Genomic DNA, 57671 nt, shown 5'->3' with positions numbered 1-57671 from the left:
ACTCACCTTAATAATGAAATTATTTTCTTTTTTACCGTCATCATTATGGCAATCAATGATTGCTAAGAGGGAAAACGCATGAAGCGCATAGCAATTATCGGCTCAGGTATTTCAGGCTTAACATCTGCCTATTTATTATCACAAAAGCACAACGTAACTGTTTTTGAAAAAAATGATCGTATTGGAGGGCATACTGCTACCGTTGATATTGAAAAAGCAGGTCAAAAATATGCCATAGACACGGGGTTTATTGTGTTTAACGATAAAACCTACCCAAATTTTTTAGCGTTAATGGCTGATATTGGCATAGGAAAGCAAGCAACTGAAATGAGCTTTTCTGTTCACAATTGCCAAACAGGCATGGAATATAACGGCCACAATTTAAATACTTTATTTGCCCAAAGACGTAATCTTTTTAGACCTCAATTTTGGGGTTTAGTAAAAGATATTTTACGCTTTAATAAACAATGTAAATCGATATTTGAGAAGCAACAATATCAAAGTGGCTATACGCTTGGTGCCTTTTTAACTGAAAATAATTTCAGCGATTTTTTTGCGGAGCATTATATTTTACCTATGGGCGCTGCAATTTGGTCAAGCTCTTTAGCACAAATGGAAACATTTGAGTTCAGGTTCTTTGTGCAATTTTTTCACCATCATGGGCTATTGAATATTGCCGATAGACCACAGTGGTATGTTATACCCAAAGGATCACGGAGTTATTTAACGCCATTATGCCGACCATTTAAAAATAACATAATCCTGAATGCTGATATTAGCGGCATTAAGCGGCTAGATAGCAAGGTACAAATTCACTTTAATAATGGCAACAGTGAAGTTTTTGATGAAGTTGTTATAGCCTGTCATTCAGATGAAGCCTTAGCGTTATTAAATGATGCCAGCGAAGATGAGAAAACCATTTTATCAGCCATGCCTTACAGCGAAAACTCTGTCATTTTACACACAGATAAAAAACTGTTACCACGACGAAAAGCCGCGTGGGCAAGTTGGAACTATCAATTAAGCCAAGACCGAGATAAAGCTGCCAGCGTCACCTATAATATGAATATATTACAAGGCATTAATAGTCCTCACACATTTTGCGTAACGTTAAACCAAAAAGAGGCGATTGACCCCAGTAAAATATTGCGCGAGTTCATTTATCATCATCCTATATTTTCAGCTGAGTCTGTTAAGGCACAGCAGCAAAGGCAGTTAATTTGTGGTGTTAATCATACACATTTTGCAGGTGCTTATTGGCATAACGGCTTTCATGAAGATGGTGTTCAAAGTGGTGTTGAGGTAGCAGCGCGCTTTAATTGCTTTTTACCGAATCGATCATAATATCGTTCATTAGACGCATTAACTGTTAAGGATGCATATGGGTAAGCCATTCAGTCAAAGCCATCTTTATTTAGGGACGATCAATCATCGACGATTTAGCCCTAAAAAGCACAGCTTTAATTACTCACTTTTTATGTTGGCACTTGATGTAGCTGACGTTGAAAATGCTATATCTGGTATAGGTTTGTTTGGCTTTTCTTGGTATCACCCTTTACGTTTTGTTGAAAAAGATTATTTACGAGGTGAACCTTTTTCGTTATCCACCCGTATTACTAATAAAGTACAGGAACTAAACGGTTATAAAGAAATAGCTAAAATAGTGATGTTGGTACAAGTAAGAAGTTTTGGTATTTATTTTAGCCCGGCTAATTTCTTTTTTTGTTATGACCGTACGGGAAAATGCACGCAAATGCTGGCAGAAGTGAGTAATACGCCGTGGAACGAACGGCACTATTACTTAGTTGATTTGCTCGCTGAGGGTGAAAAAACCAATAAAAAGGATTTTCAAGTGTCACCCTTTATGGATATAGATATGTCGTATTTTTGGCAAGTAAAGCCGCCAAGTAATGATAGCGAACGTTTAGTTATTAATATTGAAAATAAGCAGGTAAACAAGCTAACTGGAAAAATGGAAAAAGTGTTTGACGCTAATTTGCAAATGAAAAAGCAAGCCTTTACGCAAACAAGTTTATTTAAGGTGTGGTGTCAATTACCTGTAATGAGCTTAAAAATAGTCACCACTATTTATTGGCAAGCAGTAAAACTATTGATTAAGCGCATTCCGTTTATTGGTTATCAAACAAAATAGTAAAAAGTAAATGTAAACGCATAAATAAAACAAATCAAAGGTTGGATGAACTATGGAACAAATTGAAGCGTTAAGCATAGCAAAAAACATGAATTGGTTAGACAAACGCTGCCGTGCAATTGTTCATGCAACGTTTGCAAAAATAACCTATGGGCAGTTAGAGATTGTTGAAGGTTCTGATCATCTATTCTTTCCTGAAAACACCAATGATGACAGTATACAGGGTAAAATTCATATACATGATATGAGTCTTTATCGTGATTTTGTTAAAGGGGGCAGTATTGGTGTAGCCGAAGCTTTTATTGCAGGAAAATGGAGTAGTCCCAAACTAACTAATATCATTCGTATATTTGCTAAAGCCCAACAGCAAACAGATGCTTTAGAAGCGAATAAGTCTTGGATAAATAGAATTAAAAATGCATTAAGTCATTGGCAAAACCGCAATACGCAATCAGGTTCTAAACGCAACATTTTAGCGCATTATGATTTGGGAAATGAGTTATATACACGTTTTTTAGACCCCAAGATGATGTATTCATCGGCTATTTATCCATATGAAAATAGTTCATTAGAACAAGCCCAAACACATAAACTTCATACTATTTGTGAGCGCTTGTCACTGCAAAGTTCAGATCATTTATTAGAAATAGGCACAGGTTGGGGTGGTTTAGCCATTTATGCAGCACAACATTACGGCTGCAAGGTTACTACTACCACTATTTCAGATGCGCAACATGAATACGCACAAAATTGCATTAACGAACGTGGGTTAAATGAACAAATTACCTTACTGAAAAAAGACTACCGCGCTCTAACGGGTAGTTTTGATAAAGTGGTATCAATAGAAATGATTGAAGCCGTTGGCTATGAATTCTTACCGAGCTTCTTCAAACAATGTAATGATCGTTTAAAACCAGGGGGTAAACTATTAATTCAATCAATTACCATTGCGGATCAACGTTTTGAGTACTACAAAAATAATGTCGACTTTATTCAAAAATACATTTTTCCTGGTGGTTTTTTACCCTCTGTTAATGTACTAACTGACCATATTACTAAGCACAGTAATATGGTGATAGAGCGTCTTGATGATATTGGCCTTGATTATGCCAAAACGCTGAATGATTGGCGGCAAAACTTTCTAGCCTCGTGGTCAGAATTAACAACACTAGGCTATGATGAAACGTTTAAGCGCTTGTGGTTATTTTATCTTGCCTATTGTGAAGGGGCTTTTTTAGAACGTTCGACTAGTACAGTCCACATTATTGCTAGAAAATAGCTTTTTTAATTGTCAGTGCTGACAAAAATGGTTACTGTGTTGCGGTTATTTCAAGTTAATTACATTTATATAATTTAATTAACTTGATGTCATTTTCTAAAACCTATTTCTTCAGCTAGGTTTAAATAACCGAGAACACAATGTCGTACATACTTTTAATATTGACTACTTTATTTTGGGCTGGAAATTTTGTATTAGGGCGCGCCATGCATCTAGTGCTACCGCCTATTATGATGGCTGAATTGCGTTGGGGTTTAGCACTACTATTATTACTGCCTTTTTTAATTCCAAGAATTATTAAAAACAAAGCAGTAATAATAACTCACTGGAAAATATTAACGCTGCTTTCGTTTTTAAGTGTAGCAAGCTTTAATACGTTTATTTACATTGGTTTAACGAGCACCAATGCGTCTAACGCAACAATATTACAATCTGCTATTCCTATCTTTATTCTGATTTTATCTGCCTTATGGTTAAAAGAGCGTGTATCAATACAGCAATGGATTGGCGTAGGAATTTCTCTCACAGGTGTGTTATTGCTTATCTCTCAAGGTAAGTTAGATAATCTACTTGCCCTAGCTTTCAACCTTGGTGATATGTATATTCTTGTTGCCGTGCTGTGTTGGGCAACCTACTCAATTGTATTACGTTGGCGACCAGCAGACTTAGACGGTTTCACTTTTTTCTGCGTAACGGTGTTGATAGGAGCTATCATTTTATTACCCTTTGCTGGCATAGAAATGTATTTTGCAGAGCCGATTATTTGGCAAAGTAAAATTAGCTATACCATAGTATACATGGCGATTTTCCCTTCTATTTTAGCCTATATTTTTTGGAACAAGGGCGTTGCAGATATAGGTGCCGTTAAAACAGGGCTATTTATTCATTTTATGCCGTTGTTTGGCGTTATATTATCGTCTATATTTCTTAACGAACCTATCCATCAATTTCATATTATTGGTATTCTGCTAATATTTTCAGGCGTTTATTTAGCGGTTAAGGCGAAGTTGGTTTGAATAAATAGTATATTTTCAATAATAAAATAAACATAAACCAACCACAGGCGAATAAATTCGCCGCTACACTGAACTCTGCATTATTTTTGTCGGGGCGAATTTATTCGCCAATTGTCATTTAGTCATCTACTGATCTACAATTAAAAAATATTTTGTATCAAACGGATTTGATAATGTCTCGCGATAAACTATACAAAGGTAGGGTATCCCTCAAATACCATTTGTACCCAAAATAAAACTCCCTTTTTTAATCAATTCACAACGGCACAATGCTTAATAACACAAATGAAAAAATTAGTTTCTGAACAGCAAGTATTGCCTGTCGCTTGGGTGATTATGCCAGATCATTTGCATTGGTTATTTCAATTAACGTCAAATAATAGTTTATCTAAAGTTATACAAACGTTAAAAGGTCGTAGTTCAAGAGTAATAAATCAACAAAATGACAAAATACAATTTTCGTGGCAACGCGGTTTTCATGATCACGGCATTCGCACAGAAGAAAACTTAATACAAGTTGCACGATATATCGTTGCCAACCCATTACGAGCAGGGTTAGTAGAAAGGGTAGGTGATTATCCATTATGGGACACCGTATATTTGTAATTTGTATTGGCGGCCATGTAGAGGCGAATTTAATGTCAGTCTTAATTGCTGCGTTGTTTTGTAGGGGCGACTTCAGTCGCCAAAAGAAACCAAATAAAGTCAAGCAAAGGCGAATAAATTCGCCCCTACTCATTTATGGTGTTGGTTGTAGGGGCGACTTCAGTCGCCAAAAGAAACCAAATAAAGTCAAGCAAAGGCGAATAAATTCTCCCCTACTCATTTATGGTGTTGGTTGTAGAGGCGACTTTAGTCGCCTAAAAATTCATAATAAATAACCGCAGGCGAATAAATACATAATTCTGTATTTTTCGTGAATCTGGCGAATGGTGTTGTGAAAAACCTGTAGTCGAAAATATGGCTAATTGGGAATTACTCGGTGATGGTGAAGGTGTTCACTGACCAGAAATTGACGAAGACTTAAGTGTTGCAGGTTTGTTGGCGGGTACACACTAAGCTATCAATTACAACGTTGCTTAATAAAAATTAGATACTACTCAACCCTCGCCAACTTTCAAATAACTGAGCGATTAATTCTGATTTAGTAAGGGTTTTGTCTTATAACATTATTACAAGCTGTTTTGAGGCGTAACAATGAAGATATTTTCAACTCATAAGTATTTGTTTGTAATTGCGTTTTTTAGTGGAATTATTAAAGTACGTAATATACTCTGTTTTAGGGTGTTATAAACTTCTAAAATGGTGTTCAGTAAGTTGTTATGTGCTAATCGGCAACCAGTACGTTTTTCAATTATGCATCATGCTATAGGGATTAAATCTATATGGAATCGAATCAATTTTTGAATTTAAGTGATGATTCAACTTCAGTTCAGTCTCATTTGACTATATTACAAAATGTAATCCAACGTATGGCTTCGAATAGTACTGCCTGTAAAACTTGGTGCATAACTCTGGTATCTGCTGTGTTAGTTATTGTTGCTGACAAAGGTAAACCTGAATATGCCTATATATCGTTTTTACCAATAATCGTATTCACATTTTTAGATGCATATTATCTTGCTTTAGAAAAATCTTTCCGAACTAGGTATGATGATTTTGTGAACAAATTGCATGAGAAGAATATTACTAAGTCAGACTTGTATTTTATTAGCCCTTTAGGGAAATTAAAAAAACATATGATAGGAGCTCTTATGTCGCCTTCTATATGGGGTTTTTATGTTTCATTGTTAGTGCTAGCTTTGATTACTAAAAAAATAGCATTAGGGTGATCTATGGCTGGTATGATGAAGAGAAAGTTTAACAGTGAAACTGGAAAATATATGAAAGGTTTTACGTCACAACTTTCTAAAGTAGCTACTACATTACCACTCGAATATGATAAAAATTTATTGTTGGAGCGTTACAAGGAGTTTTATCCAAATCAATGGACCATATTGATTAATCGCTACGATTATTATTTGGGTAAAGATCTGCAATTAGTTAGTGTTGGTAAAAAGAAAAGATACAACCATAAAAACCCGATAAATTTTTTCAATAGTTTAGCGAAAGTTAAGCAGATTTGTTCAGATGGATATAAACGAAAATATAAAGCTTCATATTGTGAGGTCGTTAGACAACAAGCAATCGAAGTTTTGAATAAAAAAATAAAAAAGCCAAAAGAAATTTCCTCTAAGCTACAGTTTACAGATCCATACCATTTGGATGTTTTTATTTCCGCTTACCACAAGCGTGGTAGTACTCAGCATAACAAGCTTGAAATTGTTAATGAGCTAAAAAAATTCAAAACTAAAGAGACTATAAAATTCTTTCAAAAGCTCAATGACTCAGAGAGAAATAGTCAAATAAGAAATATAGCTTTTGAGCATTTGCAATCAATTGATGCTTATGTGAGAAAAAGAAAGGGGTTTAAAGGTAAGAAAAAAAGTTATCATATTGATACAGATAAGTTCATTGTTACTCCTGCCGATCTTGTGGGTAAATTAAAAAATGGAGGTATTCAAAGTAAGAAAACTTTCGATTTATTTATATCGCATAGTTACAAAGATAATAAGTTAGTTAGTAAGTTGGTCTCTGAGCTTAATAATCATGGGCTTCATATATATTGTGATTGGACTAGCGATGATGATTTCCTTAAAAGAGAGTTGGTAAGTGAATTTACAGAAGTTGTTCTGAAAGAGCGTATTTCGCAATCAAATAAAGTTCTATTCTTACAAACTGAAAATTCGGTGAATATAGATGGTGAAGTGTTATCACCTTGGGTAAAAATGGAACTTGAATATGCGACGGGAACTAAGAAAGAAATACAGTGTATTAACACTACACCTTTATCACCGTTGTTTACAGAAGTAACAGCGATGCCCAGTGAGTTTAAAATTGAAACTTCTGCAATAAATAAGCTACGTACACAATCAAAGGGGCGTTGATTTACGTTTAATTGTAAACTGACCCGATAATCATTTTGATAGTAATAGCATTAAACTATTGGTGCTTTATATTTTAGTCAATTTTGTACAAACATTACTTGCACAGTTAGGTTACATTAGTATCAAATAAACAATGGGTTTTGGTATGTCTGCTACAAAAGAGCAAGCTAAATATAAAATACATCAAGAGCTTGGTGGTATTGAAATGGTTGAAGCTAATTTTCATCGCCATAACTTTTCAAAACATAGCCATGAAACCTACACTATCAATATTATTGAATCGGGCTGTCAGCGCTTTCTTAGCGCAGGACAAAACTTTGTTGCGCCTGAATACAGTATTATTTTTGTTAATGCTGATGAAGTCCATACCGGTGAATCAGGCACTCAAAATGGTTGGTCATATCGTGGTATTTCCCCTACAGAGCAGCAATTTCATCAATTAGCTAGCGATATTGGTTTAGCGCAAGGCTTTGCGCCATTTTTTCCTAATGCGGTTGTTGAAGACAAACAAATGGCGGGAGAGTTAAAGGTTTTATTTAATACACTTTCTTTTTCTAGCAATAGTTTATTAAGTGAAACAATGCTTTACGGTGTTTTAACCCGTTTGATGCTTAAACACGGTAAAAGTAATCAGGTGATTAAACAGCAACAAAACTCGAACCAAAAGCTGGCGTGGGTTCGTCAATATATTCATGAACATTTGGCTGAAAATATCTCGCTAGAACACTTGGCTAACATCAGTGGTTTCACGCCTTTTTATCTTGTGCGTCAATTTCAAAAAAATTACGGGTTACCACCGCATGCTTACCAAATTCAACATCGCTTACAACACAGCAAAACGCTATTAAAACAAGGTAAGAAGGTTGTACATGTTGCCACTCAAGTAGGTTTTTATGATCAGAGTCACTTTCATCGACACTTCAAAAAAGCCAATGGCATAACCCCAAGTAAATATGCCAATCAGGTATTTTAGTCAATATCATACAAGTATCGTGTATATTTCAATGTCAAACTGTTAGAAAAACCAACAACAGGCTCACTATGTATTTTAATAGAAAACAAGCGGTGTTAAAAATGATCCAAAAAGGTGTATTGGCTATGTTGCCATTAAACCTTGCTGTTTTGCCATGGGGCATATTATGTGGTTCTTTATCCATTCAACGTGGCTTTACCGTTTTAGAAGCTTTGTTAATGCCTATATTAGTTTTTGCTGGCGCCGTACAGCTAGTAGTGATTGAATTAATCAATGACAATACGCCGTTAGCTACTATTTTATTTACAGCCTTGATCATCAGTTCGCGACATTTTTTGTATGGTTTAGCCCTTAGAGATAAGTTGAAAAAACTCCCCTTTAAATGGCGCGGCAGTTTAGGTTTTTTACTCACCGATGAACTTTTCGCCTTGTCTGGAAATAAAAAAGCCTATCAAGGCAAGCTGCAACTCATTTATGCAATAAGTGCTGGGGGGAGCTTTTATTTGTGTTGGTTGTTATGGAATATTATTGGTATTGTTGCAGGTAGCTATTTACCAGATTTAACGAGTATAGGGCTAGATTTCGCCATTGCCGTAACATTTATCGCACTAGTCATTCCATCAATCACAAATTTAGCGATGTTAGTGACAGTAATTGTTGCTGGCCTGTTATCTGTGTTATTTAAACTATTTAACTGGGAGTTAGGTTTAGTTATTGCTTCACTTATCGCCATGTATTGTGGCTACTTTACAGCGAATAGGCAATCTGCCACAAAGAGAATAAACAACAAAAAGGAAAGCGTATGATTTTGCTAACCATAGTGTTACTAGCCTGTATCACATTTGCCAGTCGGTATTTGTTTTTACACCCAAAATTACCTATACGTATGGGGGCTAAAACCACGCATTTTTTAAGTTTTAGTGCGCCTGCTGTTTTAACCGCCATTTGGGTTCCTATTGTTTTTATACAAGAGAATAGTTTAAATATCAGTATCACTAATCCTTATTTGCTCGCAGCAACAGTAGCAATTATTACCGCCTATAAAAGTCATAGTGTCTATTTAACTTTAGGTACTAGCCTTGCTGTTTTTGTATTTCTCAGAATGGTGCCAATATAAAAGCACAAAATTTGATACGGAATAAAGAGGGTCAGATACTTTTTTCTTTAAAGTATACCTGACCCTAAGTATTTCCTATCGATAACTTTAATTCCTTACCATGTGTTTTTTTCCTCTCGAACCAAATCTAAGTGTAAACACGTAGATCAACTACGTGTATTCCCTGATATTTTCTTCGCTGATAATTTACTACACTTTAACAAGAACAAGCTTGATGGTTAAAAGAGTTAATTATTATGTCAATTACAATGCAAGCATTACTTGCTTTCACCCCAATAGCCTTATCGGCATTACTCCTTGTCGGCTTACATTGGCCTGCGCGCCGAGCGATGCCTGTTGTTTATTTGGCCACTGCGGCTATTGCCTTTTTTGCATGGGAAATGAGCTTTAATCGCATCATGGCTAGTTCAATTCAAGGCCTATTAGTTACGGTATCCGTTTTATGGATAATCTTTGGCGCTATTATGTTATTAAATACATTGCAGCATTCAGGCGCTATTACACGCATTAGAGCAGGTTTTACCGATATAAGCCCAGACCGTAGAGTACAAGCTATCATTATTGCTTGGCTTTTTGGCTGCTTTATTGAAGGAGCGTCAGGGTTTGGTACGCCAGCAGCGATTGCTGCGCCATTACTTGTAGCTATCGGATTTCCCGCTCTTGCTGCTGTGATGATTGGTATGATGATTCAATCAACACCAGTATCTTTTGGTGCCGTCGGAACGCCTATTATTATTGGTGTGAACAGTGGTTTAGATAAAGAAAACTTAAGCCAACAGTTAGTTGCTCAAGGTAGCAGTTGGGAACAATTTTTACAGTTAATTACTTCAGAAGTAGCTATCGGTCATGCCATTGTAGGTACGTTAATGCCATTATTTATGGTTGTGATGATGACACGTTTTTTTGGCCAAAATAAGAGTTGGAAAGAAGGTTTGAGTATTGCACCATTTGCACTTTTTGCAGGGCTGGCTTTTACTATACCTTACGCATTAACAGGCGTGTTTTTGGGCGCAGAATTTCCATCACTTATTGGGGCTCTAGTTGGTTTGATTATTGTTGTGCCTGCAGCGAAAGCTGGCTTTTTAATGCCCAAAAAAGTGTGGGATTTTGCACCTAGAGCGCAATGGCCAAATTACTGGTTAGGTAGTTTAACATTTGAAAAAGCTGACACAAACGCTATACATAATATGTCTTTGTTTAGAGCTTGGTTGCCGTATTTATTAGTCGCCATTATTTTAGTGCTTAGCCGTGTTTCGAGTGACTTTAAAGATCTGTTAAAAAGTATTTCTTTTGGTGTTAGTAATATTTTAGGTGAAATTGGTATCAGTGCCAGTGTTCAACCACTCTACCTACCCGGTGGTATTTTGTTAGCAGTTGTATTCATGACACTGTTTTTACACAATATGAAAGTAAAACAGGTTGCAAGTGCAGCCAAGCAAGCAAGTCGCACCTTAGTAGGAGCAGGATTTGTTTTAGTTTTCACTATTCCTATGGTAAGAATTTTAATTAATTCAGGGGTTAATAGTGCAGAACTTGCGGCCATGCCTGTTGCTATGGCAAGTTTTGTTTCACAAACCTTTGGTGATCTGTACCCATTATTTGCGCCAAGCGTAGGTGCGTTAGGTGCCTTTATTGCTGGCTCTAATACGGTTAGTAATATGATGTTAAGCCAATTTCAATATGAAGTAGCTAGTGCTTTATCTGTGTCGGGAGCGCTAATGGTTGCACTTCAAGCAATTGGTGCTGCTGCAGGTAATATGATTGCTATTCATAATGTGGTTGCAGCCTCTGCCACGGTTGGCTTATTAGGCCAAGAAGGAAGAACTTTGCGTCGAACTATTTTACCAACAATTTATTATGTATTTGCAGTTGGTGTTTTAGGATTGATTGCTATGTTTGTCTTAAATATCACAGATCCTTTGATGGCAATGTAATTACATTGCCGATAAAAGTCATAGTGCCTATGCAACCACTAAAAGATTGTTAACGCGTAACTCCAGCGGCCATTAAAGGCATGATATGTTTCAACTTTAGCGAGTAATGATGAAATAGACGAGTCAACGGCATTTTCTTGCGCGGTTAGTACGTCTTGTCTGGCATCTAACAATTCTAAGTAAGGAATTTGTCCTTCCTCGTACATGGCTTCTGCTTGTAAAAAGGCATTGTTGGCGTGAAAGTAACGTTCTTTAGCATAACCTTGTTGTGCGCTTTCTTTAATAAGTAGCTGTAAAGAAAGTTCGCTTTCGCTGATTGCACTTAATATCACTTGTTTATAGTCATTATACGCTGCATCACTTAACAATTGTTGAGCATCGCGTTGTGCCAACAATGCTGGGTAGCTAAGTAATGACCATTCAATTTGTGGCGCAACTTGCCATTGTTGCTGCGTATTCGATAAGTTATTATCCAAACTTAATACGCCAGCAAAACCACTTAAGCTGATATCAGGCAATAATGCTTTGCTCGCTGCAACACTTAATGAATAGGCTTGGCTAAAGTCATATAAAGCGCGGCTAATGTCAGGGCGTAATGCAATGGCATTGCTCGGTTCGCTTAAAGTAACATTTAACGGAATATTAATGAGATTTTGCTCATTTTCTACCTTAATATCATTAGCTAAACGGCCTGTTAATAAAGCGAGGGTCGAAATGTCACTATACAGTTGATATTCAATTTCAGGCAATATCGATTGCTGTTGGCTCAGTTGTGCACGGGTACGGTTAAGATCGAGTTCACTAGCACCACCTTCTTCAACACGCGCGGTTAATACCCCAATACTTTGCTGTAAAGCTTCAATTTGCTGGCTAATAATCGCTTGTTTCTGTATGTTGCCTTGGTAACTAACAAAACCAGAGACCACAGAAGACACCACTTCAATTTTTAATCGTCGTAATTGCTCAGCTTGACTCATTGTAGATGCGTCAGCCGCATCAACTAATGCTGAAATACGTCCAAACAAGTCAAGCTGCCAATTCATAGCAAGGTTTGCACTTGATTGACGTGTGATCGTTTTATCAAGGTTAGTGTTACTTGACGTTACTTCAAAACCTCCTTGGGGGAAGTATTGTGCTTTTTCTCCGCCAAGACGTGCAATGGCGCTTTCTAATTGCAGCTGGCTTGTTTTCAAATCGTAGTTCATTGCCAGTGCGTCATTCACGAGTTGATTAAGCTGATTTGAGTTAAATTGTTGCCACCAGTTTACTTCGTTCTGACCTATTAATGTTGATGAAATTTCAGTTTCATTAATAAAACTCTGTAGTTTTTGTTGATATTGATTTTCATTAATGCTGGCTGCACAGCCCGATAAAACAGTGCTTAACAACGCACCACTAATCAATAACTTCATTTTTTGAGAAAGCTTAATTTCTTTAGGTACTTTAAATGAGGTACCCATTTTATTTTATCTCCAAAGCGTTTTTCTTGTCAGAGTTTCTTTTGTTAGAAGTAATCAACATATAAAAGACAGGTGTAAATAATAAGCCAAACACTGTGACACCAATCATACCTGCAAATACAGCATTACCCATGGCATGTCGCATTTCTGCCCCCGCACCTGTTGCTAACACTAATGGTACAACGCCTGCGGTAAAGGCAATTGACGTCATTAAAATAGGGCGTAAACGCATACGACATGACTCAAGTATTGCTTCTAAGTGTGATAATCCTGTTTGATGACGGTCTTTCGCAAATTCCACCATTAATATTGCATTTTTAGAAGCTAAGGCTACTAACACAATGAGGGCTATTTGCGTGAAAATATTATTGTCTGATCCAACAAACCACACACCTAATAATGCTGAGAATATGGTCATTGGTACGATTAAAATTATAGCTAATGGTAAGCGTAAGCTTTCGTATTGGGCTGCAAGCACCATAAATACTAATAAAACAACTAACGGGAAGATATATACCATGGTATTGCCAGCAAGTACTTGCTGATAAGTTACTTCTGTCCATTCATACTCAATACCTGCAGGGAGTGTTTGGGCGAGTACTTTTTCAATGGCAACTTGGGCTTGATCTGAACTGAAACCAGGTGCAGGGCTACCGTTAAGCTCGGCACTTGGGTAACCGTTGTAATGCATAACGCGATCAGGACCAATAGCTGGCGTTACGGTTAATACTGAGCCTAAGGGCACCATATTTCCCGCGCGGTTACGAACTTTAAGATTAAGAATTTGTTCTGGCTCTAAACGATAATCGGCATCAGCTTGTGCATTGACTTGATAAGTACGTCCAAACATATTGAAATCATTCACATACATTGAGCCTAAGTAAATTTGCAAGGCGTCAAATACTTCATCTAACGGAATGCCTTGAATAAGTGCTTGCTCGCGGTCAATATCAATATCCATTTGTGGTACTTGAATACGGAAGCTTGAATACAGCCCCATTAATGCGGGATCTTTTTGCGCATTCGCAATCACCGCTTGCAGGCTATTAAATAATGCTTCAAAGCCTTTGTTGGCTCTATCTTCAATTTGCAGTTTAAAGCCGCCAGTGGTACCTAAACCCTGAATTGGTGGTGGTGGAAATACTGCGACAAATGCTTCATCAATCGCCGCAAAGCGTTGGTTTAATTGTGCAGCGATAGCCATTGCTGATTGGCTTGGATCAGTACGCTTGTCAAAACTTTCAAGTGGTGTAAAAACTATGCCGCTATTGGGGCTGTTAGTGAAACCGTTAACTGATAAGCCAGGGAAAGCAACTGTGTGGGCAACACCCGGTACTTCTAAGGCAATTTGTTGCATTTGTGACAGTACTTCTTGGGTACGATCAAGGCTTGCTGCGTCTGGCAGTTGGGCAATACCAACAAGATATTGTTTATCTTGTTGTGGAATAAAACCACCGGGTACGGCATTAAATAACTTAAAGGTACCGCCAAGCAAAGCAAGGTAAGCCACCATAACTACAACGGTCATGCGTATTAATTTTTGTACTAATTTTTCATACCTTTTAGCACCACGATTAAATACACGGTTGAATGGTTCAAATAACCAGCGGCCGAATAAAGTATTTAGCAAACGGGTAAAAGCATCGGGTTTTGCGTTATGAGGCTTCAATAATATCGCGGATAAAGCAGGTGATAAAGTAAGTGAGTTAAACGCTGAAATAACGGTTGAAATTGTGATGGTAAGCGCAAACTGTTTATAAAACTGACCAGATAAACCTGAAATAAATGCGGTAGGAATAAATACCGCACATAACACCAAAGCAATAGCAATAATTGGCCCTGTTACTTCACTCATGGCAACACGGGTTGCTTCAAGTGGTGATAAACCTCTTTCAATATTACGTTCTACATTTTCCACAACAACAATGGCGTCATCCACCACAATACCAATGGCGAGTACTAAACCAAATAGTGATAAGGTATTAATTGATACACCTAACCATTGCATTACTGCAAAGGTACCGATAAGTGAAATAGGTACTGCAATTAAAGGGATAATAGACGCGCGCCACGTTTGTAAAAATACAATTACTACAATAACCACGAGGGCAATTGCTTCTAATAACGTTGTGATTACGGCATCAATTGAACCACGAACAAATACGGTTGGATCGTATACAATATCGTATTCAACACCACTAGGAAAATCTTTAGACAAACGCGCCATGGTTTCACGTACTTGGTTTGATAATTCAATGGCATTAGAGCCCGGACGTTGAAAAACAGGCATAGCAAGGGCAGGTTGATTATCAAGCTCAGCACGTAAAGAGTACGTGTCTTGGCCTAAATCAACACGCGCCACATCTGATAAACGGGTTAATTGACCTTGCTCACCCACTTTAATAATAACCTGTTCAAATTCTTCAATACTATTTAAACGACCTTTAACGTTTAACAATATTTGAAATTGATTATCGTTAGATATCGGTTGAGCGCCTAAGCTACCTGCAGCAACTTGTTGGTTTTGCGAACGAAGCGCGGTTATAACATCGCCTGCTGTTAGTTTTCTAGCGGCTAATGCATCTGGGTTTAACCAAACACGCATTGAGTATTTACCACCACCAAATAAGCGTATATCACCTACACCAGGTAAACGTGCTATCTCATCTTTAATGTTTAAATCAGCATAATTAGACAAATAAACAGTATCATGAGTGTTTTTAGGTGAATATAAATGAACCACCATAGTTAAATCGGGAGATGATTTTTCTGCTACAACACCAAGACGTTGTACTTCTTCTGGTAAGCGTGGCAAAGCACTGTTTACACGGTTTTGTACTTGCACTTGTGCGCGATCTAAATCGGTACCTAAAGCAAAGGTTACTGTCAATGTCATACGACCGTCACTTGTTCCTTGAGAAAACATATATAACATGTTTTCGGTACCATTAATTTCTTGCTCAAGTGGCGTTGCTACTGTTTGTGCAATTACAGTAGGGTTGGCACCAGGGTAGTTAGCGGTTACTACTACGGTTGGTGGTACAACTTCTGGATATTCACTAACGGGTAGCTGAAATAATGAAATTCCACCACCAATCAAAATAATGAGTGACAATACCGCCGCAAAAATAGGGCGTTGTATAAAAAAATTTGAAAAATTCATGATTAGTTCTTAGTGTTTAGCAATCAGGTTAGTATCATCAGTTACGGATTCAGGTGTTAACTTAGGTTCAAGTAAGGTAAATGCGATATTGGTAGTATCAATAGTGACTGTTGTTGGGTTTATTGGCATGCCAGGGCCAACACGTGCTGGGCCGTTAACAGCTATTATATCGCCTTGCGTTAAACCCGCAGTAATGGCACGTAGTTTTCCATAGCGTTCACCTACCTCTACTAATTTGTATTCTAGGATGTTGTCTTCCCCAACGGTAAGCACAAAGCGGTTTTTTAAATCGGTGCCAATGGAGCGTTCAGGTATAAGAATTTTATTTGAAATAGCTGAAGCGGCCAATTTAATACGGGCAAAAGAACCTGCACGGAGTTGATTTTTTATCTGATTGTTATCTTCAAAAACAGCACGCACCCTTAGTGTACCTGTTGAAGCATTAATTTGATTGTCAATAAAGTTAATGTAACCATGATATGGAAAATCTTTTTGTCCAACATTTTGCATTATTACTTGTTGTTTGCTAGCCGCGGTCACGTTAGCAAAGGAACTATTCCAAGTACGTTCGTCAATATCAAAATAGGCATACATTTCATGATTAGATACGATAGAGGTCAAAATACTTTGTCCAGCTAAAACGTTATTTCCACGGGTGATATTTGCTCGTGAAATAACACCGTTGATAGGTGAGCGTATTGAAGTAAACTCTAAGTCAAGTTGAGCAGCCATTAGTTGGGCTTGCAATGCTGCAAGTTGTGCTTTTCGTTGCAGTAAGGTAGATGTGCGAGACTCGGCCTGTTCTGTTGAAATAGCTTTTCGTTCAGTTAGGCGTACAGCACGTTTTGCTTCACTTTGTGCTTGACTTAATAGTGCTTTAGCACTGAGCACTTGCGCTTCTAAACTGGCAACAATTGCAGCAAAAGGGCGGTTGTCAAGTTGAAACAATAAATCACCTTGCTTTACTTCATCACCTTCTTTAAACGATATGTGATCAATGACACCCGAAACACGGGGCATTAAAGCCACTTCTTCAGGTGATTCTAAACGGCTGGTATATACGTGCCAATTTTGAACTGGTTTAAATAACACTTCAGCTACATCAATGGGCTGTAATGGTCTTTGTTGTGTTGTATTTTGAGCTGAATCTTGTGTACAAGCGGTTATTGTCAGGCTCATTGAGACAATGGCGGCCAGAATAATTTTTTTATTCATCATAAACTCCTAAATATAATGTTGCGAATGATACGTAATAAGTTTTTGACAAAAAACAGTAGTTTTTTAAATTCATTAGTGCAAAAATGGCAACAATTTGAATTAAATAGAGTAAATAATGGATACAACAAGTCGGTTGTTAATGTTGTTAGATGTCATTGAACAAGGTTCATTTGCTAATGCCGCGGAAAATAGAAATGTTGATCGGTCTGTTATCTCTAAACAGATCAATCGATTGGAATCTGAGCTTGGTGTTAGATTATTAAACAGAACAACACGCTCTTTTTCTCTTACTGCAGTGGGTGCTGAAATGATCAAAAAAGCGCGTGAACTTCGTGCGCTATTGAATGACACCGTACGATTAGCTGAAAACTACCATCAAGAGCCGCGTGGTATATTGAAAATTGCTTCGACGAGTATTTTTGCGAAACAATATTTACAACCTGTAATAGATGAATTTCAAAAACGCTTTGAACAAGTTGAAGTTGAATTAAATTTAAATGATCGCTTGATAGATATTGTTTCAGAAGGATTTGATTTGGCTTTTCGCGTTGGTGAGCCGAAAGATTCTACATTAATTGCACGAAAGCTTAGCCGAAATCGTCTATGTATTTTAGCTTCACCTGAGTTTATTGCTACTTATGGTATGCCACAAACTATTGATGAGCTTGCTGCTTTGCCAGCGGGAAATTATGCAAGTAACGGGAAAAGAGTGACAAGTATTAAGTATATTAATGATAAAGGCGAGCTAGCAGAAAAAGCATTAAAAAGTGTTTTTAGGGCCAATGATGGAGAAATATTATTGTTAAAAGCACTTTCTGGTGCGGTATTTGTGATGCTACCAGCATTTATTCTTGCTGATGAAGTGAAAGATGGGCGTTTAATCCCCCTATTAACTGATATCGAGTTAATAGATTATAGTGCAATATACGCAATATACCCCCATAGAGATTTACCCGCAAGAACACGATTATTTTTTGATGCAGTTCGAGATTATATTGGTAGAACCACTCCTATTTGGGAAAAAAACATTCCAAATTTTGAACACATGTATCAAGCTAAACAATAATAAATGTTGAGTTAATTATACTGCTATTGAGTAGTGCTGATGCTTGTTGATTTAAGGAGAGTCCGTTGTGTTACACTACTTATTAACAGTAGCTTAATACAAAGCTGAATTGAGATATGTTTGATAAACGAGTTTCTAAATATTTAGTAAAAATAAATAAAGGTGAGGCGATTAACTTGGCTAAATTTTTATTAGTATTACCTGAAAGCATTCAAGATGAAGTACGCAATCATGCCACGGTGAAATGCCAAAAAGGTGGTTTATCAATAGTCAACATTCACAGTGATGAGCTTAAGGCGGAGTTAGCGCAATTAACTATTGAACCTAAATGTCGAATTGAGGCAACAACTCAAGGAAATTCACATAAAGTAACCACTTCAACTAGTTTTTTATTGGTATACCATGAAAAGTGTAGCTCAATTCACCCTGAAACAGTTATTATTAACAAAACAGGGGCACATTATCTATTTACGCCCAAAACGCATGTGCTTATTGTTGAAAATGCAGAGTTATTTTTTTCAAAAACGCAATTATTTGCGCAATTAAATCAAATTTTTGACTTGCAGCTTTCATTAAATAATACCGATTTACTCTATGGTTCAGGTAATCAAGTAAGTCATAAATTAAATGAAGCCTTTTTAAGTGAGTATCAGTCAATTTTATGTTTCTTTGATTATGATTTAGGTGGTTTGAAAATATTTTCAGCCTTGAAGAATATGCTAGGGGATAAAGTGAGCTTTTTAGAGCCAATATCAAATAATATAAAACCGCTTTTTGTTAAAAAGCCTACAAGTGAAAAGCAATATTTTGACGCACTAGCCAAGGCAAAAGCCTTAAACCTAATGACATTACATTCATTACTATTATCAGAAACTTCATTTATGGAGCAAGAAGCTATTTTAGCTTTTGAATAGGAAATTACCCCATGACACACCAATTCAATTTTGTCCTTAAAAAACTTGTGTTAGTTGACTCAGCAGGCTTTTGCTATTCCGAAATAGAGTTAGACAAGCACACTATTTTGCTTGGTGAGGGCAATGTGGGTAAATCGAGTTTACTTAACTGCATTCGATTATTTTTGTTACCTGAAGTTAATTTTAATAAGGCGAAAGACAAGTTTAACTTTAGAAGCTCAAATGGTGATGAATATGATAAAGATCAGTCGTTTGGTCATTATTTTCCAACCAAATATTCACACTTAATTATTGAGGTTGAAAAAGTTATTGGTGGTAAAAAATATACGCATTGCCAAATACTGAGCAGGGGTAACAACCTTGCTTTTGAACGTATTTTTACAACCCTTACATACAATGATATTCGCTCTTTATTTTGGCAAGTAGAGGCGGATGATCAATATAACATTGGAGCACGAGTAGACAAACTGTCGACCCAAGAGGTTTTTGCCAAAATAAAAAGCAAAGACAAATTCTGCATTACTGTAAAAGATCCTCAAAAGTTAAAAGATTTAATGTACGCAAGAGACATATTGTCAGACGTTGCTATGCGTTATAGCTTGTTTCCACTTAATGATGCCTCTGAAGAAAATATTGAATCGTTGCGTGCATTAATATTAATGTTATTTGATATGAAAACCTCGAATAAATCGGTAGCTAAAGCAGTTGCCAATTTGATTGAGGCAGAAAAGAAAGAAACCACTGATGCGTTAAAGTTTGATATTCAAAGCTTTATGGTTGCACATGACCAGTTAAAAGAAGAAGAACAAAAGCTAACAGACATAGAAAACAGAACGAATGAATATAATGAACTAACTCAAAACTACGCTCGTTACAGTGAATTATCTGCGGCTGAAAGTCAGTTTGTTGATTTATATTTATACTTAGAAAATGCGATTCAAACACAAAATAAAAGCATTAATGAAACTGCTACGCGTATTAATAACTATCAATTGCAACTAAACCCGATTAGTGCACAAATTAAAGAACATAATCAAAATTTATTTGCCGCCAACAAAGCGTGTAATAAAGCAAAAAGTACCATTGAAAAAATAAATAAAGACATAAATAAAGCTGAGATTGAGTTAAACCTGTATGGTGATATGTCACTTGCTGAAGTGGTTGAAATATTAGATGAAGACATCAATAGTACCAATGAAAAAATTCAGTCATTAAAAGATGTAAATGCAAGGCGTAATCGTCTTGTTAAATTACAAAGCCAAATAGAGCATTACAGCAAGCAGCAGCATCAACTTGAACAAGATATTGCTAATGCCGAATTTACCTTAGTACAGCAACTTTCTAATGACACTATTACTTTTTTAAATTCACTTAATCACCAAATTGCTTACGCTAACCCTGGCAAGTTGCTCAGTGAGCAAGAACAAAATGCGATTAATCATTTTCAACACTTGTTTACAGATCAAGGTTATTCATATGCATTTTTTGGTCAAGAAATCAGAAAATCTAATACCCCTGTTAGTCGAGACTTGGCAAAAGAATTAGATAATATTAAATCTGAAATACTAGCTGACTTATCAGAAAAAAAATCACTTGAAAACTTAGGTGCGGAAAACCCATTAATTATTGAGAAGAAATTAGCCAGCTTAGAAAAAGAACTGAATGAAGCATTACGCACCAAGCAATTGATTAGTACACTTGATGAAAATAAAACGGCCATAAAGATATACACGAGCCAGCAAGGTGAAAATCAACAAATACTTGATGAGTTAACCCCTGTTATTGCTAAATTGTCAGCGCAGCAAACCGAATTAGCAAGCTTGATAGAAACCGAGCGAATGACACAAGCTCAATTAAAGCAAGCACAGTCTGAATTATTAGCGGTTAAGGGTAATGCCGATGGCACAAAACAAGCTTATCCGAAAATTCAACGACAACTTGAGCAACAAACCACCTGTAAAAATATACCTGAAACGTTAACATTAGACTACTTGCATCAATTACAAACGAACCTTCAAGCGGTTGAGAAACTCAGAACCCAAATAATTGACACGCTAAAAGCCTTTGTTGCAGACAAGTTTGTTGAAGCAGACGATGATCTTTTTAGTGCTAGCCCCATGCCGAGTGTTATTCATGCAACTTTTATTGAGTTAAGAAGAGTGTATGAAGAAGTGGAAGATCAACGTTTATTATTACGTAGCAAAACCAAAATGCATAATGAAAGTGTCAGCAATTACGTTGACATTTTAGATAAAAACTTTGAACACATTAACCGTTTTGAAAATCAATTAAATAGAGCTTTTAAAGGCATTTCAATTAATGATTTGAATGAAATTGAAGTGTCAATTCATATTGACAACCGGTTTAGTAACTTAATTAAAGAAATTCATAAAAGTTATAATGAATTTAGCGATCAAACCTTATCTGAGCAGTTTTATATTCGGCTACAAGCCTTTAGTGATGCGTTCTTTAAAAACGGAGAGCGCAATAAGCTGGTGATGTCAGATATCATTAACGAAGTCAGTTACCGCGTTAAAAAAGACGGACATGATGGTTGGCAAACTAAGCAGCAATCTACCTCGACCACCGCATTAATCAATTTAAAATTGGTGCGCATGTTGTTAGCTAAATTACGCGCTGATAGCTGCATGGTGCAACTACCTGTTATTATGGACGAAGCAGCGAATATTAATGTTGATCAATATGAATGGTTGCTTGATGATATTAGAGAAAGTGGCTTCTTTTTATTTACCGCAGGCACTCATAGCTCAGGTGCTGAGTTAGTTCATATGATTGGCCATCATTATGATGTAGATGCGTTAAAAACCGCAAAACCATATACCAAAGAACGCACCCGGGTAGTGTGGGGCGGACCACAAGCATTTATTAATGAAAGTGACTTTGACGATTATCAAAGTAATAACCAAATTGAGTTATTGGTAGGCACTGATGAAACAATTTAGCGCTATTGAAACGTTAAAGTTAATGCTTGAACGGCCCAACATAATGTTTAACGTGATCAAGAAAATGGATCGCCAAAACGAGCGTTTTATCAGCGAAGCCGCTGTTGCGCTAACCGTGTTAGACGAGATTAAAAACTTAGATAAAAAAGAACAGCAGCGTTTTAAAATTGCTTATGCCACCGAAAACTTAGCCAATTCACATATTGTTGCCGACCAAGACCAGTTTGACAATGTTAACCGCTTAATGTTTCAAGAATCGGTATTGGCATTATTTAGATTATGTGAAACGTCGTTATATCAAGAGTTAACCGACGCTAAGTTAAAATCAGAATTGGCTTCTTTTTGGCACATACAAGCCAAATTACACGCGAATGATTGCAGTTTTAATGCGTTAGATCCTGACTACACCGAACTAGTAGAAGAGTTATTGCAAAAATTAGGCAGTTTGCTTGACTTACTAAAACGCAACTTGGTGAGAATGCAAAATATAAATAGTGACCTTGAACAACTCTCAATTGATGTAAGTAAAGAAGGTATTGATTTTGTTGAGTATCGTCAGAAGTTACTGGATGATGTTACCCGTTTATATGAACGTCATATTTTGCCAACGCAACGTTTCGTTAATCCCGATGTACGATTAGTTGATGGGGATAACCTGCTTGCAACAATTAATTCTATTAAAGTCCTGTTTGACGCTCATGGTAAGTTTGAATTGTCTGATCAAATTTTCCGTTATAGTTTAAGTTTTAGTAATATCATCAATCCGCTTAAAGATGTTGCGAATCAGATCAATGGCTTTATTAGAAAAACGCAGAAGAGTCTTACACAATTTAATGCTATGGAATGGCACTTTGAACGATTTAAGCAAAAGTATGAAGCAACGTTAGACGGTCGGGTAAACCGCACTAAAGTCGATAGTTCTTTTGCTAAAGAAATTCCGTTTATGAATCAGGTTAAACGGATTCCTCGCCCTAAAACATTAAAAATTGAAAGTAATGAATCATATTTTTATAATATTTTTACTGATTTAACCTACTTAATAGAAGATCAGTTATTGGTGAGCAGTGATGTTTTAGCTGAGAAAGGCGAAGCGTTAATTTCATTTACCTCAAAAACTAGGCTTGAACGAGCTAGGCAAATATTTAACCTTATTGAGCAATTATCATTACGCGAGTCTAAAGATCTCATTGCGACGTTACATTATCGATTAAAAGACTTATTACCACATTATCAGTTTGTTGATCTAATTAATGCTGTGGTTCATTACCGCAAAACAATACTGCAGGGTAAACAGCTGATTAAAACCAATAAAAAATCCTATATACAACATGGTAACGAATATTACGTCTATCGTGTGGTTATGCTACAAGAGGCAACGTAATGGAACAGACTGTCATAAATACCTTTGAAGAGATATCGTATGTAAAAAGTGCGAAAATATACCGTTTGTTCTCACAAGGTAAAGTGCTAAACAAGCAACGCTACGATGAAATACATGGCTGTTTTGTTGATGATGAGCTGTTTACTTTAGTATTCAATAAAATAAAACACTTCACCTTATTTTTTAAACACATGGGTTATGAGTTAAAGTTTGATGAAGAGGGCGATTTTTATTTCACTCAAGAAATTCGTGACAGCAACACAGATGAAGCTGACGATAATGCCATGAAGATTCAAGCTGTATTGCTTTTCATTGGTCGTTATTATGCTAAAGCGGGAGATTTAGCACAGCTAGCAGACCCAATGTTTGGCCTTAAAGAAAGTGATATTGAAGCATTAAAGCAAGATGATTTATTAATCAGCTCGTTAAAAGCGCTACGGCTAGACAATTGGGATAAAGCATTAGACTACTTATCAAGCAGAGATTTAGTGTTTAAAATGGCAAAAGACCGTTTCGTATTAAGCTCAGCGGCCATGGCTTTTTTAAACCGATTAATAACCGCTCACACAGAATTTATTAATAAGTAACCAAGGTAGGTTAGAATTTATTCTGGCAATTCAGCGCAATAAATTACGTCTTACAAAAACACGGTTCAAGGTAGGTTAGAATTTATTCTGACAATTCAGTGCAATAAATTACGTCTTACAAAAATAGCAGCCAAGGTAGGTTAGAATTTATTCTGACAATTCAGCGCAATAAATTTTGTCTTACAAAAACACCAGCCAAGGTAGGTTAGAATTTATTCTGACAATCCAACGCAATAAATTACGCCCTACAAAAACACGATTCAAGGTAGGTTAGAATTTATTCTGACAATTCAGTGCAATAAATTTTGTCTTACAAAAACACCAGCCAAGGTAGGTTAGAATTTATTCTGACAATCCAGCGCAATAAATTACGTCTTACAAAAACACCAGCCAAGGTAGGTTAGAATTTATTCTGACAATCCAGCGCAATAAATTACGTCTTACAAAAACACCAGCCAAGGTAGGTTAGAATTTATTCTGACAATCCAGCGCAATAAATTTTGTCTTACAAAAACACCAGCCAAGGTAGGTTAGAATTTATTCTGACACGGGCAATAAATTAGCCCCTACATTGAGTGTTGTTCTTTTTTCTGAGCAAAATGCATAGCCAAGTATTAAAAAATTGAGCTTTTTTACACAATATCGGTAATAATTTTTCTGTAATCTGTAATATAAGGGTAGTCCTTAAGTCGGTCTGCACTCACACTAGGCAATTGAGAGTCAGGGTTGGCGACGGCCAGTAAATGTTTTATACCAAACTTTTTGGCGCTATCTAAAATGGTTAAGCTGTCATCAACAAATAAAGTGCTTTCATTAATAAAGCCTAAATCTGCTTGAAGTTTTTGCCATAAAATTTGTGACTCTTTCGTTGCCCCGTATTGATGCGTAGAGATTAATAAATCAATATGCTGATCGAGTTTGGTACGCTCTACTTTCAATGACAAACTCTCTGGATGCGCATTGGTAAGTAAAATTACTTTTTTCCCCGCCTGTCTTAACGTACTTAAAAAAGGTAGGGTGTCTGGACGTAATGCAATTTTGTGTTGTATTTCTTTTTTTAATTCTACTATGGGCAAATCAAGTTTATCAGTCCAATAATCTAAGCAATACCATTGTATTTGTCCTGCTACTTTACTGGTTTCAATGTGCAAATATTCTTGAGCGGCTTTCAAGGCAATATTATGTGTTTTGGCATATTTTGCTGGAATATGAGTGTGCCAAAAATAATTATCAAAATGTAAATCTAATAATGTGCCGTCCATGTCGAGGATGACAACGTTAATTTTTCCCCAATTAAGCATTTAGTGGTTCCAAAGATGATGTTTATCGTGTCATTATAACGTTATGTAGAATGAAATACGCAAGCTTATGACAGGGAAAAATCAATTACCGAAAATCAATGGGCAAAAACAAGTAGCGAAAAGTCGTTTATTTGCTATTGAACAGTTAGACCTTACCTTCAGTAATGGGGAAGAACGTCAATATGAACGCATGGTAGGTTCAGGCAACGGTGCTGTAATGATAGTTCCTATGCTTGATGCTGACACATTATTGTTAGTTCGGGAGTATTGTGCGGGCACACACAGTTATGAACTGGGTTTTCCTAAGGGACTAATTGACCCAGGTGAAACACCTGAATATGCTGCTAACAGAGAGCTACAAGAAGAAATATCCTATGGTAGTAATAAATTTCATTACCTTTCTCAAGTGATGATGGCTCCCGCCTTTTTTAATGCAAAAATGACTATTTTTATCGCGACTGACTTATATCCTTCAGCTTTGGAAGGGGATGAACCTGAGTCTTTAGAGGTAGTTCCTTGGCCCATTAAAGACTATAAAAATTTACTGCAACAACCTGATTTTCAAGAAGCGCGCAGTATTGCTGCGTTGATGTTATCAATTGACTACCTTTCTGCAGGAAAATTAATTAAGCAGGATGAAATATGAATGCTATTACCGATGACCGACTATTAAGTATTGCTTTAGATAGTGCTAAAAAAGCGGGTATTGAGGTTATGAAGTATTATCGAGATAAGAGCTTCACTGCAGATTTGAAAGCGGATGAAAGCCCTGTTACCAGTGCAGATTTAGCATCCAATGATATTTTAATGGACCAACTGAAAACCTTAACCCCTGATATTCCAATTATTTCTGAAGAAGTGGGGGCTGTTTCGTTGTTACAACGTCAAAATTGGCAACGTTATTGGTTACTTGATCCTATCGATGGCACAGGTGAGTTTATTATTGGCAGTGGTGATTTCGCGGTTAATATTGCATTAATTGAAAATGGTTGGCCAAGTATGGGGGTTATTCATGCACCAGATCATCAAACAACCTATTACGCTCAAAATAATTTAGGGGCTTATAAAGAATCAAAAGAACAACATAATAATCATCATCACCGTATTCACGTTGCAGATTATCAGGGATCTCGCCATATTAAAGTGGCCATTAGTAAACGACAGCGCATTGAGTTAATTGAGCAATATTTAAATAACGATTTTGATTTTGAACATATTGCTTTGGGTAGTTGTTCATTGAAAAATTGCCTGATTGCAGAGGGCAGTGCAGATTGTTATTTACGTATTGGCGTCACAGGAGAGTGGGATACTGGGGCTAGTCAATGTATATTAGAGCAAGCTGGAGGCTCTATTATTGACAGTGAATTTAATCCACTGAGTTATAATAAAAGAGAAAGCTTACTCAATCCTGATTTTCTTAGTTTAGGTAATCAAAATATTCCTTGGAAAAACATAATTAAAGCACATCGAAAAGTCTATTGACCATTGCTGTCAACTTGGCCGTAGTACAGTATTAATATTACCAAGTTTTCATAAATCCCCCAAAATAATCTGCGGTTGTTTCTCATGTTCTTTTCTCAATTGATTAGTGGTGAGTAAATACAATCGATAATGCAAAGTAGTTGACAATTTTGATTGGTATTGATTAAATCAACGCGGATTAAGTTTATATTTTTGCACTTTTAGGTGTAAATAGGTGTAAAAATAAATTTAAATCATTTTAAGATATGATGTTAAGGTTTTATAGATGAAAAACATTTCTTTATTCGGCGAATGCATGATTGAGCTGATGACAGCCTCACAATATCCGTCATCAAACATGTTAAAACAGTCATTTGCTGGTGATGTTTTTAATACGGCAGTTTACCTAAAGCGTACTTTCTCTGATGTGAATGTACATTTAGTTACGGCTGTAGGAAAAGATAGTTTCAGCCAAGATATGATTCAATACTTCAAGGATGAACATATTGGTACTAATTTTGTTTTTCAATCAGACACTAAAATACCAGGTTTATACGCTATTCAACTAGATGATGTTGGTGAACGTAGTTTTACCTATTGGCGAAGCGATTCGGCAGCACGGCAAGTTATGCAACACATTGACAGTAATACAGTCAATGCACTATCTCAAGGGGATATGTTTTTCTTTTCGGGTATTTCTCTAGCTGTTATAGAACCAAGTGCTCGTGCAGATTTTTGGTTTATGGTAGAAAAGCTTAAAACGGCAGGCGTTTGTATTGTTTTTGATCCAAACTATCGGGCGAGAATGTGGGATAACCCAGCCCAAGCAAAAGAGCAGTTTGAAAAAGCTTTTTTACTTGCCCATATTGCATTACCGGGAGTTGATGATTTTCAGCAACTTTATAGCATATCAACATCAGAGGGCGTTTATGAATTTTGTAAGCCTTATCAATTTGATGAATTGATTATTAAAAACGGTGAAGCAGGTATATTTTGTTATACAAAAACTGAGCAGTTTAAATTTAACATAACCCCAGTTGATAATGTGGTAGACACAACCTCAGCGGGTGACTCTTTTAATGGCGTTTACCTTGGTGCTAGATCGAAAAATGTAAATGTCAGTGAAGCGATTGAGCTTGCTTCAAAAGCAGCTGGCTTTGTTATTCAACATAAAGGCGCTATTGTTGAAAGTGCAGCTTACCGTCAATTTGTTGAAGAACAATTGGTTAACAAAAAATAGTTAGTTATACTGTTGATAAATGCACTGTACGCTTTATTAACGGTAGGTTTTAATCTCTATGCATTGGTTCTGTTGATTCAAAGTAGAGTATTGTATGCCAACCTACCCTACAGCCACAAAAAGGGAACGTTATGCTAGAACCAATTCAACAAAATGTCCGAGATCTAGGTGCCATCTTAGGTCAAACTATTGCTGCAGACCAAGGTGAACAATGGCTTAAAAATATAGAAGCAGTTCGCTTAGAAGGTAGAGAGTTAGCTGCTGGTGATAGTAAAGCAATTACCGCATTGCAAGCTCATTTTGCTAAAAGTAATGAACACGACATGCTGATTTATGCTAGAGCATTTAGTCAATTTTTGAATTTGGTCAATTTGGCTGAACAACAATATACTACCAGCTTGCAAGGTTTAACCGAATTAGATCTTGCACATCCTTTAGAAGATCTTGAAGACAAAATTGACAGTACTGATCCTGCATTGATAACGGCAGCGTTAAAAAAATTAAAGATAGAACTCGTACTCACAGCACACCCTACAGAAGTAAACCGTAGAACGTTTATTCATAAATATAATCAAATTAGCCAAGCATTAGATGTGTCAGATAATATTGATTTCACCCGTATTGAAGAACTGATTAGTCAAGCTTGGCATACAGATGAAATTCGTCAACAACGCCCGACACCATTACAAGAATCTCGATGGGGATTAAACAGTATTGCTGATAATTTCTGGTATGCTGTGCCTAAATTTATGCGAGAACTTGATGATTTTTCTTCTAAAATGACAGGGCAGGCTTTACCACAAAATGCAACGCCTATCACTATGGCGAGTTGGATGGCAGGCGATCGTGATGGTAATCCTTTTGTTACGGCTAGCCTAAGCAAAAAAGCGTTAATTAATGCGCGGTTGATGGCCTGTGAATTGTATTTACAAGATTTTGAAGAGCTCTATTTAGAACTATCCATGTCTAAAGCAACAAAGAACTTAACTTGTGTAGATAACGATGTGCAAGGGCCTTACCGTCAACATCTATTACCTGTTATACGCTTATTAAAAGATTCACAAGCCTGTTTAAAAGAAGGCTGTACTGAAAATATTTTGTCAAATTCAGAACAATTGCGTAAACCATTGCAAACTTGTCGAGACAGCTTGTTAGCAGTTGGCTTAACCAGTGTTGCTAATTCCTTGGTGCTAGACTTGATTCGTAAAGTGAATAGCTTTGGTATTTCGCTAGTAAAATTAGATATAAGACAACACAGTGAGCGACATGACAGCGCTTTAGCTGAATTAACACAAGTGCTCAATTTAGGTGCTTATATTGATTGGCCTGAAGAACAAAGGCGAGAATTTTTACTCACAGAATTAAATAACCCTAGACCTTTATTACCTAAACATCAATGGACAGCAGAGACACAAGAAGTGTTTGACACCTTTGCTATGATTGCACAAGAGCCAGCAGAACTTTTTGGGCTTTATGTTATTTCAATGGCGAGTGAAGTCAGTGACGTATTAGCGGTTAAATTATTATTAAAAGCGGCAGGTGTTTCATGGGATATGCCCATAGCACCATTATTTGAAACCTTAGATGATTTAAATAATGCGCCAAAAATTATGGCTGAACTCTTAAGTATTGAGCGCTATCGCAATAGTTGTAATAAGCAACATCATGTCATGATTGGCTACAGTGATTCAGCAAAAGATGCTGGTGTACTAGCCGCAACATGGGGTCAGTATAAATGCCAAGAAAAGTTAGTAGAAGTCTTCGTTAAGCAAAATATTGAACTGAAACTATTTCATGGTCGAGGTGGAACTATTGGTCGAGGTGGTGGCCCAGCGCATGACGCCATTGCATCTCAACCGCCAGGTACCTTAAATGGCGGCTTACGTGTAACTGAACAGGGTGAAACTATTCGTTTTAAATTTGGTACACCTAATTTAGCTAATCGCAGTTTGCACTTATATGCATCAGCCATATTAGAATGTTTAATTACACCACCACCTGCGCCTAAAAAAAGCTGGCGAGATATTATGGAAATAATGTCTGATGAAAGCTGTGCTACGTATCGTAATTATGTACAAGGAAATGAAGATTTTGTTAAATATTTTAGGCAAGCGACTCCAGAACAAGAACTAGCGTCTTTACCTCTAGGCTCTCGTCCAAGCAAACGCAAATCAGATGGCGGAATAGAATCGTTAAGAGCTATTCCGTGGATTTTTGCTTGGACTCAAAATAGGCTTGTTGTGCCAAGCTGGCTTGGCTTAGGTAGTGCAATCAAAACAGCCTACCAAAACCATGCATCATTAATTAAAGAAATGTTACAGGAATGGCCTTATTTTCGTTCCCGTATTTCATTAACCGAAATGGTTTATTCAAAAGCAGATAGTAAAATGTCGGCATTGTATGACACGTCTTTAGTCGATAATTCCCTCATCAATATGGGTGATGACTTACGTGAACAACTTGTGCAAGATAAACAAACACTGTTAAATATATTAGGACAAAAACAGCCATTAGAGCATGATTTGTGGAACCTTAATTCGTTTGAACTACGCCGCCCTTATTTAGCGCCTTTACATCTGTTGCAGATTGAAGCGCTTAAGCGTTTAAGAGTACAGCCAGAACACGTGAAAAACGAACAGGTGTTGATGGTGACGATGGCGGGTATTGCTACTGGTATGCGTAATACGGGTTAATATAGCACTCATTTAAACAAAGGAAGAATTGATGTTCTTCCTTTACTTTTTAATCATATCAATTTGATTAAATTTCTTCCCAACTCAGAGCCTTATCAACTTGGTATTAAAATTCAACTTGATAAGGTGATAAGGAAAAATCAGACACAGGTCTTATAGATATACGTGCATCCTCTTCTACTTCGTCATTACTCGCAAAATGTATGACGTACTCTTTTGCCAACAATTTTTGCTTAAAGTGAGCAATGGCTTCGTTGGTTATCACTGTCGTGTTATCGTCACCGTTTGTTGATATTTGCGCATAAGCAAAGTCTTTAATCAGTGTATTTAATGTGTCTGGATCTATTGAACTGGGGTTGATAAACATGAATAATTTGAGTTTTGTGGTTAATAGCGCAAGAGTAACACTTTTAAGATCTGTAGACGTTCTTATTTTCAACACTCTCATAAGTCATGAGAATAGAAAGTGAGTATAAGCGTATAAACTTATCTGAGTAAGTTTATAAATAAACCGTGCAGGTTAAGTATAATTTTAGCGGAACAATACAAACACTAATATTATAATCAGTATTTAAGAAGCATTATTACCGCTAATAGTACACTGGGTAATGTTTATTTATCGTCGATAACATGCGTAACAAAATAATAAACATAATAAGCACAAATACCCAATAAAATGGCTAAGCCAGCGACAGAATACATGACAACAGGATCATTTAATAACATTGAAAAAAAGTTCATTTTCAACTCCTTATACATACATAATAAAATGTATGATTATTTAATTTATGAAACTACATAACCTAAATAATATTATAAGAGGCTATTACAATTGATTGATGATTTAAATCAATAAAAATCGTTCTTTTTCGCCATTTTTGCTTTTAATTCTTCTTGTTCAATTATTTTATTATAAATTTTATTGGCTTTATCGACAGCGGCTTCTATTTTCGCCTTCGATAATTCTCTTTCATCAAGTAAACGACTTTTATCTGCGTCAGGATAACTATTCCAAGAAGCAATAGTATTCCATACGAGCGACATTTCAGTACTCTTTTCCACTCCTTTTCCTTCACTATAGAGTAAGGCTAAGTTATATTGTGCTAACGCATGATTTTGATCAGCAGCACTTTGATACCATCGGGAGGCCTTAAAATAATCTTGTTCGGTACCTGTACCATTAGCAAGCATAACGGCTAAATTAAATTGTGCACTTGCCAAGCCTTTTTTTGCCGCTTGAAGAGTTAATTGGTAAGCTTTTTTTAAGTCTTGTTTAACGAGTTTTCCTTCACTGTAAATTAATGCTAGCTCAAACTGCGCATCTGAATAATTTTGGCTGGCGGCCAATTCAAATAATTCTAACGCTTTCATGCCATCTTTGGGTACGCCGTAGCCATGCTGGTAAACAATGGCCATTTGGTATTGTGCGGGGGCATAACCTTCTGCTACTAAAGGCCTAAATTGTTCAATTGCCGCATGAAACTCACCACGATTTAAATCATAAATCCCCTGATTGAGATCATTACTTTGACTTAGCGTGGAGAAGCAGCCTAACAGTAAAAAAGTGAGTATTCCTATCGATTTTCCTAGAATAGTTCGCATCATTTTTCTCGCTTAAAGTGGTGTATGAATACTAATTAAGTGTAGTTCAACTTTTTAGGTTGAAGCCATTATTTCTTCAATTTGTTCTGCTATTTCTAGCCAAAGCATTTCATTTTCTTCGATGCTGTCTTTTAAACTGGCCTGCAGCTTTAACTGGGTTGTTAGTTCACTTTTACGATCAGCTTGGTATATTTCACTGTCACCCAATAATGCTTCAACTTTTGCTAACTCTGTTTGCCATACGTGTATTTGTTTCTCAAGTTTGTCAGACTCTTTACGTAAAGGTGCAGATTTTTTGCGTAATTCTGCTTGCTGTTGTCGTAATTGTTTTTTGTCTAGTCCTTTATCTGTCGTCATGTTTTCGGTGCGGTTATGCTCATTTTTTTGATCCGAAATCGTTTGTTTTTTATCTTCATTGAGCCACTGTTGATAATCATCAATATCACCATTAAAGTCGGTAACACAACCATTAGCCACCAGATAGAATTCATCTACACATGATTCGAGTAAAAACCGATCATGAGCAATTAATATGATTGCGCCGCCAAAGTCTTGCAGTGCCATTACTAACGCTTGGCGCATTTCTAAATCTAAATGGTTGGTTGGCTCATCAAGTAGTAATAATTGTGGTTTTTCTAAAACAATAAGCGCTAACACTAGGCGTGCTTTTTCACCACCAGACATATTAGTGACAGTTTCAAGCGCTTGGTCACCACTAAAACCGAATTTTCCTAGAAAGCTTCTTGCTTGAGGTTCGCCCATGGCAGGTTTTGCACGAAGAATATGATCAACCGGGCTTGACCCACTATGCAATTGCTCTAATTGATGTTGAGAGAAGTAACCTATCGTTAGTTCTTGTGCACAATAACGTTCGCCATTAAGCAAGGCAATTTCACCTGCAAGGGACTTAATTAATGTTGATTTACCTGCACCATTTCTACCTAACAATCCGATGCGACTACCAGGGACTAAGGTTAAACCAACATTATTGAGTATGATGGTGTCAGTGTTATAACCACATTGACTTTCGGCTAAAGACAATAATGGGTAGGGTAAGTTTTCAGGTTGTTCAAAACTAAAGGTGAACTGACTATCGATATGCGCAGGGGCTAAGTTAGGCAGTTTCTCTAAACGCTTTAAACGACTTTGTGCTTGTTTTGCTTTACTGGCTTTGGCACGAAAGCGGTCAACAAAAGCAGTTAAATGTGCGGCTTCTTTTTGTTGCTTTTGGTACTGAACTTCTTGTTGTGCTAGATGCTCAGCACGTTGTCTTTCAAAAGCTGTATAATTACCACTATAGAGTTTGGCGTGTTGATGTTCGATATGTAAAATTTGGTTGATTACGGTGTCGAGAAAATCACGATCATGAGAAATAAGTACCAAAGTGCCCGTAAAGCGTTTAAGCCAGCGCTGTAACCAAATTACGGCATCTAAGTCTAAATGGTTAGTTGGCTCATCAAGTAATAGTAAATCAGCGCGGCTAATTAACGCTTGTGCTAAATTTAAGCGCATACGCCAACCGCCCGAAAAATCTTTAACGGGGTTAGTAAGCTGGTTCTGTAGAAAGCCTAATCCATGGAGTAACTCACCTGCTCTGGCGGGCAAGCTATAGCCATTAATGGTATCAATTTTATTAATGAGTATTGCTTCTAAATTACCGTCGTCATTATCGCGTGCCTCGTCTAATTGCGCTTCAAGTTGACGATATTCTTTATCGCCGTCCATCACATAATCAAGGGCTGACTGTTCCAATGAAGGGGTTTCTTGCTTTACCGTAGCTATTGACCAACTACTGGGTATACTTAAATCGCCTGCATCGGGTGCTAGTTCACCAAGAAAGGCAGCGAAAAGAGACGATTTACCACAGCCATTACTACCAACTAAGCCTACTTTATGGTTGGGATGAATAGTGAAACTAGAGGCCGTTATTAGATTTTTTGCGCCTCTATCTAGACTTAAATCGCTGGCGGTAATCAATGTTCTTTCCTTATATAAATCATGGGGAGAAAGTAAATAAAATGCGGATAAAAAAATACTCGTGCATTGTCGCTTTTCCTGATAGCACTATTCAAGGTAAAATAGCGAATATCCTGATTATTTTAACTTAATTGACGAAGTAGAGTATTGGAATGACAAAAATGCAGAAAAAACGATTCATTGCAGGGGCTATTTGTCCAAAATGTAATGAGCAAGACACGATGGCGTTAACGAAAGAAGATGGTGTTGAAAAAGCTACATGTGTTAGTTGCGGTGAACAAATGACCCAAAGCGAACCGCAAGTTGATGAGGTTGTGAGACAACATGAACAAGTGATTGGGGTATTTAAACAATAACGATAAAATAATAGCAGCTACAATGAGTTATCGTAATCTTGTTTTAAATTATCCATAGGATTTAGTATTGAAAAATGATACTGTTTTATGAAGATCTATCCATTAGATATAGGCTTAATGTTAGTAAATAGTCAATACATAAAAAAATCGATAACACTGAATTTTTTCACAAAGTTTATATTTACAGTTGTTATCTTGCAGTTAGTTGTTTATGTTTTACAAGCTAACTTCTCTGCCATAATTCAAAGTGGCATTACTAATACTGTAGGGTATTTCTATAGTATGATAGATTCCACCATTGTGATTGATGGAAATTTATTAATTCATCAAGATTCTAATCGTTTTTTGATTGTCGATAATAGTTGTACAGGGTTAATGCTTGTTGCTAGTGTTTGTTCCGCTATTATTGCGTTTGAACATACATGGCAAGATAAAGTAAAAATGATGCTTATCGCAATATTAATTTTACAATGTGAGAATATTGTTAGGATTGCGCATTTACTTTATGTAGTAAAAAATCAAAACAATGCTTTTGATATGTTTCACTTATATATCTGGCAAGCAATAAATTTTGCTACGGCATTAATTGTTATAATAGGTCTAGATAAGATGTTTAAAGGAAGTCGTTTTATATGATGATTATTAAATGGTTTGTTGCAGTCATAATATTGATGCTTTTTTCATTGGATGTATTTGCTGCTGGCGGCGGCGGAGGTGGCGGAGGTGGCACTACAACTGGCTCAAGTGTGCCCTCACTGAGTTTTAGTTTACAGGTTGCTATTATTGTTTTTGTTGTTTACCTCTACCGTAAAAGAAAATAACAAATTTATTTTCTGGATAAAAAACAGCAGTGTTAACCCCAACCCAAGTCGCTCTTTCTGAGAATAACAAAAAACAATTCTTTGACCTGCTAATGGTTATCACCACAGTTGCATTATTTTATTTTGCTTTTCCAAGTGGTGGGTTTGGTCATTTAACATGGTTTGCTTTGGTGCCTGTTGTTATCGCGTTGAACAATAACTCTGGTAGAAATGCATTTTTTTTAGGTTTATTAGCTGCCACACTAGGTTGGATGTGCAGTATTTGGTGGGCAGTTAGTGGTATTTCTGAAATCACGTCAACTCCTACGAATCTTGTTATTCCCCTTGTTTTTATTTTTTGCTTTTTGTCTGCACTTCCTTATGCTGTTGCTTGCTGGCTTCATGTTCGCCTTAAACTGGGATATTCAGTCATGGGAGCGATAAGCTCTGCTGTTATTTTTACGGTACTGGTGAATTATATACCGCATATTTTGCCAGGAAATTTGACTCATGCTTTATACCAAAAACCTTTGTTTATTCAATTTGCTGATTTGGGTGGTGTGCCATTAGTTTTTTTTATTATTCATTGTGTGAATTTTCTTTTAGCAAATGCGATAACATTAATTAAAATCAATAAGCATCAATCGAAAGGTTGTTTTTTGTTAGCGGTAACTCTATTTTTTGCTAATATTGGCTATGGTCAATATCGAATGGCGCAATCAGTTGCGATTGATGACAATCAGAGAAAAACAATTCACATTGCTATGCTTCAGCCGAATATTGATATTAAACATAGAACACGTAACGACTGGAAAACTCAGCAAACAATACTAACACCTGTATTAGATGAAATAGAACAAAATCAGCGTATTGACCTTGTTGTTTTTCCCGAAGTCCCCGTTCCTATTTCTTATCAATATTACCCTGAAGATAAACTGTATTTTGAGAAACATTTACCAAGCAAAGTCTTGCTTTTAACTACCATAAAGCCAGCTAATAACAGCTTTGAAGGTGTTACCAATAAAGAGGCCGGTTATTTTAACACTATGGAATTAATCACGGAAAAACGCCTAGTTCAAGAATATAGTAAGCAAGTGTTATTACCGTTTGGTGAATATATTCCTTTTCAAAAAAGTATGCCTTGGTTAAAAGATTTATTTCCTTATGCACCTAATTATAAACCTGGTAGTCAAACCACGTTATTAACACTAAAAAATAAAGATAATGATATTAAGGTTATCCCACTAATATGCTACGAAGCGGTATTCACAGATATTGTAGGTAACGGTGTTGAAAAAGGTGGAGAAATACTAATTAACAGCTCTAACGATGACTGGTTTGGTGATATCGCGGGTAAAGAAACACACTATGCACTGTCACTTTTTAGAACAATAGAATACAGAAAGTATTTAGTAAGAACGACTAATACAGGAGTAAGTGGAATTATAACTCCCTATGGTCGCTTGCTTGACTCATCTAAAATCAACGATAATATTCTTGGCTATTCTGTTAATAAAATAGATATTCAGCCAATAACAAGTTTTTATTCACAATACCCCAATTTGATCAAATACTTATTTATGTCTCTAGCGCTAATGATTGTATGCTTCAGCAGGAAATTAAATGTTAACAATTAAAGAAAAAATAGAAGAAATTATAGCAGAGTATACAGATGTACCGCCGACTGAATTCTATCAAGCAAGTAGTTTTGCTGAGCTTAATATTGACTCATTATCTGTGGTTGAGATAATTTTTGATATTGAAGAAGCCTTTGACATTAAAATTCCAAATGAAGTTGATTTGGAAAAAGAAGGATTTGATTGCAATAGTTTTGTGGGGGTTTTAGCTATTGTTACTGCACTTGTTGAAAGTGAGTTACACTATGATTGAACCCATTGTTGTGACAGGTATGGGCTGTATTTCCGCTGCGGGCAATAATGCATCTGAATTTAAAAAAAATATTTTTTCTACCCTGTCGAATGACACGATACGCGAAATTAGCTTATTCAAGGCCGATGAAAATACTAATTATATTGCTGCTGAAGTTAAAGATTATATCAGCGAACATCATTTTTCGAAGAATGAGCTAAAATTACTCGATCGTTTTGCACAATTTGCTCTGATTTCAGCACAAGAAGCGATTATCGATGCAGAGCTTGATTTCACAACGCTAAATCCACAACGCATTAGTGTTGTGCATGGCTCTAGTATTGGTGGTCAACAAACAATTGAAACTGCTTACGCACAACTATTTGAACAAGGAAAAACTCGAACTCATCCATTTACCGTGCCTAAACTATTACCAAGTGCAGCCACAAGCCAAATATCAATGAAGTTTGGCATTAAAGGGCCTGCCTTTTCTACTTCGTCTGCCTGTTCTTCTTCTGGGCATGCTATTGCCATGGCGGCGCTGATGTTACGCAGTAATTTAATTGATGTAGCGATAGTTGGAGGTGCTGAAGCGTGCATTACAAAAGGTAACTTCATGGCATGGGATGGTCTTAGAGTATTATCAACGGATACATGCCGACCTTTTTCTTTAGACAGAAGTGGTTTAGTTATAGGTGAAGGTGCAGGGACATTGATTTTAGAGCGGGAAACACACGCGCGAGAAAGAGGGGCAAAAATATACGCTAAACTTTCAGGTATAGGTATGAGTTCTGACGCCCATAATGCAGTACAGCCATTATCTGAAGGTGCCGAGCAAGCAATGAAAGCTGCTTTGGATGACGCTAAGTTAACCAGTTCGGATATTGACTATGTAAATGCCCATGGTTCAGGAACAATACAAAATGATAAAACCGAAAGCCTAGCTATTAATACGGTTTTTGCAGGGGCAGTTAACGCCCCACTCGTTTCATCAACTAAGTCTATTCATGGGCATATGTTAGGTGCTGGAGCCGTTGTTGAAGTAATTGCTTCAATTCTCGCGATACAAAATCAAACAATTCCACCTACAGCTAACTTTACTCAACGTGATCCATTGTGCCCAATCAACTTGGTTTCAAATCAACCCGTTCAAGCTAAAATTAAACGGATTTTAAGTAATTCATTTGCCTTTGGCGGGTTGAATGTGTCTTTAATTTTTGAAGCCATGTAGTTGAAAGTTGGCGTAGCAATGTTGGTATATTAATAATGTGGTGGTGGTGGTTCAACGTCATCTTTTCCTGATGATAAACTACCTGCGTCCTTTAAACGATTAGCCACCAATTGAATTTGCGCTTTTAATTCCGCAATTTGCGTTTGGTGCACTGCTAATTCTTCACTGAGTTGTTCAATAACATCATCTTGAAATAGGTTTCGTGACTCAAGCATATTAATGCGTTCTTCAAGTACTTGAATATTGTTGTCTGTTGGTATTATTGATGTCATTTAATTTGTTTTAGTTCAGCCTAGTTAGGAAGTTGCCAAAGCTCAGTATAACCAGAAGAGCTTTCAGTTAACAGGGTGTTATTATCGCTAAAAGCGACGCTATACACAACTGCGCCTGTAGGTATTTTGGCTTCTTTTGCTGTAACATGCCAGCTAGCGGTGCGTTCGCCTGTGGCAATATTCCAAATACTTACCTTACTACTGGCTGCACCAGTGACTAGCGTTTTTCCGTCAGGAGAAAAGCGAACAGAACTAAATACCTCATGGCGTTTAGTTCCTTTAAGAGTAGTGATTAGCTTACCTGTTTTTAAATCCCAAATATGTGCTGATTTCATGCTGTCTGCAGAAAAAGCAAAACGACCAAGTGGGTCTAAAGCCACTTTAGATACCCTTGAAGAGTGGTTAAATTGATAGATCACTTGTCCAGATTTTGTATCCCAAACATACGCAATAAAGTCATTACCGCCTGACATAGCGACTCTGCCGTTAGGCATCATATCAACGGTGTTAATTTTTTCTTTGTGCCCTAAAAACTCTAAACGTCTTCCTGTATCTACAGTAACATGAAGTACAGTACCATTGCCTTTGCCGATAAGTAAGTAATCACCATTGTTACTTATGGCAATGTCACGAATGTTAGACTCTCGTACTTTCCAATAACCTTCAGAGTGCCCAGTTTTTATATTCCATAACGCAAAGTTTTCTCTACTTGCCGTCAATGCATGGCTGTTGTTATTGCTTATATCAATGGCGAGTACTAAATTATCACTGCTTTCTTGCTGTTGAGACCATCGATAAACCAGTGCATTTTTATCTAAATTCCAGGCACTAATACCGTGGTTTATCGATGAGCTAACACTCCATTTACCATCATTAGAAATATCAGCAGCATAACTGCCTTCTATTGCATGTTGATAACGTTGCAGTGGCTTGCCTGCTGAAGGGGTACAAGCTTGTAAAAATAATATTGCTAACAAGCTTGCTGCTGGTAAGATTATAGCAGTTAAACAGTGTTTTTTAGTCTTTGAAAAATTAAGCAACATATTAATACTTTTTTATTGGCGCATTTATCGTTAGTATAAGACGTTTTTTTAAATTGTTTAACTTTATCTTTGATTTACTTGCTTATTAATAAGCAGAAGGTTCAACAGAAAGCAAAAACAAACATAATAGATGGATTGGGGGATTCTCCAATTGTGATTTTTTACGGAGAAATGAATGAAATTTTTTAAACCCACTTTAGTTGCTGTTGCATTATTAGCTGTTACTGGTTGTCAAGAAGGCGCTAAAAAAGAAGAAGAGAAAGCACCAGTATTAGAAGAACAAATTCAAAAACAAGCGTATGGTTTAGGTGCGTCAATTGGCATGTACATGCAACGTAACTTAGAAGAGCATGACAAGCTAGGTTTGATGTTAGATAAAGAATTAATTGTACGCGGCTTTGTTGATAGTATTAATGACAAGTCAGTGATTGAAAAAGAAGAAATCAAAGCATTGATGATGAGTCTTGATGAGACGATGAAAGCCAAACAACAAGAACTAGCGCTAAAAGAATCAGAAGCTAGTTTAGCTGAAGGTCAAAAGTTCTTAGAAGAAAACGCTAAAAAAGAAGGCGTAAAGGTTACTGAATCAGGTATTCAATATGTTGTGCTTACCGCAGCTGAAGGTGATAAACCAGCGGCTACAGATACCGTAAAAGTGCATTATAAAGGGACTTTTTTAAATGGTGAAACGTTTGACAGTTCATACGATCGTGGCGAACCAGCTGTATTCCCTTTAAACCGTGTAATTAGTGGTTGGACTGAAGGCGTACAATTAATGTCAGTAGGTTCAAAATACAAATTCACTATTCCTTCTGATTTAGCCTACGGACCAAATGGTAACCCACCACGTATTCCTGGTAATTCAGTGTTAGAATTTGAAATTGAATTACTAGAAATTCAAAAAAGTGAACCAGCACCACAAGTAGGTGGCGAAGCTGAAAAATAAACGATATTTATTTTCTTCAGTGTAAACTGAGCGACATGTAAATAGCTTAGAATTTTTAAAGAATTGAAAACGCCATTGCGATGATATCATCACAATGGCTTTTTTATGCTCCACATTCACTCATTGTATACATAGGCTATATCTCTGTGCCATGAAAGGTAAGAGCGTGTATAATCGCTTTTATTTCATTTTGCATTTATATGAAAACACTTCTTATTATCGGTTATGTTTGGCCGGAGCCTAACTCTTCTGCGGCCGGTAGTCGTATGTTGCAGCTTATTGCATTTTTTCAACAACAGAGTTATCAAGTAACTTTTGCTAGCCCAGCGCAGCGAACAGAGCATATGGTTGACTTAGCTGAGCTCAATGTTAATAGTGTCGATATAAGCCTTAATTGTTCAAGTTTTGATGAATTCATCAGTGAGTTAAAGCCTGATGTAGTGATGTTCGATCGTTTTATGATGGAAGAACAGTTTGGTTGGCGTGTAAGTGAACAATGTCCAGAAGCCTTAAGGATTTTAGATACAGAGGATTTATTTTGTTTGCGCCATGCAAGGCATGATGCTTATAAAAAAAATGCTGAGATGACAGAAGCGGATCTACTTAAGTCTGACCTACTTAGTTCTGACTTAGCTAAACGAGAAGTTGCCGCTATTTTTAGATCAGACATCACCTTAATGATTTCTCCTAAAGAAGTTGAATTATTAATTGATTTATTCAAGGTGGATATAAGTTTGTTGCATTATTTTCCTTTTGTTTTTAATCAACAACAACTTGAACAAACCAATCTGAGTTATGAGCAACGACAGGGTTTTATTTCTATTGGTAATTTTCGTCACCCGCCCAACTGGGATTCAGTGTTATGGTTGAAACAACACATTTGGCCTCTTATTCGCAAGCAATTGCCAAAAGCTGAAATTTACATTTGCGGTGCCTATCCTCCACCTAAAGCAACTGATTTACATGATGAAAAGTCTGGATTTATCGTCAAAGGTTGGGTTGACGATGCATTCAATGCTATGCAGTCAGCACGGGTTTGTTTAGCGCCGTTACGTTTTGGTGCGGGTATAAAAGGAAAGTTAGCTGATGCTATGCTGTGCTCAACGCCGTCGGTCACCACTAATATCGGTATTGAAGGCATGCAAACACCATTGCCTTGGGCTGGCGAGGTCGCTAATGATGCCGAAAGCATTGCCAATGCAGCCGTTAAACTTTATCAAAATGCTGATGCTTGGCAATATGCCAGCGAACTAGGTCAGCAAAATGCACAATTGTTATTTGAACAACATCAGCATGTTACTTCATTTTCAACTCGCTTAACGCACGTGCTAACAAATTTAGCAGCACACAGACAAAGCAACTTTATTGGCAGTATGCTCAATCACCATCACCATAAAAGCACTAAATACATGTCACAATGGATAGAGGCAAAGAATAAACTTTCTTAATATTGTTTTTTTGGTAGAATAATTAGGCAATTTGTTGAGTAGATAGCAAATCGAATCAGAAAGAACGCAACGGAATTTAAAGGATTAATACATGGAAGCACTACCTAGTACACAAAATAAAGCAATACATATAGTTGAGAAGCAGATGCCTGTAGACCAACTCATCATGATAATGTACAACTCACCCTCTGAAAACACATACAAACATTTTAAAATGGTTAATTCCCATATTAAAAATGGCATTGTGTAATACCAAGTTGATTAAGTTCTTTCCCACTCAGCGAGAATTAAAAGGCTTAGAGGCAAGGCATTGATTGAAGAGAATGGTTGTTCCCTTGTCAAAATCAATAACGCCGCATATAAGCCTTTTAAACTCGCCCTTTGGGAGCTCATTAGCAAACTGATAACATCGCAAAATTGAAGAAATATAGAATAACTATGTTTAATCAATTTTCCTTGTTCTAAGCTCGCTAATGAAGCTCTGAGTTGGGAAGAAATTTAATCAAATTGGTATAAGTAGGGCAAGTTGTTTTACTGTCTCCTGCGGATGCGCAACAATGTACCATTGAGGAAGCTGAGTTTTTAAAAGTTGCTAAAGCAGTAGACTTAACCCTGTTAAAACTGAGTAATTCAGAAAAGCAATTGCTTGTAAATAGATATGAGTTTTTCTCAAATATCGCGAGTTACAATGGCTTGCTGTTAGGCGTAAGTAATACGGCGTGGAAAGCGCATACAGCGCAAGTTAAATCTATTTTGAAAGAGATAGAACGCACTTATGTTGCTAGTTACAAATCAACGGGTAATTTGCATAATCGAAACTTTTTTACTCAACGTAAAATTCAATTTACCCGATTAGATGCTGCGCTAAGTCGTTTTTCACAACCCGCTCTAGGTGGAAAACTTGTATCTGGTGATATTCGTAGTAATTTAGGCTTAAGCAGTAAAAGTATCATTCATCAATGGAGCAAGCAAGGCAGTAATATCACTACCATCCCCAATTTTCACAAAAACTATGCAGCGGTAGCAGAAATGTCGCGTAACCTAAAACGTGTAGGTCATTTAGGTATCGCGCTCACAGGGGGTGATGCTGTCGCTAACATTCAAAAAGCTTGTACTGTTAGTGATACTGCTACGTGTAATAAGGCTAAGTATACTGAAACAGGTAAAGCTGCGGGTAGTATTGGTGGTGGATCTTTTGGAGGCTTACTTGCTTATGCTGGTTGTAGTATTGTATTTAGTGCACCAAGTGCAGGAAGCAGTCTTTTTTGGTGCTCTTTAATCGTAGGTGCTGGTACTGGTTTTGTCGGTGGTAAATATGGTGGTTCTGGAGGGGAATATTTAGGTGAAGAGATTTATAAATCAAAGAGTATGATGCGTTGATACTGAGCAATTTAAATTTGACAATTCAAATATCACTCTTCTTGTTTTGCGCAGGAATATGTTTGCTTATTGTTAGTGTATTACTTTTGATTTTTATAAAAAACAAATGGCTAGCCATGGTCGAGAATATTATTGATGATAGCCACTATTCCTTTTCATCGAATATATTTTCGGCAGGTTTGGGGATTTCACGCTATGCGCTAATATTTCAGTTTCACTGGCATGCAAAGCGCTGTGATAGATTAAAACAAAAAGATAAAGTGCCTAAAGAAGTCCAAAGATTATTTATTGCTAGCAATATTATACAGTTATTGGGTTTTATTACCTTTTTTAGCAGCATAATTATAATTAATATTTATAAATAATTCACATTCACGAGCATTTTGGCAACTAAGTATTTCAAAATTGTTAATTTCATATTAAAAATGAGATTGTTCAGGTTACATTATTGCACCTTGCGGCGTTTTTTATAAAGTGTATGATTTGTAAGTAACTTTGCTTATAAGGGCTAAAAAGCGTTTCTGTTATTATGCCCCGTTATTCTTTCAATGATTTGTAGCAAGGAGTTAAAATGTCAGAGTATTTTGCCAAAATTAATTGGGCTAGAGGCGCTAATGAAAATTATGTCGATAATAAGTATAGCCGTGGTCATCAGTGGATTTTCGATGGTGGTGTAACGGTGCAAGCTTCGTCTTCACCGCACGTTGTTCCTTTACCTTATTCTGTTGAAGCAAATGTAGATCCAGAAGAAGCTTTCGTTGCCTCTTTATCTAGTTGTCACATGCTATTCTTTTTGTCGATTGCAGCCAAAAGAAGGTATGTGGTTGATGCCTATGTTGATGATGCGGTAGGTATAATGGAAAAAGATGATAACGGTAAAATATCCATGACTAAAGTGACCCTTAAACCACATGTGCAATTTGCGGGTGATAAAAAACCGACATTGGAACAGCTAGAAAAAATGCACCATCAATCGCATGAACAATGTTTCATTGCTAATTCAGTGAAAACTCAAATAATTACAGAGATTATTCTCTAAAAACTTGATTGAGGGGTGTAGCCGACATATTAAGTGTCGGCCAACTCGAATGTGCACGGGACATTTGGAAGCTATAAAGATGCTTCTAATACTTTGGTTAACCGTTGTGCGGCTTGTAATAGTCTTTGCTCCATTATCGGTTGAAATTCATCTAAATAATGTTTGGGCAATTTAATATTACCTTTAGGTTTTTCACAACGATTCTCACTGGTTAACTGACAATAGTTGAAGCTAGGTTGTGTTGTTATTTGGAATGATTCATTAGCCCATTGCCACACTTGTTTAGCTTGCCAACTTGGTTGAGAGGACTGCTTCCATTTTGAACGTAGCAATTCTAACCATTTTCTTTTGCTATTTTTTTCTTTATAAAAAATACATTCATCCCAATACCAATGTAAATTGCCACATTTCGTATCGTAATGCGAAAATTTAATTTTATTGCCTCCCTTGTCATCAGCAAAGCTAATGTGCAAAGGTTGGTGGATGTCACCGAGCCAATGACCTAAAAACAGTAATGATTGTATTTTTTGCCATTCCCTCTCTCTGTTTGACTCAGCTTTTTCTGGTTTTACCAAGCGTTTTTGATGCGTTAATATCGCTTGAGGTAAACAGTTGTTGCTACACTCATTCACACTAATATGTGTGTTTGAACGCGGCACATTTAAATAATGCCATGCGCTGTAGGGCCTGTATTCTTCTATACGTTTAATTGCATCAGCCCAAGTACAAGCATTATCGAATGTTATTGGTTTATCCTTTTTTTTATAATTAAAATGATTAATTAAATGTTGGTGTTGTGCAGGAATAGCATTAAGTAGATGCGTGATTTTATCTTGATTCACGCTTGATAGGTGTTCAAAGGCTAATTGACAAACTATTTGATGGCCTAGTTTACCCATGGCATAACTTGGCTTGCACACGGAAACAATAATAAAAAATACAGTAATAGCTATGTATTTCACCATCATTAATAACTCCTTTTATTCAACAAAAATTTGCATTTCTTCGCCAATTTGTTTGCGCATTTCCATTAATTTTAAAGCACTATCATGTTGTCTTTTGTCTTCTTCTGTTTCAGGAACCCATTTAGGAATACGCTCAGGTTGACCGTTTTGATCCACTGCCACCATTATTACTATACAGTGAGTCGTTATTCGACGGTTTAATGATTTAGGATCACATGCATTAACCTCTAAGGCAATATGCATTGATGAGCTTCCCGTGTAGATCACCTTCGCCTCTACTTCTACTAAGCTACCAACATGAATAGGTGCAACAAAACGAATGCCACCTGCATAGGCGGTTACACAATAACGACCACTCCAACCTGCGGCACAGGCATAAGCGGCTAAGTCTATCCACTTCATTACGGCACCTCCGTGAACTTTGCCGCCAAAATTAACATCTTGTGGTTCAGCTAAAAATCGTAAAGTTATGTCACGTTGTGGGGTATTCATTGTAAGTTCTCTTGAAGTGTTATATTAAAGGGAATTTATATGGTTAATTGATGATTAGCAAATATTTCTACTAAGCCCATTATGTTATTTCTCAGTCAGGGGGAAATAACAGACGTAGAGCTGAGCGATTCTTGTCTTGTTTATATAGGGTCAGTTGATCTTTGCTGATTATTTTTTGTTATTGAAAATAAAAAAGCCTTTCTCAAAGAGAAAGGCCTGAAATGCTCGCTTTATGGTCTTGTTAATCAAGATTCTTATTATTTATATGCAGAAGTATTTTTATTATTAATCAGTGCTTCTTTGTTTCGCAGGTATTTTATAGCAAAGCAATTTCACCACTGCAACAACTTTAATAGAGTATAAACTCGACGATTTTCTTCGTAGTTGGTTTATTTTAACTTTAATTCTAGCTAAGTAACTGATTGTTACATAAATTGACAATATCAAACAAAATGTAACAAAATAGAAATCTTTTTTTTATGTTAGGGTCTTTATCATGAATATAAAGGAATTGATTTGGCGCATGGATTCATAATACTGCCAGTGTTAGAATATGCGCCATAAACTGCTTGTTATGTTAGTAATTGAAAATGAGCACAAGTAGACGATGAGTGAACGAGAGGATTTATTGGTGACCGAATTAAAAAATGATAACTATTTACGTGCGTTGTTAAAACAGCCAGTAGATTACACCCCAGTTTGGATGATGAGACAAGCTGGCCGCTATTTACCTGAATATCGTGCAGTACGTAAAGATGCAGGTGACTTTATGTCAGTATGTCGTGATGCTGACCTAGCCTGTGAAGTGACTATTCAGCCACTACGTCGTTTTCCGCTTGATGCAGCCATTTTATTTAGCGATATATTAACGATTCCTGATGCGATGGGGTTAGGTTTATATTTTGAAACAGGGGAGGGGCCGAAATTTGAACGACCTATTACCTGTAAAGCTGATGTAGATAAAATTGGCATGCCTGACCCTGAAGTTGAATTACAATATGTTATGAACGCAGTTCGTACTATTAAAAAAGAGCTTAATGGCAGTGTACCATTAATTGGTTTTTCTGGTAGTCCTTGGACGCTTGCAACCTATATGGTTGAAGGCGGTAGCTCAAAAAGTTTTACAAAAGTAAAAAAAATGATGTTTGCAGAGCCACAAACTCTACATTTATTACTTGATAAATTAGCTGATTCAGTTATTTCATATTTAAATGCACAAATTGCTGCTGGCGCACAATCGGTGATGGTTTTTGATACTTGGGGTGGCGTATTATCACCACGTGATTATAAAGAATTTTCTCTACAATATATGCACAAAATTGTTGATGGCTTAACAAGGCATAATGATGGTAGACAGGTACCTGTTACATTGTTTACTAAAAATGGTGGTATGTGGTTAGAAGATATTGCTGCAACTGGTTGTGATGCGGTTGGGCTTGATTGGACTATTGATATTGATAATGCCAAAGCCCGCGTTGGTGATAAAGTGGCATTACAAGGTAATATGGACCCTTCTATGTTATATGCACCATTACCGCGAATTGAACAAGAAGTGGAAAAAATATTGGCAGGTTTTGGTCACGGTGGTACAGGGCACGTATTCAACTTAGGTCATGGTATTCATCCTGATGTGAATCCTGAACATGCAGGGCATTTTATTGAGTCTGTACATCGCTTAAGTAAACCATACCACAAATAAAATTTACTAGAATTAGTATAATTTACGCGTAAAAAAGTAGCGAGTTAATGTACACTTGCTACTTTTTATATATTCACTATTTGTTGTTAGTCTTCGTCTATATCATAGGCACTAAAATCAGTAATACCTTTTTCTTCTAATATGCGGCGGACACTAGCAGGTAATTTTTCATCATTATCTTTAGCCAAATCCTCATCATCAGGTAAAGGTTGGCCAGTAAATGCATGTAAAAAGGCTTCGCACAACAATTCACTATTAGTTGCATGGCGTAAATTATTTACTTGGCGTCTAGTACGTTCATCGGTTAATACTTTCAATACACGTAAAGGAATTGAGACTGTAATTTTTTTTACTTGCTCACTTTTCTTACCATGCTCGGCATAGGGATTAATATATTCGTCATTCCACTGAGCCATGTAAATTCCTCTGTTACTATTGTTGTTTAAATTGATTTCATTACTGACGATTACTTTTTGATTATGAAAATAAATTGACCAGCATATAATTTTTAATTCTTTATAATGCAATTCTACTGGTTGCAGAAAATCAGTCAAGTAGAAGTTTAGATGTCTAAAAAATCTTGACCTAAATAGCTAAAGTGTTTAGAGTTATAGACGTCCAAACATCCAAATAAATTTAATACGTTTGTTAATGAGAAAAAGGAATAAAAATGTCAACTGCTAAGATCACTAATATTACCACATCGGCAGTGCGCGCTGGTATTAATACTGATACGCATCATGGTGCTGTTGTTGCTCCTATACATTTATCTAGCACTTTCTCATTGAAAGGATTTAATGACAAACGAGAGTTTGATTATTCTCGTACAGGTAATCCAACACGCGCATTATTTGGCCAAGCTATTGCTGATTTAGAACAAGGAAGTGTTGGTGTGGTTACTAGCACGGGAATGTCGTCAGTATTGCTGCTTTGTCAGCTGTTATCAGCTGATGATTTAGTTGTTATTCCACATGATTGTTACGGTGGGAGTTTCCGCCTATTCACTCACTTAGCAAAGCGTGATCAATTTAAACTCGTTATAGTTGATCAAAATGATCAAGATGCGTTAACAAAAGCATTAGCAAAAAAACCTAAGTTAGTCTTATTAGAAAGCCCAAGTAATCCTTTATTACGTTTGGTAGATATAGAAGAAGTAACGAAACTTTGCCATGATGTTGGCGCGTTAGTGGCTGTTGATAATACCTTTTTATCTCCAGCTATACAGCAGCCATTAACTTTAGGCGCAGATATAGTTTTTCATTCCACCACTAAATACATTAATGGTCACAGCGATATTGTTGGGGGTGTTTTAGTAGCCAAAGAGCAGTCATTAGGTGAAGAATTAGCGTGGTGGGCAAATTGCATTGGTATTACAGGCAGTGCTTTTGATAGTTTCTTAGCTTTACGTGGTTTGAAAACTTTACCTGTGCGCATTAAACAACATCAACAAAATGCAGCACAAGTGGCTGAGTTTTTAAAAGATCATCCGGCAATTGACGCGTTATATTACCCGGGTCTAAAAGAACACCCTGACCATGATATTGCCAAAAAACAACAAGCAGGTTTTGGTGCTATGTTAAGCTTTGATATTAAAGGTGGTGTTGAATCAGTGAAAAAGCTATTTGCTAATTTAACACTATTTACCTTGGCGCAGTCTCTCGGTGGTGTAGAAAGTTTAATTTGTCACCCATCAACTATGACTCATGCGGGTATGGAAGAAAGTGCGCGACTTGAAGCGGGCATCAGCGAGTCATTAATAAGAGTTTCCGTAGGTATTGAAGACATTAATGACATTTTAGCAGATTTAGCTTACGGCTTAGAACAAAGTCAAATTTGCTAGGTTTATTTTTAGCTAAGCTACCACTACTACTATTTTATAGAATAAAAAATGACAGAATTACAGACACCAAAAAATAAATTAGAAAAGCATGCTATCAATGTTCATAAGTTTGGCGGTAGCTCGTTAGCTAATGCACAATGTATTGAACGTGTTTTGGAGATAATTCGTCAAAATTGTCAGTTAAATGATATTGTTGTTGTTTCTGCTAATGGCAAAACCACGGATTATTTATTTACGCTGCTTAATCTCGCGGAAGAGGGAGATTTTAACGAGTCTTTAGCTGAATTACAGGCGCAGCAATCAACCCTAATTAGTGAAATATTAAACAAAAATAACGCAAAGCAATTAACACAGCTGTTATTAAAAGACATCGTTCAGTTAACGCAATGGTTATCTAGTGATTTTGTTCAACACAGAAATGATATTTTAGCGTTTGGTGAGCTATGGTCAGCTCGGTTACTCTCAGCTTTACTTAACGAAAAAATTTGCCCCAGTAACGCCATTGACGCTCGCGATTTTTTGGTGATTGATAACGAACAATCTTGCACAGTTGATCATGCGTTAAGTAGTGCCCAGCTTAAAACACATTTACAGTTTGGAAAATTAGCGGTAATTACTGGTTATATAAGTCAAGATTCTCGAGGAAAAACCTGTACTTTGGGCCGCAATGGTAGTGATTATTCTGCTACCATTATGGCGTCATTAGTGGGCGCTTTTAATGTTACCTTGTGGACAGACGTTGATGGGATCTATAGCGCAGACCCTCGTGTTGTTCCTAATGCGAGAAAACTACATCGCTTACCTAATGGTGTAGCTAAAGAATTGGGTCGACTTGGTAACCCTGTGTTACATTCAAAAACATTAACCCCATTAGTTAACGAAAGCTTGTCTCATCATTGTCATTTGCATGTAGCGAGTAGCTTTGATGCGAAAGTATCGGGTACTGAAATTGGTAAATTTGGCCATATTGCCAAACAAGAACTGTCAGTTACGTATTTGAATGATCTTATATTAGCGCAATCAGCTAGTTTTCTTGGAGATAAAGCGGACCGAGTTTTGAACGAGTTTTTTCCTATTTGTGCTGATATTGAACAAGGCTTTGTTGTTATAAATCAATCACAGCAAAAGGATCTGAGTCAATGGCTAGCTAGTCATGATGTAGAGGTAACTTTTAAACCTATTGCCATTATTGCTGCTGTTGGTTATAACGTTGCACAGCGGGGTGATGTTAAGGCTCGTTTTAAACGTTCATTAAAAAGTGCGCAGCCATTGTGTATAGTAAACAGTAACAATAATCACAGTGTTATTGCTCTTTTATCCGAGCCATGTAGCACTGAGTTATTGAATAATGTGCACCATGATATTGTTAAAGACTCGCGTCATATTGGCTTGGTAATTGCTGGGTTAGGTAATATTGGCGAACGCTTTATTGAATTATTACCCGCGCAATTAAATCGTATTTATGCCTTAGAAAATATATATTTGGTGGGTTTGCTTTCATCGAAAAAAGCCTTGATTAATAATGACGGTATTGATGTCAATCAGGCGTTAACATTATTTAAACAAGATGCCCAACCGTATGATTATGAGCAATTGTTGTCGTGGTTAAGTAACCATCCTTATGATGATTTAATTGTTGTTGATATTACGCCAAGTGAAGAGTTTAGCTTACTTTATCAAGACTTTTTCAAACAAGGAATTCATGTTATTGGTGCCAATAAGTGGGCCGCATCGTCCACAACTGAATATTACAATCAGTTAGTAAATACCGCGGACAAACATCAGAGTTTGTGGTTGGGTAATACGACTGTTGGTGCAGGTTTACCGATAAATTATGCCATAGCTGATCTTAATAATAGTGGTGATACCATTACTGCGATTGCAGGAATTTTTTCAGGAACATTATCTTGGCTATTTGAAACATATGACGGTTCAGTTGCTTTTTCTACGTTACTCTTAAGTGCCCTAAAACAAGGTATTACCGAACCAGATCCACGTGAAGATTTATCGGGTCGTGATGTACAACGTAAATTACTTATTTTAGCGCGCATGGCAGGCTTTGAATTATCGTTGGACGATATTGAGTGCATTAATTTAGTGCCCGAGCCATTGCAGAACGTGAGTAAAGATGAATTTTTGGCAAGAGCCAATGAATTAGATGATTACTTTGCCACAGCTTTAGCAAGTGCCAACAGACAAGCATGTTGTATACGTTATGTTGCGCGCTTAAATGTTAATAACTTAGGCAAGATTCAAGCTAAGGTTAGTTTAGAAGTATTGCCAAATGGTGATGCATTTGCCAATTTGACACCTTGTGACAATATTTTTCAAATTAGCAGCTATTGGTATCAAGAAAACCCATTAATTATACGTGGTCCTGGCGCAGGACGAGATGTTACTGCGGGCGGGCTACATTCAGATCTAGTGAACATTTGTCAGCAATTAGCTCACAAGCACAACCAAGTTAAAATAAAGGGGATAAACTAATGAGTTACAGCCATGCAAGACAAGTGGAAGCATTAAATCGAAGTCTAAGTGAAATCAGCAAAGACGTGCAGGTATCATTTGAATTTTTTCCACCTAACACGCCAGAAATGGAAACAACACTGTGGAATTCAATAGAGCGCTTAGCGCCGTTAAAGCCTAACTTTGTCTCGGTAACCTATGGTGCAGGCTCTGGAACCCGCGATAGAACACATGACATAATTAAGCGTATTCAACAAGATACTGCTTTACTTGCTGCGCCACATTTAACGTGTATTGATGCAAACCGCGAAGAGTTAGTACAAATAGCCAAAGATTATTGGGCAAGTGGTGTACGCCATATTGTTGCATTACGGGGCGATCTGCCTAATAGTGATGAAAAACCTTCTATGTATGCTTCAGATTTGGTTGAACTATTACGTGACGTGGCAGACTTTGATATTTCGGTAGCTGCTTACCCAGAAGGGCACCCTGAAGCGCCTAACCCACAGTTTGATTTACTTAACTTGAAACGTAAAATTGATGCGGGCGCTAATCGTGCCATCAGCCAATTTTTCTTTGATATTGAATCTTATTTACGATTTAGAGACCGCTGTGTAACTGTTGGTATAGATGTTGAAATTATTCCAGGAATTTTACCGGTAACTAACTATAAAATGCTGGAGCGTTTTGCTGGTTTAACCAATGTTCATGTACCTAGTTGGATGCCTAAAATGTATGAGGGCTTGGAAGATGATGAAATGACACGTCGCATGGTTGGAGCAAATATTGCTATGGAACAAGTTAAAGTACTTAACCGAGAAGGGGTTAAAAACTTCCATTTTTATACATTAAATAGAGCAGAATTAACTTATGCGTTATGTCACACTTTAGGTATACGTCCACAAAAATAAGTCATAAATATTGTTTATAATACAAACTAAAAGATAGAAGGCATAAGGAAATGCCTTTGAAAAATTAATATTCATTAACTATTGCTATTCTATTGTTCATCTTGATTAGTTCTATTTTTTCTAGCATTATGGTATTTATTTCTTTAAATAAATAATTCGCAAATAAATGGCTAAAGCGCATAAGCATCAAACCCACTATACTCGTCAAACTCAGGTTTTAGTTTCAAAAATCTATGGGCGGAGTGTACATAACGATTCAGTACTTGATAATGCGATTAAGTATTATGAACATCATGAGTTTGTTGCCTCAGATGCTAAGATAACCCCTGAAAGTGAAACCTTAAATAAGTTACAACAAAAAGAACGTTACAATCATCTACTTGCTGTTTGCAATGAAATAATTGAATTGGCTGAAGGGGATACCTTTGAAGAAAGTAATCGGAAATCTGCTCAGTTGCTTGGTACTATTCAATTGCTTAGCCCTACCGAAGGTAAGAAAGTTGCCGAAAATAACGAGCAATGTAAAGCATTATATAAAGCAATATTAAGTTTACGATTACTTGATAGATTATTGTTAACAAATGGAATAAATGAACCCTATATTCTGAAAGTATTAACAGAACTTGAAGGAAAGTCGTTTATGGAACTTGATACGGATGCTCGTCTTCGTTTTACTGAGCTTGTTAAAATTCCACTTGTTATGGCTGCCTTATTGCAAGATATTGGGCATAATCATGCTCAAGCACAAACGATTTTACGTGGCGCTGATGGTAACCTAGACCCACATAGAACTTTACCAATAGAAGATAGAAAAAAATTATTACAAATTAATCATAAACACACACTTGATTACATCTCAAACGGTATTGGCATTCCCAGTTATAACGGAAACTCTAAAGCTGATCGAACTCGTTTCATAGTAGACGAGCAACTAAAGCATCGATTTGTAAAAGTATTAATAAAAAGTAGCTTTAATGCGAAACAAGGGGTTGGTAACTTGTTAAAGGTTCCTCAAATTTATGTGTCTATTATTTTATCGACTAAAGATAGCTATAATTATAAAGTGTTACCTAAAGTATTTCAGGTATTAAATAAAAATGCTGAATTAGGCGCATGCTCGCAAAAAGTGGTTGATGTACTCTATCAAATTACTGGCATGTTCCCTCAAGGTTACGGTGTTATCTATATGCCAGAAGATGAAGTTGGTCAGCTTGCAGATTGTTATGAGTACGCTATTGTTAATAGGCTTTATCCTCACAACCCTGAGCAGCCTTTATGTAGAATTGCGACACGTAAACTAACTTTCATTGGTTATGGTCATAATATTGAAGTAAAGAAACAAAATAATTTATATTTTCCTCATATGGCAAAGAAAATAGCTAAGTTAAGTAAAGAACGTCTTAATGAAATTCTTGAATTGTTAGCCTCAAATTACCAAGAAAGACAACAGCTTGATTTATTGCCAAGATGTTGGCACGCCAATGAGTTCTTTTCTGTGAAAGCACATCAAAAGTTATGGAATAGAAGCGACTGATATTTCATATCTCAAGTTCGATTATTTAAGATGGGAGGAAAGAGAACCTCCCATTTTGCTTTATTAAATGGTATCAGAGTATTAAATCAACATTAGAAACTATAATTAATACCTATTGAAGCTGTCGTACCAAAACCAGGTAAAAAACTAGGCTGTTGTTCAGCAGAAAACCCACGAATAACATACGATGTTTGGTAAGTCTCATCAGTTAGATTTTGCCCATCAAAGTATATTTTTAATTGCTTATTTACTTGATATGCCATTTGCAATGATAGCAAGGTATATGAATCTTGAAACTGATTATTAGCATGGTCGATAGGTGTATCATCAATCTGCCACTTAACGCTTGGCGCAATATAAAAATCTCCCATTTGGTAACGTAATTCAAATTGCGCCATATGCTCTGGAATTCCTGCAATTTGGTTGTTGTTATATTCGCCGCCATCAAAATAAAAATCACTATAATTGTACACAAGTTTGCTTGATAAATTATCTCCTTGTGCCAGTATGTCAGTGCCAATGCCTTGTATTATTTCTAACTCAAGCCCTTGATGCACAGTACCTTCTTGGTAATTGCTAGTTTGACCATTGACAGCAAAGTCGTTAACAATAGAAATGAGTTCATTATCAACATTACTGCGGTATAAGGCTAAACTCCATTGTGTTTTATTAATTGTTCCGCTACTGCCAATTTCGATAGTAGTAGAGTCTTGGGAGTCTAAGTTATTGATTTTAATTGCTGATATTTCTGCATTTGCAGGGCTAACACTAGCTGAAACAAGCTCCCAATAGGTTGGAGCTTCACTGGTTTTACTAACATTTGCAAAAAAACGAATAGTATCAGATAACTGATAAATTACCCCAAGTTTAGGATTAATGTTGTCATAGCTTTGGTCTTGATCATAACCATTGCCTGTTCTGTCGCTGATATTTCGGGTTGAATTGACAATTTGAGCGCCAGAAATTAGTTGCCAATTATCTGCCAGTTGCGCTTGCCATTGAGCTGCTAATATCACATTGTTAGCATCAAAATCGAGATCGCCAAATGTATGTAATCTACTACCATCTATAGGACTATTAGCTATATAGGCGCGGCTCATATCACTTGTGTTGGCGCTAATAGAGATAAAAAAATCATCACTTTCACTAATGTAACTTCCTTGAGTAGAAAAAGCGTATTCAAAACCTAAATCTTTGCTTTCTGTAGCACTGTGGAGAAGAGGATCAGTAAAAACGTCATCGACCTCTTGGTAAACAATATTCACTTCATGCATACTGTTTTCATGACTTATTCGTGTTTTATTTGCGATACGATTAAGTTGAGAATCACGATGAGGTTTGCGATTATAAACATTTAATAAACTATCTTGTGGGGTATTTCCATCACCCATAACTAGCTGGGGGTTTTCTAATGCGCGTGCTTTGGGTACCACAAAGGGAATTTGAAAATAACTGTCACTCAATTGAATAAACGTTCGATTACTGATTGCATCTGTTATATTGAAACCAACATTACCTGACAAACTTTTACGATCAGATTCACTAAAGTTGCGGTACCCATCTGCGCTGTCAGTGCCAATATTCAGGTAATAATCATACGCTTTACTATCACCAGCCAATTGTGCGCTAGCCCCTATTCTATTATCGCTACCATATTCTAAACGAAGACTAGAGTCGGCTGTAGCTCCATTTTTGCTGATCATATTGAGAGCGCCACCTAGTGTAGTTGCCCCATATCTCAAGCCATTAGCGCCACGATAAACGGTTATTATTTCAGCAGGTTTTGGATCTAAAAAGCCAATAATAAAACTGCCATCTGCTTGGTTCAGTGGCATGCCATCATTTAACAGCGCTACCCCGCGATTTACAGGATTTCCCTGTAAGCCAGAACCTCGAATATTTAATCTAGGTTGATCATTGCCGCCGAAAAAGCTTTGCATAATAATGCCTGGCTCAAAGCCAAGCGCATCTTGCAATGTTGCTTGTCGTGCAGGTAATTTGGCAATATCAATTAAATTGGTCGCGCCAGCTATTTTTTTCAGCTCAGCACTTGCTTCATCACGAGTTGGAAAAGCACGCTGGGCTTTTTGAGCCCAAACTTCAATGTGCTCATCAGCATTTTTTGTTTTGTTATTTTTATCTATTTCATCAGCGAATAACGTATTACTAAGTAGGGCTGCCGTTAGACAGAGTGTTAAATATGAGGGTTTAATAAACATAATTTTTCCTTTGAGTTACCAAGAAATGTAAAACATATTTTTTGCCAACAACACAATGAGTATTTGATGAGAAAAAACACTTAAATGAATGAATTTAAAGCGACTGCAGCTCATTTTTCCTGTGCGAGATAGGTACATAGCAGTAAAAAAATGCCCCAATACGCTAAAAGCCAGTACCATTTTTATGCAAAGCAAAATACCAAATGAAGAAGACAACATATTTTCAAAATGTGGAAAATGACTGTATGCCATTGCTAAACCTGAAAGAAATAGGAAAGCTAGAACAAATGGCATGATTTGTCGGGCACGTGAAGTTATACCTTCTTGAAGTAATAACATGGTATCAGCGGGTATTTTTTTTCGAATAGACTCTAAAAAAATAACTTCAAAAAAAACGACACCAATAAAAGCAATTGCTGCAAAGATATGGATTGTAATTAAAATAGGATAGGACATGGACGGTATACCTTATTTGTTAAGTGAATAAAATTGATTAAGAAAGTGCTCTCTTTCGGCAATGTTTGTAGTGTTGTGCACAGTGAGTTTGGTGGAGGCCCGCTTTTTTTTTTTTTCAAAAAAAAACGGCCGCCCACCCAACAACACATGGTTTCTCCAGGGAACCACAAAAAAAACAGTCTTTTCCTGTGTTCGAAAAAAAACCCACACCTTGATTAAGT

Annotated in this window: 52 protein-coding genes (1 of these 52 running past the window's edge); 37 read left to right on the top strand and 15 right to left on the bottom strand. The window is 36.7% G+C overall.

Annotation, left to right across the window (positions count from 1 at the left end):
• The 12 genes from ACE1OF_RS10360 to ACE1OF_RS10305 form a co-directional block, all read left to right on the top strand.
• Window positions 1-82: the 3' end of an SDR family NAD(P)-dependent oxidoreductase gene (locus ACE1OF_RS10360; protein WP_448894292.1), read on the top strand. The gene continues 662 nt to the left of window position 1, outside the view; only the last 82 of its 744 coding nucleotides appear in the window; its start codon lies beyond the left edge, outside the window; it ends in the stop codon at window positions 80-82.
• Window positions 79-1344: an NAD(P)/FAD-dependent oxidoreductase gene (locus ACE1OF_RS10355; RefSeq protein WP_448894291.1), complete on the top strand. Its 1266-nt coding sequence runs from the start codon at window positions 79-81 to the stop codon at window positions 1342-1344. Before ACE1OF_RS10360 ends, ACE1OF_RS10355 begins: the two co-directional genes overlap by 4 nt.
• A gap of 37 nt (window positions 1345-1381) precedes the next feature.
• A complete protein-coding gene (locus ACE1OF_RS10350; RefSeq protein WP_448894290.1) occupies window positions 1382-2152 on the top strand; it encodes a DUF1365 domain-containing protein in 771 nt (256 codons plus the stop codon).
• Window positions 2153-2204: 52 nt separating this feature from the next.
• Window positions 2205-3431: a class I SAM-dependent methyltransferase gene (locus ACE1OF_RS10345; RefSeq protein ID WP_448894289.1), complete on the top strand. Its 1227-nt coding sequence runs from the start codon at window positions 2205-2207 to the stop codon at window positions 3429-3431.
• 140 nt (window positions 3432-3571) lie between these two features.
• Entirely contained in the window at window positions 3572-4447 is an 876-nt protein-coding gene (locus ACE1OF_RS10340; protein ID WP_448894288.1) for a DMT family transporter, read from the top strand.
• 183 nt (window positions 4448-4630) lie between these two features.
• Window positions 4631-5053, top strand: a complete 423-nt coding sequence (locus ACE1OF_RS10335) for an REP-associated tyrosine transposase (RefSeq protein WP_448894316.1) — start codon at window positions 4631-4633, stop codon at window positions 5051-5053.
• 779 nt (window positions 5054-5832) lie between these two features.
• Window positions 5833-6279 carry a hypothetical protein gene (locus tag ACE1OF_RS10330; protein WP_448894286.1) on the top strand — a complete coding sequence of 149 codons (447 nt, stop codon included), beginning with the start codon at window positions 5833-5835 and terminating at the stop codon, window positions 6277-6279.
• 3 nt (window positions 6280-6282) lie between these two features.
• Window positions 6283-7434, top strand: coding sequence for a toll/interleukin-1 receptor domain-containing protein (locus ACE1OF_RS10325; RefSeq protein WP_448894285.1), 1152 nt, complete (start codon window positions 6283-6285; stop codon window positions 7432-7434).
• Between the two features lie 145 nt (window positions 7435-7579).
• Window positions 7580-8407, top strand: a complete 828-nt coding sequence (locus tag ACE1OF_RS10320) for an AraC family transcriptional regulator (RefSeq protein ID WP_448894284.1) — start codon at window positions 7580-7582, stop codon at window positions 8405-8407.
• Window positions 8408-8508: 101 nt separating this feature from the next.
• A complete protein-coding gene (locus ACE1OF_RS10315; RefSeq protein WP_448894282.1) occupies window positions 8509-9213 on the top strand; it encodes an AzlC family ABC transporter permease in 705 nt (234 codons plus the stop codon).
• Window positions 9213-9524 carry an AzlD domain-containing protein gene (locus ACE1OF_RS10310; RefSeq protein ID WP_448894314.1) on the top strand — a complete coding sequence of 104 codons (312 nt, stop codon included), beginning with the start codon at window positions 9213-9215 and terminating at the stop codon, window positions 9522-9524. The genes ACE1OF_RS10315 and ACE1OF_RS10310 overlap by 1 nt, the downstream gene beginning before the upstream one ends.
• 236 nt (window positions 9525-9760) lie before the next feature.
• The gene (locus tag ACE1OF_RS10305) at window positions 9761-11458 is read left to right on the top strand and encodes an L-lactate permease (protein ID WP_448894281.1); all 1698 of its coding nucleotides are present in this window, start codon (window positions 9761-9763) and stop codon (window positions 11456-11458) included.
• 38 nt (window positions 11459-11496) lie between these two features.
• Here the strand turns inward: ACE1OF_RS10305 and ACE1OF_RS10300 are convergent, their stop codons facing one another.
• The 3 genes from ACE1OF_RS10300 to ACE1OF_RS10290 are packed head-to-tail and all read right to left on the bottom strand — an operon-like array spanning window position 11497 to window position 17296.
• On the bottom strand, window positions 11497-12918 hold the full coding sequence (locus tag ACE1OF_RS10300; RefSeq protein WP_448894280.1) for a TolC family protein: 1422 nt from the start codon (window positions 12916-12918) through the stop codon (window positions 11497-11499).
• 1 nt (window position 12919) lies between these two features.
• Complete coding sequence (locus tag ACE1OF_RS10295; protein ID WP_448894279.1) at window positions 12920-16081, bottom strand: efflux RND transporter permease subunit; 3162 nt, start codon at window positions 16079-16081, stop codon at window positions 12920-12922.
• Between the two features lie 9 nt (window positions 16082-16090).
• Window positions 16091-17296 (bottom strand): efflux RND transporter periplasmic adaptor subunit, encoded by a 1206-nt coding sequence (locus ACE1OF_RS10290; protein WP_448894278.1) that lies wholly within the window; start codon window positions 17294-17296, stop codon window positions 16091-16093.
• A 118-nt stretch (window positions 17297-17414) separates the two neighbouring features.
• On the opposite strand from ACE1OF_RS10290, the gene ACE1OF_RS10285 reads away from it, so the two are divergent.
• From ACE1OF_RS10285 to ACE1OF_RS10265, 5 genes are all read left to right on the top strand, one after another.
• The gene (locus ACE1OF_RS10285; RefSeq protein ID WP_448894277.1) at window positions 17415-18365 is read left to right on the top strand and encodes a LysR family transcriptional regulator; all 951 of its coding nucleotides are present in this window, start codon (window positions 17415-17417) and stop codon (window positions 18363-18365) included.
• Between the two features lie 116 nt (window positions 18366-18481).
• The gene (locus tag ACE1OF_RS10280; RefSeq protein ID WP_448894276.1) at window positions 18482-19279 is read left to right on the top strand and encodes a hypothetical protein; all 798 of its coding nucleotides are present in this window, start codon (window positions 18482-18484) and stop codon (window positions 19277-19279) included.
• A gap of 11 nt (window positions 19280-19290) precedes the next feature.
• Entirely contained in the window at window positions 19291-22242 is a 2952-nt protein-coding gene (locus tag ACE1OF_RS10275; protein ID WP_448894275.1) for a hypothetical protein, read from the top strand.
• On the top strand, window positions 22229-23623 hold the full coding sequence (locus ACE1OF_RS10270; RefSeq protein WP_448894273.1) for a hypothetical protein: 1395 nt from the start codon (window positions 22229-22231) through the stop codon (window positions 23621-23623). Before ACE1OF_RS10275 ends, ACE1OF_RS10270 begins: the two co-directional genes overlap by 14 nt.
• A complete protein-coding gene (locus ACE1OF_RS10265; RefSeq protein ID WP_448894272.1) occupies window positions 23623-24210 on the top strand; it encodes a condensin complex protein MksE in 588 nt (195 codons plus the stop codon). Before ACE1OF_RS10270 ends, ACE1OF_RS10265 begins: the two co-directional genes overlap by 1 nt.
• Window positions 24211-24842: 632 nt before the next feature.
• On the opposite strand, the gene yrfG is transcribed toward ACE1OF_RS10265, so the two are convergent.
• Complete coding sequence (yrfG, locus tag ACE1OF_RS10260; RefSeq protein ID WP_448894271.1) at window positions 24843-25511, bottom strand: GMP/IMP nucleotidase; 669 nt, start codon at window positions 25509-25511, stop codon at window positions 24843-24845.
• A 67-nt stretch (window positions 25512-25578) separates the two neighbouring features.
• On the opposite strand from yrfG, the gene nudE reads away from it, so the two are divergent.
• From nudE to ppc, 4 genes are all read left to right on the top strand, one after another.
• Window positions 25579-26157, top strand: a complete 579-nt coding sequence (nudE, locus tag ACE1OF_RS10255) for an ADP compounds hydrolase NudE (RefSeq protein ID WP_448894270.1) — start codon at window positions 25579-25581, stop codon at window positions 26155-26157.
• On the top strand, window positions 26154-26993 hold the full coding sequence (gene cysQ / locus ACE1OF_RS10250) for a 3'(2'),5'-bisphosphate nucleotidase CysQ (protein ID WP_448894269.1): 840 nt from the start codon (window positions 26154-26156) through the stop codon (window positions 26991-26993). Before nudE ends, cysQ begins: the two co-directional genes overlap by 4 nt.
• Before the next feature lie 265 nt (window positions 26994-27258).
• The gene (locus ACE1OF_RS10245) at window positions 27259-28212 is read left to right on the top strand and encodes a sugar kinase (RefSeq protein ID WP_448894268.1); all 954 of its coding nucleotides are present in this window, start codon (window positions 27259-27261) and stop codon (window positions 28210-28212) included.
• Window positions 28213-28343: 131 nt separating this feature from the next.
• On the top strand, window positions 28344-30905 hold the full coding sequence (gene ppc, locus ACE1OF_RS10240) for a phosphoenolpyruvate carboxylase (protein WP_448894267.1): 2562 nt from the start codon (window positions 28344-28346) through the stop codon (window positions 30903-30905).
• Window positions 30906-31011: 106 nt separating this feature from the next.
• Here ppc and ACE1OF_RS10235 read toward each other — a convergent pair whose 3' ends face one another.
• From ACE1OF_RS10235 to ACE1OF_RS10220, 4 genes are all read right to left on the bottom strand, one after another.
• Entirely contained in the window at window positions 31012-31344 is a 333-nt protein-coding gene (locus ACE1OF_RS10235; protein ID WP_448894266.1) for a YheU family protein, read from the bottom strand.
• Window positions 31345-31517: 173 nt separating this feature from the next.
• Entirely contained in the window at window positions 31518-31646 is a 129-nt protein-coding gene (locus ACE1OF_RS10230) for a DUF3149 domain-containing protein (RefSeq protein WP_448894265.1), read from the bottom strand.
• A gap of 108 nt (window positions 31647-31754) precedes the next feature.
• On the bottom strand, window positions 31755-32510 hold the full coding sequence (locus tag ACE1OF_RS10225; protein WP_448894264.1) for a tetratricopeptide repeat protein: 756 nt from the start codon (window positions 32508-32510) through the stop codon (window positions 31755-31757).
• 51 nt (window positions 32511-32561) lie between these two features.
• Window positions 32562-34484 (bottom strand): ATP-binding cassette domain-containing protein, encoded by a 1923-nt coding sequence (locus ACE1OF_RS10220; RefSeq protein WP_448894263.1) that lies wholly within the window; start codon window positions 34482-34484, stop codon window positions 32562-32564.
• 152 nt (window positions 34485-34636) lie between these two features.
• On the opposite strand from ACE1OF_RS10220, the gene ACE1OF_RS10215 reads away from it, so the two are divergent.
• From ACE1OF_RS10215 to ACE1OF_RS10190, 6 genes are all read left to right on the top strand, one after another.
• Window positions 34637-34840, top strand: a complete 204-nt coding sequence (locus ACE1OF_RS10215) for a YheV family putative zinc ribbon protein (RefSeq protein WP_448894262.1) — start codon at window positions 34637-34639, stop codon at window positions 34838-34840.
• 87 nt (window positions 34841-34927) lie between these two features.
• Complete coding sequence (locus tag ACE1OF_RS10210; protein WP_448894261.1) at window positions 34928-35476, top strand: archaeosortase/exosortase family protein; 549 nt, start codon at window positions 34928-34930, stop codon at window positions 35474-35476.
• Entirely contained in the window at window positions 35473-35661 is a 189-nt protein-coding gene (locus tag ACE1OF_RS10205) for a hypothetical protein (RefSeq protein WP_448894260.1), read from the top strand. The genes ACE1OF_RS10210 and ACE1OF_RS10205 overlap by 4 nt, the downstream gene beginning before the upstream one ends.
• Before the next feature lie 29 nt (window positions 35662-35690).
• Complete coding sequence (gene lnt / locus ACE1OF_RS10200) at window positions 35691-37277, top strand: apolipoprotein N-acyltransferase (RefSeq protein WP_448894259.1); 1587 nt, start codon at window positions 35691-35693, stop codon at window positions 37275-37277.
• Window positions 37264-37530 (top strand): phosphopantetheine-binding protein, encoded by a 267-nt coding sequence (locus tag ACE1OF_RS10195; protein ID WP_448894258.1) that lies wholly within the window; start codon window positions 37264-37266, stop codon window positions 37528-37530. The genes lnt and ACE1OF_RS10195 overlap by 14 nt, the downstream gene beginning before the upstream one ends.
• The gene (locus tag ACE1OF_RS10190; protein ID WP_448894256.1) at window positions 37523-38740 is read left to right on the top strand and encodes a beta-ketoacyl-[acyl-carrier-protein] synthase family protein; all 1218 of its coding nucleotides are present in this window, start codon (window positions 37523-37525) and stop codon (window positions 38738-38740) included. The genes ACE1OF_RS10195 and ACE1OF_RS10190 overlap by 8 nt, the downstream gene beginning before the upstream one ends.
• Window positions 38741-38769: 29 nt before the next feature.
• Here ACE1OF_RS10190 and ACE1OF_RS10185 read toward each other — a convergent pair whose 3' ends face one another.
• Complete coding sequence (locus ACE1OF_RS10185) at window positions 38770-39012, bottom strand: SlyX family protein (protein WP_448894255.1); 243 nt, start codon at window positions 39010-39012, stop codon at window positions 38770-38772.
• Window positions 39013-39032: 20 nt separating this feature from the next.
• Window positions 39033-40055 carry a WD40 repeat domain-containing protein gene (locus tag ACE1OF_RS10180; RefSeq protein WP_448894254.1) on the bottom strand — a complete coding sequence of 341 codons (1023 nt, stop codon included), beginning with the start codon at window positions 40053-40055 and terminating at the stop codon, window positions 39033-39035.
• Between the two features lie 175 nt (window positions 40056-40230).
• Between ACE1OF_RS10180 and ACE1OF_RS10175 the strand changes: the two genes are divergently transcribed.
• The 5 genes from ACE1OF_RS10175 to ACE1OF_RS10155 all read left to right on the top strand — a co-directional run bounded on the left by ACE1OF_RS10175 (window position 40231) and on the right by ACE1OF_RS10155 (window position 44868).
• Complete coding sequence (locus tag ACE1OF_RS10175; protein WP_448894252.1) at window positions 40231-41001, top strand: FKBP-type peptidyl-prolyl cis-trans isomerase; 771 nt, start codon at window positions 40231-40233, stop codon at window positions 40999-41001.
• Between the two features lie 200 nt (window positions 41002-41201).
• Window positions 41202-42449, top strand: a complete 1248-nt coding sequence (locus tag ACE1OF_RS10170; RefSeq protein ID WP_448894251.1) for a glycosyltransferase — start codon at window positions 41202-41204, stop codon at window positions 42447-42449.
• 91 nt (window positions 42450-42540) lie between these two features.
• Window positions 42541-42699, top strand: coding sequence for a hypothetical protein (locus tag ACE1OF_RS10165; protein WP_448894250.1), 159 nt, complete (start codon window positions 42541-42543; stop codon window positions 42697-42699).
• A gap of 392 nt (window positions 42700-43091) precedes the next feature.
• A complete protein-coding gene (locus tag ACE1OF_RS10160; protein ID WP_448894249.1) occupies window positions 43092-43829 on the top strand; it encodes a hypothetical protein in 738 nt (245 codons plus the stop codon).
• Window positions 43830-44400: 571 nt separating this feature from the next.
• The gene (locus ACE1OF_RS10155; RefSeq protein WP_448894248.1) at window positions 44401-44868 is read left to right on the top strand and encodes an OsmC family protein; all 468 of its coding nucleotides are present in this window, start codon (window positions 44401-44403) and stop codon (window positions 44866-44868) included.
• Window positions 44869-44939: 71 nt separating this feature from the next.
• On the opposite strand, the gene ACE1OF_RS10150 is transcribed toward ACE1OF_RS10155, so the two are convergent.
• Window positions 44940-45836 (bottom strand): S1/P1 nuclease, encoded by an 897-nt coding sequence (locus tag ACE1OF_RS10150; RefSeq protein WP_448894247.1) that lies wholly within the window; start codon window positions 45834-45836, stop codon window positions 44940-44942.
• A gap of 12 nt (window positions 45837-45848) precedes the next feature.
• Window positions 45849-46325: an acyl-CoA thioesterase gene (locus tag ACE1OF_RS10145; protein WP_448894246.1), complete on the bottom strand. Its 477-nt coding sequence runs from the start codon at window positions 46323-46325 to the stop codon at window positions 45849-45851.
• A 631-nt stretch (window positions 46326-46956) separates the two neighbouring features.
• Between ACE1OF_RS10145 and hemE the strand changes: the two genes are divergently transcribed.
• Complete coding sequence (hemE, locus tag ACE1OF_RS10140; RefSeq protein WP_448894245.1) at window positions 46957-48024, top strand: uroporphyrinogen decarboxylase; 1068 nt, start codon at window positions 46957-46959, stop codon at window positions 48022-48024.
• A gap of 86 nt (window positions 48025-48110) precedes the next feature.
• Here hemE and metJ read toward each other — a convergent pair whose 3' ends face one another.
• Window positions 48111-48440, bottom strand: coding sequence for a met regulon transcriptional regulator MetJ (metJ, locus tag ACE1OF_RS10135; RefSeq protein ID WP_448894244.1), 330 nt, complete (start codon window positions 48438-48440; stop codon window positions 48111-48113).
• A 254-nt stretch (window positions 48441-48694) separates the two neighbouring features.
• On the opposite strand from metJ, the gene metB reads away from it, so the two are divergent.
• The 4 genes from metB to ACE1OF_RS10115 all read left to right on the top strand — a co-directional run bounded on the left by metB (window position 48695) and on the right by ACE1OF_RS10115 (window position 54775).
• Entirely contained in the window at window positions 48695-49864 is a 1170-nt protein-coding gene (metB, locus tag ACE1OF_RS10130) for a cystathionine gamma-synthase (RefSeq protein ID WP_448894243.1), read from the top strand.
• Window positions 49865-49912: 48 nt separating this feature from the next.
• Window positions 49913-52351 carry a bifunctional aspartate kinase/homoserine dehydrogenase II gene (gene metL / locus ACE1OF_RS10125; RefSeq protein ID WP_448894242.1) on the top strand — a complete coding sequence of 813 codons (2439 nt, stop codon included), beginning with the start codon at window positions 49913-49915 and terminating at the stop codon, window positions 52349-52351.
• Window positions 52351-53241: a methylenetetrahydrofolate reductase gene (metF, locus tag ACE1OF_RS10120; RefSeq protein ID WP_448894241.1), complete on the top strand. Its 891-nt coding sequence runs from the start codon at window positions 52351-52353 to the stop codon at window positions 53239-53241. The genes metL and metF overlap by 1 nt, the downstream gene beginning before the upstream one ends.
• A gap of 166 nt (window positions 53242-53407) precedes the next feature.
• Complete coding sequence (locus tag ACE1OF_RS10115; protein ID WP_448894240.1) at window positions 53408-54775, top strand: hypothetical protein; 1368 nt, start codon at window positions 53408-53410, stop codon at window positions 54773-54775.
• Window positions 54776-54867: 92 nt separating this feature from the next.
• Here ACE1OF_RS10115 and ACE1OF_RS10110 read toward each other — a convergent pair whose 3' ends face one another.
• Together ACE1OF_RS10110 and ACE1OF_RS10105 are read right to left on the bottom strand one after the other, a co-directional pair.
• Window positions 54868-56994, bottom strand: coding sequence for a TonB-dependent receptor family protein (locus ACE1OF_RS10110; protein ID WP_448894239.1), 2127 nt, complete (start codon window positions 56992-56994; stop codon window positions 54868-54870).
• A 15-nt stretch (window positions 56995-57009) separates the two neighbouring features.
• Entirely contained in the window at window positions 57010-57450 is a 441-nt protein-coding gene (locus ACE1OF_RS10105; RefSeq protein ID WP_448894238.1) for a CopD family copper resistance protein, read from the bottom strand.
• Between the last annotated feature and the right edge of the window lie 221 nt (window positions 57451-57671).

The organism is Colwellia sp. E150_009 (assembly GCF_053543955.1).
Note: the sequence above shows the minus strand (reverse complement) of the source record. Positions and strands in the feature narration are given on the sequence as shown.

What these genes read in the sequence shown, in the direction of transcription:
- ACE1OF_RS10345 (WP_448894289.1), top strand. Translation starts at nt 2,205, where the DNA reads ATGGAACAAATTGAAGCGTTAAGCATAGCAAAAAACATGAATTGGTTA.
- ACE1OF_RS10270 (WP_448894273.1), top strand. Translation starts at nt 22,229, where the DNA reads ATGAAACAATTTAGCGCTATTGAAACGTTAAAGTTAATGCTTGAACGG.
- ACE1OF_RS10340 (WP_448894288.1), top strand. Translation starts at nt 3,572, where the DNA reads ATGTCGTACATACTTTTAATATTGACTACTTTATTTTGGGCTGGAAAT.
- ACE1OF_RS10315 (WP_448894282.1), top strand. Translation starts at nt 8,509, where the DNA reads ATGATCCAAAAAGGTGTATTGGCTATGTTGCCATTAAACCTTGCTGTT.
- ACE1OF_RS10350 (WP_448894290.1), top strand. Translation starts at nt 1,382, where the DNA reads ATGGGTAAGCCATTCAGTCAAAGCCATCTTTATTTAGGGACGATCAAT.
- ACE1OF_RS10245 (WP_448894268.1), top strand. Translation starts at nt 27,259, where the DNA reads ATGAAAAACATTTCTTTATTCGGCGAATGCATGATTGAGCTGATGACA.
- ACE1OF_RS10320 (WP_448894284.1), top strand. Translation starts at nt 7,580, where the DNA reads ATGTCTGCTACAAAAGAGCAAGCTAAATATAAAATACATCAAGAGCTT.
- ACE1OF_RS10295 (WP_448894279.1), bottom strand. Translation starts at nt 16,081, where the DNA reads ATGAATTTTTCAAATTTTTTTATACAACGCCCTATTTTTGCGGCGGTA.
- ACE1OF_RS10330 (WP_448894286.1), top strand. Translation starts at nt 5,833, where the DNA reads ATGGAATCGAATCAATTTTTGAATTTAAGTGATGATTCAACTTCAGTT.
- ACE1OF_RS10205 (WP_448894260.1), top strand. Translation starts at nt 35,473, where the DNA reads ATGATGATTATTAAATGGTTTGTTGCAGTCATAATATTGATGCTTTTT.
- cysQ (WP_448894269.1), top strand. Translation starts at nt 26,154, where the DNA reads ATGAATGCTATTACCGATGACCGACTATTAAGTATTGCTTTAGATAGT.
- ACE1OF_RS10165 (WP_448894250.1), top strand. Translation starts at nt 42,541, where the DNA reads ATGGAAGCACTACCTAGTACACAAAATAAAGCAATACATATAGTTGAG.
- ACE1OF_RS10210 (WP_448894261.1), top strand. Translation starts at nt 34,928, where the DNA reads ATGAAGATCTATCCATTAGATATAGGCTTAATGTTAGTAAATAGTCAA.
- ACE1OF_RS10280 (WP_448894276.1), top strand. Translation starts at nt 18,482, where the DNA reads ATGTTTGATAAACGAGTTTCTAAATATTTAGTAAAAATAAATAAAGGT.
- ACE1OF_RS10230 (WP_448894265.1), bottom strand. Translation starts at nt 31,646, where the DNA reads ATGAACTTTTTTTCAATGTTATTAAATGATCCTGTTGTCATGTATTCT.
- ACE1OF_RS10225 (WP_448894264.1), bottom strand. Translation starts at nt 32,510, where the DNA reads ATGATGCGAACTATTCTAGGAAAATCGATAGGAATACTCACTTTTTTA.
- ACE1OF_RS10180 (WP_448894254.1), bottom strand. Translation starts at nt 40,055, where the DNA reads ATGTTGCTTAATTTTTCAAAGACTAAAAAACACTGTTTAACTGCTATA.
- ACE1OF_RS10190 (WP_448894256.1), top strand. Translation starts at nt 37,523, where the DNA reads ATGATTGAACCCATTGTTGTGACAGGTATGGGCTGTATTTCCGCTGCG.
- yrfG (WP_448894271.1), bottom strand. Translation starts at nt 25,511, where the DNA reads ATGCTTAATTGGGGAAAAATTAACGTTGTCATCCTCGACATGGACGGC.
- ACE1OF_RS10300 (WP_448894280.1), bottom strand. Translation starts at nt 12,918, where the DNA reads ATGGGTACCTCATTTAAAGTACCTAAAGAAATTAAGCTTTCTCAAAAA.
- ACE1OF_RS10115 (WP_448894240.1), top strand. Translation starts at nt 53,408, where the DNA reads ATGGCTAAAGCGCATAAGCATCAAACCCACTATACTCGTCAAACTCAG.
- metL (WP_448894242.1), top strand. Translation starts at nt 49,913, where the DNA reads ATGACAGAATTACAGACACCAAAAAATAAATTAGAAAAGCATGCTATC.
- ACE1OF_RS10170 (WP_448894251.1), top strand. Translation starts at nt 41,202, where the DNA reads ATGAAAACACTTCTTATTATCGGTTATGTTTGGCCGGAGCCTAACTCT.
- ACE1OF_RS10150 (WP_448894247.1), bottom strand. Translation starts at nt 45,836, where the DNA reads ATGATGGTGAAATACATAGCTATTACTGTATTTTTTATTATTGTTTCC.
- ACE1OF_RS10195 (WP_448894258.1), top strand. Translation starts at nt 37,264, where the DNA reads ATGTTAACAATTAAAGAAAAAATAGAAGAAATTATAGCAGAGTATACA.
- ACE1OF_RS10305 (WP_448894281.1), top strand. Translation starts at nt 9,761, where the DNA reads ATGTCAATTACAATGCAAGCATTACTTGCTTTCACCCCAATAGCCTTA.
- metB (WP_448894243.1), top strand. Translation starts at nt 48,695, where the DNA reads ATGTCAACTGCTAAGATCACTAATATTACCACATCGGCAGTGCGCGCT.
- metJ (WP_448894244.1), bottom strand. Translation starts at nt 48,440, where the DNA reads ATGGCTCAGTGGAATGACGAATATATTAATCCCTATGCCGAGCATGGT.
- ACE1OF_RS10105 (WP_448894238.1), bottom strand. Translation starts at nt 57,450, where the DNA reads ATGTCCTATCCTATTTTAATTACAATCCATATCTTTGCAGCAATTGCT.
- ppc (WP_448894267.1), top strand. Translation starts at nt 28,344, where the DNA reads ATGCTAGAACCAATTCAACAAAATGTCCGAGATCTAGGTGCCATCTTA.
- ACE1OF_RS10175 (WP_448894252.1), top strand. Translation starts at nt 40,231, where the DNA reads ATGAAATTTTTTAAACCCACTTTAGTTGCTGTTGCATTATTAGCTGTT.
- ACE1OF_RS10325 (WP_448894285.1), top strand. Translation starts at nt 6,283, where the DNA reads ATGGCTGGTATGATGAAGAGAAAGTTTAACAGTGAAACTGGAAAATAT.
- ACE1OF_RS10285 (WP_448894277.1), top strand. Translation starts at nt 17,415, where the DNA reads ATGGATACAACAAGTCGGTTGTTAATGTTGTTAGATGTCATTGAACAA.
- ACE1OF_RS10265 (WP_448894272.1), top strand. Translation starts at nt 23,623, where the DNA reads ATGGAACAGACTGTCATAAATACCTTTGAAGAGATATCGTATGTAAAA.
- ACE1OF_RS10145 (WP_448894246.1), bottom strand. Translation starts at nt 46,325, where the DNA reads ATGAATACCCCACAACGTGACATAACTTTACGATTTTTAGCTGAACCA.
- ACE1OF_RS10185 (WP_448894255.1), bottom strand. Translation starts at nt 39,012, where the DNA reads ATGACATCAATAATACCAACAGACAACAATATTCAAGTACTTGAAGAA.
- nudE (WP_448894270.1), top strand. Translation starts at nt 25,579, where the DNA reads ATGACAGGGAAAAATCAATTACCGAAAATCAATGGGCAAAAACAAGTA.
- metF (WP_448894241.1), top strand. Translation starts at nt 52,351, where the DNA reads ATGAGTTACAGCCATGCAAGACAAGTGGAAGCATTAAATCGAAGTCTA.
- ACE1OF_RS10110 (WP_448894239.1), bottom strand. Translation starts at nt 56,994, where the DNA reads ATGTTTATTAAACCCTCATATTTAACACTCTGTCTAACGGCAGCCCTA.
- ACE1OF_RS10355 (WP_448894291.1), top strand. Translation starts at nt 79, where the DNA reads ATGAAGCGCATAGCAATTATCGGCTCAGGTATTTCAGGCTTAACATCT.
- ACE1OF_RS10215 (WP_448894262.1), top strand. Translation starts at nt 34,637, where the DNA reads ATGACAAAAATGCAGAAAAAACGATTCATTGCAGGGGCTATTTGTCCA.
- ACE1OF_RS10155 (WP_448894248.1), top strand. Translation starts at nt 44,401, where the DNA reads ATGTCAGAGTATTTTGCCAAAATTAATTGGGCTAGAGGCGCTAATGAA.
- ACE1OF_RS10290 (WP_448894278.1), bottom strand. Translation starts at nt 17,296, where the DNA reads ATGAATAAAAAAATTATTCTGGCCGCCATTGTCTCAATGAGCCTGACA.
- ACE1OF_RS10275 (WP_448894275.1), top strand. Translation starts at nt 19,291, where the DNA reads ATGACACACCAATTCAATTTTGTCCTTAAAAAACTTGTGTTAGTTGAC.